The organism is Billgrantia bachuensis (genome assembly GCF_011742165.1).
Taxonomy (GTDB): domain Bacteria; phylum Pseudomonadota; class Gammaproteobacteria; order Pseudomonadales; family Halomonadaceae; genus Halomonas; species Halomonas bachuensis.
On record NZ_JAAQTO010000003.1, the window covers coordinates 55742 to 96180 of the forward strand.

The 40439-nt window shown below is 64.5% G+C and carries 31 protein-coding genes and 2 pseudogenes (1 of these 33 cut by a window edge); 9 read left to right on the forward strand and 24 right to left on the reverse strand.

What is annotated here, in order from left to right; translation table 11 throughout:
• The 3 genes in view from yihG to HBJ55_RS01215 are tightly spaced (at most 4 nt apart) and all read left to right on the forward strand, a layout consistent with a single transcriptional unit that may run on beyond the window.
• Window positions 1-764, forward strand: the 3' portion of a protein-coding gene (yihG, locus tag HBJ55_RS01205; RefSeq protein WP_167110230.1) for a 1-acylglycerol-3-phosphate O-acyltransferase, YihG family. The gene continues 106 nt to the left of window position 1, outside the view; 764 of the gene's 870 nt are visible here — the last part of the coding sequence; its start codon lies off the left edge, out of view; it ends in the stop codon at window positions 762-764.
• Window positions 713-1678 carry a M23 family metallopeptidase gene (locus tag HBJ55_RS01210; protein ID WP_167110232.1) on the forward strand — a complete coding sequence of 322 codons (966 nt, stop codon included), beginning with the start codon at window positions 713-715 and terminating at the stop codon, window positions 1676-1678. Before yihG ends, HBJ55_RS01210 begins: the two co-directional genes overlap by 52 nt.
• 4 nt (window positions 1679-1682) lie before the next feature.
• Window positions 1683-2303, forward strand: a complete 621-nt coding sequence (locus HBJ55_RS01215) for an alpha-ketoglutarate-dependent dioxygenase AlkB family protein (RefSeq protein ID WP_167110234.1) — start codon at window positions 1683-1685, stop codon at window positions 2301-2303.
• Here HBJ55_RS01215 and HBJ55_RS01220 read toward each other — a convergent pair.
• The 21 genes and pseudogenes from HBJ55_RS01220 to HBJ55_RS01320 form a co-directional block, all read right to left on the reverse strand.
• Window positions 2263-3561 (reverse strand): O-antigen ligase family protein, encoded by a 1299-nt coding sequence (locus HBJ55_RS01220; protein WP_167110236.1) that lies wholly within the window; start codon window positions 3559-3561, stop codon window positions 2263-2265. The two genes, HBJ55_RS01215 and HBJ55_RS01220, sit on opposite strands and share 41 nt — an antisense overlap.
• A 139-nt stretch (window positions 3562-3700) precedes the next feature.
• Window positions 3701-5551: a glutamine--fructose-6-phosphate transaminase (isomerizing) gene (glmS, locus tag HBJ55_RS01225; RefSeq protein ID WP_167110238.1), complete on the reverse strand. Its 1851-nt coding sequence runs from the start codon at window positions 5549-5551 to the stop codon at window positions 3701-3703.
• A 134-nt stretch (window positions 5552-5685) separates the two neighbouring features.
• The gene (locus HBJ55_RS01230; RefSeq protein ID WP_167110240.1) at window positions 5686-7653 is read right to left on the reverse strand and encodes a polysaccharide biosynthesis protein; all 1968 of its coding nucleotides are present in this window, start codon (window positions 7651-7653) and stop codon (window positions 5686-5688) included.
• A 47-nt stretch (window positions 7654-7700) separates the two neighbouring features.
• Window positions 7701-8882, reverse strand: coding sequence for a DegT/DnrJ/EryC1/StrS family aminotransferase (locus tag HBJ55_RS01235; protein WP_167110242.1), 1182 nt, complete (start codon window positions 8880-8882; stop codon window positions 7701-7703).
• On the reverse strand, window positions 8882-9595 hold the full coding sequence (locus HBJ55_RS01240; protein ID WP_167110244.1) for an acetyltransferase: 714 nt from the start codon (window positions 9593-9595) through the stop codon (window positions 8882-8884). Before HBJ55_RS01240 ends, HBJ55_RS01235 begins: the two co-directional genes overlap by 1 nt.
• Window positions 9588-10187, reverse strand: coding sequence for a sugar transferase (locus HBJ55_RS01245; RefSeq protein WP_167110246.1), 600 nt, complete (start codon window positions 10185-10187; stop codon window positions 9588-9590). The genes HBJ55_RS01240 and HBJ55_RS01245 overlap by 8 nt, the downstream gene beginning before the upstream one ends.
• Complete coding sequence (locus HBJ55_RS01250) at window positions 10184-11434, reverse strand: glycosyltransferase family 4 protein (RefSeq protein ID WP_167110248.1); 1251 nt, start codon at window positions 11432-11434, stop codon at window positions 10184-10186. Before HBJ55_RS01250 ends, HBJ55_RS01245 begins: the two co-directional genes overlap by 4 nt.
• Window positions 11435-11445: 11 nt before the next feature.
• The gene (locus tag HBJ55_RS01255) at window positions 11446-12564 is read right to left on the reverse strand and encodes a glycosyltransferase family 4 protein (protein WP_167110250.1); all 1119 of its coding nucleotides are present in this window, start codon (window positions 12562-12564) and stop codon (window positions 11446-11448) included.
• Window positions 12524-13870, reverse strand: a complete 1347-nt coding sequence (locus HBJ55_RS01260; protein WP_167110252.1) for a hypothetical protein — start codon at window positions 13868-13870, stop codon at window positions 12524-12526. The genes HBJ55_RS01255 and HBJ55_RS01260 overlap by 41 nt, the downstream gene beginning before the upstream one ends.
• Window positions 13871-13889: 19 nt before the next feature.
• A complete protein-coding gene (locus HBJ55_RS01265; RefSeq protein ID WP_206022130.1) occupies window positions 13890-15338 on the reverse strand; it encodes a polysaccharide deacetylase family protein in 1449 nt (482 codons plus the stop codon).
• Window positions 15339-15343: 5 nt separating this feature from the next.
• Window positions 15344-16270, reverse strand: coding sequence for a GNAT family N-acetyltransferase (locus HBJ55_RS01270; protein WP_167110256.1), 927 nt, complete (start codon window positions 16268-16270; stop codon window positions 15344-15346).
• Complete coding sequence (locus tag HBJ55_RS01275; RefSeq protein ID WP_167110258.1) at window positions 16267-16929, reverse strand: GNAT family N-acetyltransferase; 663 nt, start codon at window positions 16927-16929, stop codon at window positions 16267-16269. The genes HBJ55_RS01270 and HBJ55_RS01275 overlap by 4 nt, the downstream gene beginning before the upstream one ends.
• A 2-nt stretch (window positions 16930-16931) precedes the next feature.
• Window positions 16932-18557, reverse strand: coding sequence for an asparagine synthase-related protein (locus tag HBJ55_RS01280; RefSeq protein ID WP_167110260.1), 1626 nt, complete (start codon window positions 18555-18557; stop codon window positions 16932-16934).
• On the reverse strand, window positions 18554-19999 hold the full coding sequence (locus tag HBJ55_RS01285; RefSeq protein ID WP_167110263.1) for an oligosaccharide flippase family protein: 1446 nt from the start codon (window positions 19997-19999) through the stop codon (window positions 18554-18556). The genes HBJ55_RS01280 and HBJ55_RS01285 overlap by 4 nt, the downstream gene beginning before the upstream one ends.
• Window positions 20000-20024: 25 nt before the next feature.
• Window positions 20025-21110 carry a DegT/DnrJ/EryC1/StrS family aminotransferase gene (locus HBJ55_RS01290; protein ID WP_167110292.1) on the reverse strand — a complete coding sequence of 362 codons (1086 nt, stop codon included), beginning with the start codon at window positions 21108-21110 and terminating at the stop codon, window positions 20025-20027.
• 51 nt (window positions 21111-21161) lie between these two features.
• Window positions 21162-21758 (reverse strand): annotated as a pseudogene (locus HBJ55_RS01295) (acyltransferase); the annotation flags it as partial.
• An 8-nt stretch (window positions 21759-21766) separates the two neighbouring features.
• Window positions 21767-22717, reverse strand: coding sequence for a Gfo/Idh/MocA family oxidoreductase (locus HBJ55_RS01300; protein WP_167110265.1), 951 nt, complete (start codon window positions 22715-22717; stop codon window positions 21767-21769).
• 29 nt (window positions 22718-22746) lie between these two features.
• Window positions 22747-24063: a nucleotide sugar dehydrogenase gene (locus HBJ55_RS01305; protein ID WP_167110267.1), complete on the reverse strand. Its 1317-nt coding sequence runs from the start codon at window positions 24061-24063 to the stop codon at window positions 22747-22749.
• A gap of 112 nt (window positions 24064-24175) precedes the next feature.
• Window positions 24176-26374, reverse strand: coding sequence for a polysaccharide biosynthesis tyrosine autokinase (locus HBJ55_RS01310; RefSeq protein WP_167110269.1), 2199 nt, complete (start codon window positions 26372-26374; stop codon window positions 24176-24178).
• Between the two features lie 36 nt (window positions 26375-26410).
• Window positions 26411-26869: a low molecular weight protein-tyrosine-phosphatase gene (locus HBJ55_RS01315; RefSeq protein ID WP_167110271.1), complete on the reverse strand. Its 459-nt coding sequence runs from the start codon at window positions 26867-26869 to the stop codon at window positions 26411-26413.
• A gap of 10 nt (window positions 26870-26879) precedes the next feature.
• On the reverse strand, window positions 26880-27989 hold the full coding sequence (locus tag HBJ55_RS01320) for a polysaccharide export protein (RefSeq protein ID WP_167110294.1): 1110 nt from the start codon (window positions 27987-27989) through the stop codon (window positions 26880-26882).
• Window positions 27990-28786: 797 nt separating this feature from the next.
• Between HBJ55_RS01320 and HBJ55_RS01325 the strand changes: the two genes are divergently transcribed.
• The 4 genes and pseudogenes from HBJ55_RS01325 to HBJ55_RS01335 all read left to right on the forward strand — a co-directional run bounded on the left by HBJ55_RS01325 (window position 28787) and on the right by HBJ55_RS01335 (window position 32745).
• Entirely contained in the window at window positions 28787-29116 is a 330-nt protein-coding gene (locus HBJ55_RS01325; protein WP_167110273.1) for a hypothetical protein, read from the forward strand.
• On the forward strand, window positions 29116-29865 hold the full coding sequence (locus HBJ55_RS01330; RefSeq protein ID WP_167110274.1) for a YjbF family lipoprotein: 750 nt from the start codon (window positions 29116-29118) through the stop codon (window positions 29863-29865). The genes HBJ55_RS01325 and HBJ55_RS01330 overlap by 1 nt, the downstream gene beginning before the upstream one ends.
• Window positions 29866-30140: 275 nt before the next feature.
• A pseudogene (locus tag HBJ55_RS22670) lies at window positions 30141-30515 on the forward strand (capsule biosynthesis GfcC family protein); the annotation flags it as partial.
• Between the two features lie 115 nt (window positions 30516-30630).
• Window positions 30631-32745, forward strand: a complete 2115-nt coding sequence (locus HBJ55_RS01335) for a YjbH domain-containing protein (protein ID WP_167110276.1) — start codon at window positions 30631-30633, stop codon at window positions 32743-32745.
• A gap of 77 nt (window positions 32746-32822) precedes the next feature.
• On the opposite strand, the gene gcvT is transcribed toward HBJ55_RS01335, so the two are convergent.
• Entirely contained in the window at window positions 32823-33944 is a 1122-nt protein-coding gene (gene gcvT, locus HBJ55_RS01340) for a glycine cleavage system aminomethyltransferase GcvT (protein ID WP_167110278.1), read from the reverse strand.
• Window positions 33945-34032: 88 nt separating this feature from the next.
• Window positions 34033-35439 carry an amino acid carrier protein gene (locus HBJ55_RS01345; protein ID WP_167110280.1) on the reverse strand — a complete coding sequence of 469 codons (1407 nt, stop codon included), beginning with the start codon at window positions 35437-35439 and terminating at the stop codon, window positions 34033-34035.
• A gap of 476 nt (window positions 35440-35915) precedes the next feature.
• Here HBJ55_RS01345 and gcvH point away from each other — a divergent pair, with 476 nt between their 5' ends.
• Together gcvH and gcvP are read left to right on the forward strand one after the other, a co-directional pair.
• Window positions 35916-36308 carry a glycine cleavage system protein GcvH gene (gene gcvH / locus HBJ55_RS01350; protein WP_167110282.1) on the forward strand — a complete coding sequence of 131 codons (393 nt, stop codon included), beginning with the start codon at window positions 35916-35918 and terminating at the stop codon, window positions 36306-36308.
• Window positions 36309-36387: 79 nt separating this feature from the next.
• On the forward strand, window positions 36388-39282 hold the full coding sequence (gene gcvP, locus HBJ55_RS01355) for an aminomethyl-transferring glycine dehydrogenase (protein ID WP_167110284.1): 2895 nt from the start codon (window positions 36388-36390) through the stop codon (window positions 39280-39282).
• 86 nt (window positions 39283-39368) lie between these two features.
• Here gcvP and HBJ55_RS01360 read toward each other — a convergent pair whose 3' ends face one another.
• Window positions 39369-40283 (reverse strand): LysR family transcriptional regulator, encoded by a 915-nt coding sequence (locus HBJ55_RS01360; RefSeq protein WP_167110286.1) that lies wholly within the window; start codon window positions 40281-40283, stop codon window positions 39369-39371.
• Between the last annotated feature and the right edge of the window lie 156 nt (window positions 40284-40439).

Sequence of the window (40439 nt, forward strand, 5' to 3'; positions counted from 1 at the left end):
CGCGTCGGCTGCGCCTGATCGTGCTCCGTGGTCTGAACGGCGTGGCACTGAACTGGATAGGGTGCAACCTGTGGTGGATGCGCCACTGGTTGAAACCCCAGCTCAACGCAAGCCTGCCCGACGGGCTGACGCCCGAGCAGCGCTGGCTGGTGGTCTCCAATCACCGCAGTTGGACCGACATTTTCATGCTGCTCATGGTCCTGCATCGGCGCATACCGATGCCGCGTTTCTTCCTCAAGCAACAACTCATCTGGATACCCATCGTGGGACTTGCCTGGTGGGCACTCGAATACCCCTTCATGCGCCGCTACAGCCGCGAGCAGATCGAACGCAACCCGCAGTTGGCGCACGTCGACCGCAAGGCGACCGAGCGCATGTGCGAACGTGCCCGCGAAATGCCGCTGGCTATCTTCAACTTCGTTGAAGGCACACGATTTACCCCAGCCAAGCGCGACGCGCAGAATAGCCCCTTCCGCCACCTGCTTCGGCCCAAGGCCGGCGGTGTCGCCCAGGTACTGAGCCTGCTAGGCGAGCAACTCGACGGCATCCTCGACGTCACCCTGCACTATGCAAACCCGGACCCGACCTTCTGGGGCTTCTTGTGCGGACTCGAGGGGCCGATAACGCTCCAGGCTCGCCGTCTCGAGGTACCGGGCTGGATGCTCGACAGTCGCTACCATGACGATCCGCACTACAAGGAACGCTTCCACTCATGGCTCAACGCCCTGTGGCAGGAAAAAGACCAGGCACTCGAATCGCGCTGATACTGCTTTGCGTACTTTCACTGCTGTCGCTCGCCGGCTGCGCCTCGCCGGGCGGTAGCGTCCAGCGCAGCGAACAAATGCAACGCGGCGGCGATTCCGGCATTGCCGGCAATTGGGTCGTGGTACAGCGCGGCGACACCCTCGGCAACATCGCTGCCCGCGCCAACGTGCCGCTGGCTCGGCTGCAGCGTTTCAACCCGGATGCCAATCCCAACCGGCTGGCGGTCGGCCAGCGCTTGCTGATACCGACCCAGCAGGAACGCGCCCCCTCTGGCGGCCCCTACCGCTACCAGATTCGCCCCGGCGATACTTTCTCGGCGGTCGCACGGCGCTTCAATACCACGCCGACGCGGATCCAATCGGCCAATCCCGGTGTCGCACCGACACGACTGCGCGTGGGCCAGATTATTCAGGTGCCCCTGCGCGGCTCGACCGGTGCGGTGGCGGCAAGGCCCTCGAGCAACCGTTCGAGCGGCGGTTCGACCAGCGCCCCGGCGCGCTCCGCCACGCCGTCCGCCGCGCCGAGCTCGGTGCCGAGCTCGGCACGCAACTGGCCCTGGCCGCTGGAGGACTACCGCATCGTTCGCCCCTATGGCACCGACAGTCATGGCACACTGCAGCCGATGCTGCTCGCCACCAGCCGCGGCGCCCGAGCCAAGGCAGTCGCCGACGGCGACGTGCGCTTCGCCGGCAGCATGCGCCAGCTCGGTCGCGTAGTGATCGTGCACCATGCCGACAACCTGCAGAGCGTCTACGCCCTATGCGACAGCCTGCTGGTAGACGACGGCGCGCGTGTCACCCGCGGCACGCCGCTCTGTGAAGTCGGCTTCAGCAATGCCGCGGAGCGTTTCGACCTGCTGTTCGACATGCGGCTCGGCGGCAAGCCGATCGATCCCCGCCGAGTGCTGCGTTAGCGCCATGGCGACGGCGGCTTGGGAACGTCTGCTGGTGACGCCGGCGCTGTATCGCTACCGCGGCGTGCTGGGCGAGCCCGAGGCCAGCGAGGCCCTGGCCAGGCTGGAAGCGGAGCTGGATTGGCAACGTCCCAGTCTGCGCCTGTATGGTCGTGAGCATCCGATTCCCCGCCATCAAGTGTGGATGGGCGAGCCCGAGGCGCGTTACCGCTACTCGGGACGTGACTTTCATCCGCTGGCCTGGCATCCGGCTGTCGCCGCCATACGTGAGCGAATCAACCACCTGCTGACGTCTCGAGGTATCGAAACCGGCTTCAACAGCGTCCTGCTCAACCGTTATGCCGACGGGCATGAACGCATGGGCTGGCACAGCGACGACGAGCCGGAGCTCGGCGAGGACCCCGTCATCGCCGCCGTTACGCTGGGCAGCGAACGGCCGTTGCGGTTCCGCTGGAAACATGGGAGTGGCGAGGCTTTCAACGTCTGGCTGCCGCATGACAGCCTGCTCCTGATGGGATCCGGCTGCCAGTCGAGCCTGCAGCACGCCCTGCTGCCACGACGCATCCCCGGGCTACGCATCAGCCTCACATTTCGCCGTGTCCTGTCGCATGCCGAGCGTCACTGAGGCGCAGGGTCAGCGCGCCTGGCGATAGAGACCCCACAGGGTCGTGATCAGGGTACGCAAGAAAGCTGTAGGTCAGGCCGAAGTCGATGAAGGCGACCGGCACCAAGGTACCCGCCACCGCCAGTGCCCGCTGTTCGCCCGAGCCTGCACCGACACCGCGGGCGAACAGCCACAGCGGAGCGAAATAGAGCGCCAGTAAGGCCAGCAGCCCCGGCAGCCCGCGCTTGACCCAGGCATCGAGAATGTCGTTGTGAGCGTGCCAGAAACGCCCCAGTGCAGGGTCCTGCTCCCCTTCCGCGCCGCGCTCGCGCATGGCGGCCTGGTAACCGCTGCTACCCCAGCCCAGCAGTGGGCGCTCCAGTATCAGCTGTGAAGAGCCTCGCCACATTTCCAGCCTGGCACTGACCGAGGTCATCTCGTCATCGCCGGCCACATACTGGCGAACACTGTTGACCGCGTTGTCGACTCGCGTCGCCACGCCGGTCTGCGGCATCGCATACAGGCTGCCCAGCAGCGCCATCAATGCCGCCACCAGCGTCACCCGCCAGCCCAACGACAGGCGGCGACCATGACCCCGATAGAGCACCCAGATGGCCAATGGCAAGCCGATCCAGCCCCCACGTGAACCGGACAACGCCGAAGTGAGCAGGCCCGCCAGGCCACCGGCTATCAATAGCAGCGACCACGCCCAGCGATCGCGACGGGCAAACGACCAACTCAAGCCTGCGAAGCACAACAGCCCCATCAACAGCCCCAGGTTGCCGAACAGGATGGCGTGCAGCGGCTCGTGACCGTTGGCACGCGCCGTCCCCTCGATCACGCGCTGCCAGAGGGCCCAGGCACTTGCCGCCAAACTGCCCAAGGCCAGGCCCGCCCACAGCCAGGTGGCGGGAACCCTGGCTCTGGCGAAGGCCAACAGGGCAACCGCGACGAGCGCGAAGGGCCAGGCTTCGGTCAGGCCAGCGGTGCCTTCGCCATGCACCAGGAGCATGCCGACCCAGGTCAGGCCTTGCAGCACCATTGCGGCCACGAGCAGCAGGTCCTCGCGTCGCGGAAACGCATCGATCTGCCCCTCTTCGCCAAGCCAGGCTGCCGCCAGCAACAGCAGTGGCACGAGGATGAGTACTCCCCACGGCAGCGCCAACGTCGCCGCCCCCAAGGTGAGCATGGCCAAAGCCGACAAGCTGGCCCCGCACTGCTCTTTCACACTACGCGACATGGCTCTGGGGAGCGGCCGACAGGAATTTTCTTCGATCATGGCAATGGCTCATCCGTTGATACGCTGCCGTCAACGACGCCCGGAGGAACTGCCCTCCTGGCTCCCCTGGCGCCGTACTGGAAAATTACCTCTCAAAGAATAGTGGAGTCGCCCGCATCCGAACGGTTCCCTGACTTGTTCACTCGACGGTGACGGACTTGGCCAGGTTGCGCGGTTGGTCGACATCGGTATCGCGCGCCACCGCCACATGGTAGGCCAGCAGTTGCAATGGCAAGGTGTAAACGATGGGCGCCAGGAAGCGGCAGCAGCCGGGCACCCTGACGACCGTCATGCCCTCCTCCTGTTCCAGGCCGCTTTCGGGGTCGGCAAATACCACCAGTTGACCGCCACGCGCCCGCACCTCCTGCAGGTTGGACTTGAGCTTGCCGATCAACTCGTCCATCGGCGCCAGCGCCACTACCGGCATGTTGCCATCGATCAGCGCCAGTGGGCCATGCTTCAGTTCCCCGGCGGGATAAGCTTCGGCATGAATGTAGGAGATCTCCTTGAGCTTGAGCGCCCCTTCCAAGGCAATCGGCATCTGCGAACCGCGCCCCAGGAACAGGGTATGCCGGTAGTCGACGAAGCGCTGGGCCAGCTCGGCGATCTCGGCATCGAGCTGCAGCGTATCGCCAAGCAGGGTCGGCAGGTAGCGCAGACGATGCACCAGCCTTGCCGTCAGGTCCTGCTCGCCGCCACGTAGCTGACGCAGAGCCAGGGTCACCAGCATCAGCGCGGTCAACTGGGTAGTGAAAGCCTTGGTCGAGGCCACGCCGATCTCGGGGCCGGCATGAGTCATCAGGCTGAGGTCGGATTCACGCACCAGCGAGCTGCCCGGCACATTGCAGATCGCCAGCGCCCCTGCGTAGTTCTCGCCCTGGCGCTTGCGCGCATGACGCAGGGCGGCCAGGGTATCGGCCGTTTCGCCCGACTGCGACAGGGTCAGCAGCAGCGTGCCTGGAGGAGCCACCACCTCACGGTACCGGTACTCCGAAGCGATCTCCACCTGGCACGGTACGCCGGCCAGCGCTTCGATCCAGTAGCGCGCCACCATGGCGGCATGATAGCTGGTGCCGCAGGCAACGAGATGGATTTGACGGGTCCTGCCGAGGAGCTGGCGGGCTTGGGGACCGAAAGCCTCGATCAGCACCTGATCGCTGCCCAACCGCCCCTCCAGGGCGTTGGCCACGGCCACCGGCTGCTCATGAATCTCCTTGAGCATGTAGTGTTCGAACTCACCCTTGCCGACCGCCTGGTCGTCATGTTCGTAGCGCAGTACTTCGCGTACCACGGGGACGCGCTGCCTCTCGATGTCTAGCCCATATACGGCGCAGCCTCCGCGCGTGGCTTCCACCAGATCGCCATCCTCGAGATAGACGAAACGATCGGTCACCGTCAGCAGCGCCAGTGGGTCGGAGCCCAGGTAGCAGCCCTTTTCGCCGATTCCCACCACGAGCGGGCTGCCATGGCGCGCGCCCACTACGCGATCGGGCCTGTCGGCATCGATCACACCCAGGGCGTAGGCGCCTTCGAGCCGCGCTACCGCCGCCTCGACCGCCTTCAGCAATTCTCCATGACCTTGCAATTCATGTTCGATCAGATGCACCACGACCTCGGTGTCGGTCTGGGAAGTAAAAACATAGCCCTGTGCGGTTAGCTCGGCCTTGAGTTCGTGGTGATTCTCGATGATGCCGTTGTGCACGACGGCGATGCGGCCCGACACGTGAGGATGGGCGTTGTCCTGGCTGGGCTCGCCATGGGTTGCCCAGCGAGTGTGGGCCACCCCGGTCATGCCCGTCAGCGATGACGACGACAACAGCTGCTCCAGCGCCGCCACCTTACCTACTTCCCGGGCACGACCCAGCTTGCCGGGAGCCTCCACCAGGGCGACGCCGGCTGAATCATAGCCCCGGTATTCCAGGCGCCTTAGACCTTCCATCAAGATGGGCAGGACATTGTCCGCACCCACTGCAGCTACGATGCCACACATGTTCTCTTCTCCATGATCGGTGCCACGACCTCGTGCCGTGAGCACTAGGCAATGAATTCGCGGTGCGATGCGCCGGCTGCGATGAGACCGGCTGGCAGCCATCCCAGGCCGACAGTTTTTTCAGAAGGTGCGCCCTACCTGTGCCGCTCCAGAACCGGCCGCAACGGCGTCACGGTCATCTTCGCGCTCACCGCCTGGGCTTCGCGACGACGCTTTTCCAGCCATACCAGATCGACGATCTCCCCCTCGGGCCGGTAGGCCGTCGGAGCCTCCAGCAGCAGGCTGCGAATACCGTCGTGATGAAAGTTGCGGCATGCCTCGAACAGCCGGTCGAGATAGCCCTCGAGGCGCGGCCACTCCCAGAACACCTCCTGGGCCGTCATGATGCGCGGGTGCGAGGTGGCTGCGACGTCATTGCCCACCAACAGCTCCTCGTAGAGCTTCTCTCCCGGACGCAGGCCGCTGTAAGCGATGGCGATATCGCCATCGGGACTATGCTCGTCGCGCACCTTCAGCCCCGATAGCCGCACCATCTGGCGCGCCAGGTCGGCGATACGTACCGGTTCGCCCATGTCGAGCACGAAGACGTCGCCACCCCGTGCCATGGCGCCGGCCTGGATCACCAGTTGAGCCGCCTCGGGAATGGTCATGAAGAAACGGGTAATGTCCGGGTGGGTCACGGTAATCGGACCACCCGCCTGGATCTGTTCGCGAAACAGCGGTACCACCGAGCCGCTGGAACCCAGCACGTTGCCGAAGCGCACCATGCAGAAGCGAGTGGCATCCTGATGCTTGGCAAACGCCTGACAGATGAGTTCGGCCAGGCGTTTGGTGGTACCCATCACGTTGGTCGGTCGTACCGCCTTGTCGGTGGACACCAGCACGAAGGTCTCGACCCCGGCCTCCATCGCCGCCCGGGCGGCAGAGAGCGTGCCGAAGACGTTGTTCTGCACCCCCTCGACCACGTTGTGCTCGACCATCGGCACATGCTTGTAAGCGGCCGCATGGTAGACGGTCTGCACTTCGTAGGCCTTCATCACCGCAGTCAAGCGCTTGCGGTGCTGCACCGAGCCGAGTAGCGCTTCGATGCTTACCTCGAGCCCTTCAGCCTTGGCGATGCGGCGCAGCTCCTGTTCGATGCGGTAGAGCGAATATTCGGAGAGATCGAGCAGCAGCAGCCGCTTGGGGCCGTGGCGCAGGAGCTGACGGCAGAGTTCGGAACCGATGGATCCCCCCGCCCCGGTCACCAGCACTTCCTTGTCGCGAATGTTGGCGTCCATCAGGGTGGGATTGGGCGGCACCGGATCGCGCCCGAGCAGGTCCTCGACCGCCACGTCACGGACCTCGCTGATTCTGGCGCGCCCGGTCACCATATCGGCCACGCCGGGAATCGTCTGTACCGGAAAGCCCTGAGGCTCGAGCTCGGCGAGGATCTCACGGCGGCGTTCGCGGCTCACGCTGGGCATCGCCAGCAGCACCCGTTCGGCACCGTAGGTATCGGACAGGTACCCCAGCTGGCGCGGCGGGTAGACCTTGAGACCCTCGATGTAAGTATTCTGCAGGCTCACGGCGTCGTCGACGAAGGCGATCGGCAGATACTCCTGGCCATGGCTGAGCGATACGGCCAGTTGACGCCCTGCGGAACCGGCACCGTAGATCACCACGCGCGGCTTGTGGCGGATCTGGCTGCGCAGGTAGATGGCACGCAGCCCGAAGCGCACCCCACCGATGGTCAGCAGCGCCAGCATGGCATAGATGAAGGGCACACTGCGGGGGATGCCGAGAGCGAAGAGATAGCTTGCCAGCGGCAGCGACAGCGCCGACACCACTACCCCGATCACCACGGCGCGGATCGCCTTGGGGCCCAGATAGCGGATCACCGCACGATAGAAGCCAAGCCTCACGTAGATCGCCAGGCTCAGTGGGATCATGATCAGCAGCGCCATCCAGGTGCGTACCTCCACCAATGGCGCCCAGTCCTCCAGGCGCAGCAGCATGGCCAGCAGAAAGCTCGCCGCGATCAGCACGCAATCGACCACTAGTTGAATGGTGCGCTTCTGCCGTCTGGGCAGGCGGAACAGGGATTGCAGTAGATTTCGCATATCGTCTCTCCATGACCGAGCGCCAGGACGCTCGCCTCACTCCGGCATCAGGTGCAGGCCTGCGCCATGATCTCTTCGAGCACCGCGCAGGTCCGCGCGAGCTCGTCCTCGGTCAGCGTCGGATGACAGAGGAACATCAGGCTTGTCTCGCCCAGTTCATGGGCAACGGGTAGCGGTCGATCTGGCCGCCAGCCGGTGCCCTCGAAGGCTTTTTCGCGATATACCTCCGAACAGGAACCCGAAAAGCACGGCACCCCGGCGGCATTGATCTCGGCCATGACGCGATCGCGATCCCAGCCCGGCCCCAGCCGGTCGGGTTCGACGAAGACGTAACACTTGTATGCTGCGTGGTCGCAGTGGGACGGCACCTCGGGCACACGCAGGCCGGGGCTCCTGGCCGCTGTCTGCCAGATGCGCCGCGCATTGGCCTGCCGGGCGGGTTTCCATTGCGGCATGCGGTCCAGTTGGATACGACCGATGGCGGCCTGCATCTCGGTGAGCCGCCAGTTGGTGCCGAAACTCTCGTGCAGCCAGCGGAAGCCGGGCGGGTGCTTGCGCCGATACACCGCCTCCCAGCTCTTGCCGTGGTCCTTGAAGGCCCACATGCGCTGCCACAGGCCGCTATCGCTGGTGGTGACCATGCCGCCCTCGCCGCCGGTCGTCATGATCTTGTCCTGACAGAACGACCAGCAGCCGACATGTCCAATGCTGCCTACGCTGCGCCCGCGGTAACGCGCCCCGTGGGCCTGGGCACAGTCTTCGATCACGTAGAGCCCATGACGCTCGGCCAGGGCCATGAGCGCATCCATCTCGCAGGGCCAGCCGGCCAGGTGCACGGCAACGATTGCCCGGGTGCGTGGCGTGATCTTCTCGGCCACGCTCGCGGCAGTGATGTTCTGCGAGGCCCGGTCCACATCGGCGAATACCGGCCTGGCGCCAGAGGTGACGATGCTCGAGGCCGAGGCCAGGAAGGTGCGTGACGTGACGATCACTTCGTCGGCCGGGTCCTCGCCGATGCCGAGCCCGCGCAGGGCGAGGTCGAGCGCAACGGTGCCGTTGGCCACGGCAATGGCATGTTCGCTGTCGGCGAAGCGGGCGAACTCACGCTCGAACTGGCGGCACTCTTCACCGGTCCAGTAGTTGACCCGGTTGGAAAGCAGCACGCGACTCGCCGCATCGGCCTCTTCGCGGGTGTAGCAAGGCCAGGGGGAAAAGGGTCCGTTGAGCATCACGATCTTCCTTGTGGAGAGAGCAGGTCGAAACGCAGCACGTTCGAGGCATCGGGAGGAATGTCATCGTCTCCGCCATTCGCTGGCGATAGTGGGCGAGCCGGCACACCAGCCACCACGAGATGGCCTGCGACATCGGAGACTACCGCTGCTCCGGCCCCGACCATCACGCCTTCACCGATGGCCACACCCTGGCGCACCACCGCACCGGCGCCGATCCAACTGGTGCGGCCGATCTCCACGTCGCCGGCCACGTTGGCGCCCGGAGCAACGTGCACGCAGGCACCCAGGCGGCAATCGTGATCCACGGTAGCGGCAGAATTGACGATGCTGCCCATGCCGAGTTCGGCAAAGGCATTGATGACCGCCCCGGCCATGACCACGCTGCCCGGTCCGAGGCACGCCATCGGGCTGACCGTAGCACGCGGATGCACTAGTGAGACGACCCTGGCGCCATGCGCCAGCAAGGCATCGAGCTTGGCTTCACGGATGGCGTTGTGCCCGATGGCCACTACCACACCTTCGAAACTGGACAGGTCGCGCAGCAGCATCGGCAAGGTGCCTTGCACTTCCCAGTGCTCATGACGGGTCTTCTCCGGCCAGGCATCGTCATAGAAGACCAGGTCCTGCCAGCCGGCGTGGATGGCGATGTCAGCTACCACCTTGCCATGACCGCTGGCTCCGAGGATGGCGAGACGACGACGATTACTCATGATGGTGACCTCCGCGGAACCTCGGCATGGCGACATCCCCGTCGTGGGCGATGCCTTCTCGAACCAATACTTTCTTCACCGTGAGCAGCAGGATGCGCAGATCCAGCCACAGCGAGCGGTGGTCGACGTACCACACGTCGAGCTCGAACTTTTGCTCCCAGGAGAGCGCATTGCGGCCATTGACCTGGGCCCAACCGGTCACTCCCGGGCGCACTTCGTGGCGTCGGGCCTGGCGTGGCGTATAGAGCGGCAGATACTCCATCAACAGCGGACGCGGTCCGACCAGGCTCATGTCGCCCTTGAGCACGTTCCAGAGTTCCGGCAGCTCATCGAGGCTGGCGGCGCGCAGCCGTTGCCCCAGGGGTGTCAGGCGCGCCGCATCGGGCAGCGGCTTGCCGTCGCGGTCGACGGCGTCGCGCATGGTGCGGAACTTGATCATCTCGAAGGCGCGGCCGTGACGCCCAGGCCGGGTCTGGCGGAACAGCACTGGCGAGCCGAGCCTCAGCCGCACCAGCAGTGCCACCGTGAGCATCAGCGGCAAGAGCAGCGCCAAAGTCACCAGGGAGACCACGATATCGAACAGTCGCTTCATTGCTTCTCATCCATGACGTCGTTCATGATGCCGGCCAGACGCTCGGCCAGGATCCGGTAGTCGTAGACGGCTTCCATATGGGTCCGCCCCGCTTGTCCCATACGCGCGCGCTCCTCGGGCGTCAGCGCCACCAGCCGCTTGATCGCCTCGGCCAGGGCCAGAGGGTCCTCGGGCGGAACGGTGATACCGGCCCCCGCCTCGGCAACCGGATCATTGACTGCCGCCGAGGCGATGATCACGGGCCGTGCGGCGGCCATGTAATCGAACAATTTGTTCATGCTGATACCGAAGCGGTAGAGCTGCGGCAGATCGCGTACCGTGATCACGAAGGCGTCGGCCTCGCGGGCCAGCGCCGGGATCTCACGCTTGGGCACCGGCGGTTCGAAGCGCACCCAGCGTTCATCCAGCCCGAGCCTGCCGGCCTGACGGATCAGCTCATTCTTGGCCGGGCCGTCGCCGATCAAGCGAAGCTGTACCGGTACCTCGCTGTCGCGGCAGTCCTCCCTGACGATCGCCATGGCCTCCAGCAGGTCGGAGAGCCCGTTGGCTTCGCCGTGGCTGCCGAAGTACATCAATGACAGCGGCATCTCGGGTGGCCGCGGCGCGGGTGGAGTGGGCGCGGGAAACTCGGCGAGATCGACCCCGTTGGAGAGCCACACCACACGCTCCTCGGGTACGCCCAGCGGGGCGATATAGTCCACTGCCCGTGGCAGCAGGGTGAGCACTCGGTGTGCACGGCGATAAAGGAAGGTTTCCAGCCTGCGCAGCCCCCGAGTCATCGCCGCCCCCTCCCGCAGCCGGCCCATGTCGATCAGGGTCTGGGGCCAAAGATCGCGCACCTCGAAGACGAACGGCACCCGGTGGCGGCGCGCCAGCCACCAACCGGCCAGAGCAGCGAAGGGATGCACGCTCGAGCCGACGATCAGGTCGGGGCGTTCGAGCCCCGCCAGGCGCGTCGGCCTTATCGCCTGCCATGCGTACTCCAGCATGTTCTTCATGCGCCCACCGCCGTTGCCCCGGTAGCTGGAGGTGCGCAGCCACAGGAAGCGAACGTCGCCACAGGTCTCCAGCCGCCAGGGCTCGCCCGGTGCGAGGCGCTGCTCACCGCTGGGGTGGTCGACGCTGGAGGCGATCAACGTGGCGCTCCAGCCATGTGCCGGCAGGTGCCGGGCGAGCTGGTAGTGACGGGCCCCACCAGCCGCATCGGGGTGCTTGGCATAGTGGTTCAGGATCCAGACGTGTTTCATGAAGTCCTCGGTCAGCGGGAAAGGGCGCAATAGGTATCCAGCAGCTTGCGTTCCTCCTGCTGCCAGTTGTATCGCTCGTTCACGGCCCGCTGGCCGTTCTTGCCCATCTCGCGGGCACGCTCGGGATGGGCCACGATGAAATCGATGGCATCGGCGATCGCCGCGGGATCGAGCGGGTCCACGCACAGCCCGCAATCGCTGCCTTCGACGATCTCGCGCCAGAGCGGGAAATTAGAGGCGATCACCGGCAGCCCGGCGCTCATGTACTCGAACATCTTCACCGGCAAGGCATCGAGATAGTTGATAATGGGATGGAGCGTCACCAGGCCGGCGATCGAACTGGCCATGACCCGGCGCACACCGGCACGATCGAGGTAGCCGTGCGGCTCGACTCGCGCCCAGCCGGCATAGGTCATCACCTCCTGCTCAAGAGCGAGTGTCTTGAAATCGCCGGCGAGCTGCAGCCGGCACTCCTGCTCGATCATTTCCATCGCCCGTACGATCTCGCGAATGCCGCGGACCTCGGCGATGCCGCCCACATAGCACACCGCCGGAGGCTGACCCGCACTGGCGGTCAGGCGCGCATCGGGCGCGCCGTCGAGTTCGCCCAACATGGGAAAATTGTTGACGTCCACGACTTGGGAATGGAACTCGCTGAAACGATCGCGGATATAGGGCGTTGCCGCCACGATGACATCGAAGTGACGGCAAACTCGCCGCTGGTATGCCTCGACACCGCGCGAAAGCACCTGCCGGGTGGCCTTGCCCAGATAGTGCTTGGCCAGCATCTGGCGCGGCAGGTCCTCATGGGCGTCGTAAATCACTTGCTTGCCAAGCCGCTTCAGGCGCCGCCCCACCGGCATCAGTTCGGGGTCGTGCAGGTGATAGAGATCGGCATCCAGCCGTCTGGCCTGATCAAAGACGCGACGCGTGGTCTTCACGACACGATTGAGACGTCCGGGCAGGTGCCCCACGTCGACGATGGAAACCCCATCGCGCTCCTCGTCTCCCTCGCCGTCAGCGACGACCAGCGTCACCGGGTAGCCGTCGGCGGCCAGCGAGCGGCACTGCTTATGAAAGATGCGAGTGTCATAGCGCGGATGGGCGGAAGTCAGGTGTACCACTCTCATTATCGTTGCGTCCTTGTAAATCCCTGGCAGCGTCATGCCCCGGTTCGTCGTGGTGGAGACTATTGGTGACGGCCTGCTGCGTGTTAGCGCTGCTGCGACCTTGTCGTGAGGCGACAAGGGCATTGGCGAAGGCCCCCCAGCCGAGTGCCGGTAGCGGCCAGAACACCGGCTTGGCCAGGACCATCAGCAGCAGACAGACGAAGTTGATGGAGAAGGCGAACACCCAGGCGGCGGCGTGATCGCCCATGAGAATCAAGCGGTAGGCGGCACCGACGAAGGCGGAGAATGTCAGGCCGACATAGAGGGCGAAGCCCAGCAGACCGTAGTTGACCCAGGCCGACAGCATGCTGTGGGCATAGCCGCCGGTCATATCCGCCGAGGCGATGTGTCCACCGAAGCGGCCCAGCAGCGGGCTCGAGAGGATCTGCTCAACGGCTCGCTGCCCCAGGTTCTGGCGCGCCAACCACGAACTGGTCCCGGACAGGTCGAATATCTGCAGCTGACGACTGCCTGCCAGCGCCTCGAACTGGCTCACCACCAGCGCAATCAGGGCAGCGACTACCGCCAGTAGCGTGAGCATGTACTTGACGCTCATGCCCGCCCACAGCATCAGCAGCAGCGCCGAGAGCGCGAGGAAGGCGTAGAGCTCCGAGCGCGCCCCCAGCACGAACATGACGAAGGCCCCGACTACGATCAGCACGGCACGCACCACGGCACGTTCGCTGACAGCGATCAGAAACAGCAGCAGAACCAGGGCGCTGCGCGCATAGCCCTGGTAGGTGGAGACGCTGTCCCCCGCCTCGACCTCGGCCTCGATCATGCGTCGGGCGAAGAACATCCACTGGCCGGTGGTGGCGACATGGAACATCAGGTAGCCGGCAATGAGCACGAAGGCGATCCAGAAGGCGCGCGTCAATCGCGGCGAAGCGAGCGGTACGCGATAGCCCAGCACGAACAGCACCAGCCACAGCACAAGCGTCTCCACGGTCTGGGTCAGCGCCGCCCGCATCACGCTGCCCCCTATCAAGCCGTAGTTGCCGACCGACCACAGCAGCACATATGTAAAGAAGAACAGCGTGACCAGCGCATAGCCGCGGGTCGTGGCCAGCAGGACGTACAGTTGGGACGGCAACAGCGCGCAGTAGACGATGAACATCAATACCGACACCACCCCGAACAGGCCACCCAACACCGGCGGAATCATCCCCATCGCTACCAGGGTGTGGTAGAGGATGAAGCCCGGAAATAGCACATAGAAACCGATGGCCGAGACGCGTGTCGTCAGCGCATCACCGGACAGGACCATGCCGATACCCCTGCGTCGCTCAATCAGCCAGCACGCGCTCGTAGAGCTCGCGCTGGTCCGACGTGGTCAGTTCCGAGTTGTGCCACAGCAAGGTGAAGACACCGCCCATGACGCGGCAGCGCGCCTTGAGCTTGCTAAAGCACCTGAATGCCTCTTCTCCGGTGCCGAGGCCGAGATAGAGCGGCGAGATTACCGATGCCTCCATGGCGATCAGCGGCCGGATGCGCAGCGCCAGAGGTTCGCCCTTGACCGGGTCGAAGGCCGGGTAGTCGAAGCAAGTGCCACAGCGGAATCCGGGCGATTCGGCGTAACCCAGCGTGGTGTCGTAATCCAGGCCGGCCTGCACGTATCCCTGCAGCGTCAGCGGCATTTGCCAGCGCAAGTAGTGCATGCGCCCGCCCCACTGCGCCTGCTCGATGCCCTCCTCGGCGCACACCCGGCGCAGGCGCACGGCCTCGTTGGCCAGCTCCTTGGGATTGCGGAAGGTGTGATAGCTGGGGTGCAGGCCGATCTCGTGGCCGCGCGCATGCATGCGCCGCATCAGATCACGCATGGCCGGATGTTCCGGCTCGTAGTCGGCATCCTTGCGCGGGTCGGTTCGGCCGCAAATGAAGTAGAAGGCGCTGGTCAGGCCATGACGCTCGGAGACATCCATCAGCCAGTCAAAGGTATTGAGCGGATCCAGCGAATGCAGCCGGCGGCGGGTACTCAGTCGGACCCAGGGACCGACCACCAGCGCCTGTGGGCGGCGATGCAGCAGGACATCGCCCAGCATGGCCCGCGCCAGCTTTATGTCGCGGGCGAAGCCGTAACGGCTGGGGCGATCGACATCGTGGGTCGGGCGCTGTGCGAAAACGTGCCGGCGCAGCTGTGCCTCCGGCCACTGGCGGAGAATCACCTGACCGAGCACCGCCAGCCATTCATCGACCACGGGCCTGTCCAGGTAGCCGTGGCGGCCGGCGTGGGAGACGCTGGCGGGGAAGCGGCCGTGGCGATCGAGGACCTGAGCGTCTACCTCCTCCTGCCGCGACAGCATCCAGTAGGTCATGCCGAGGATGTCATAGTGAATCGTCAGCCCTCCCGCCCTCGGCTCCACCAGCGGCTGTGGCAGGCTCGCGGCGCCCGGGGCCGGCAGCGGCAGGTCGAGCGGCGCGCGGAAACCTTCGGCCGTCGCACTCCACTGGCAGTGCGGAAGATCTCCTCCAGCCAGGTAGAATCCCGGCTGCAGGCGGTCGAACAGGATATGTCCCGGCGCCTCGGCGTGGCGAAGATAAAGCCGTTCCGGCCCGTCGCGCTCCAGCTTCAATGGCAGTCCGAAGCGCTCCAGCAGTATCTGCTCCAGCCAGGCAAGGACCGGCTCACTCGAGGTGACGCCCGAAGCAACCACGGTCAGGTTACCCGTCACGCAGGACGGATTCAGCGAGGCGTTCGGCCGCGCCTGGGAATTCCTATCGTAAAGTGCAGTCATGTCATTCACTTGGATTCCCTCTTCATCAGTGTGCGGGCCGTGACGTATGCCTCTCGGGCCAGTTGGCGAATGCCTCGCTGGCTAATCGTGTAGTGGCACACCAGTCGCCCGCCCCATGCCTCTTTCATCTCCGCCACCGGCGCGATGTTGGCGCCAATGAAATCGAAGACGGTGCAGCCTTGGCATTCGAAGAAATTCAGCGCCTCCTCTGCGACCAGGTTGTTGACGCCGTCCTTCATGGCTTCGGTCTTCATGCCCGCCGACCATGCCAAGGCATGGCCTCCCGGCGTGAACAGACAGACCCGTGTTCCCATCGCCTCGCCCTCGGCACTGCGCGCCAGGAAGCAGACGAAATGCTCCGGCCCCATCAGCTCGGCCAGGCGCGAGAGTTCCGCAGCATCGAGGCGATAGTCGAAGCCCTTGCGAGCTTCCGGGCCCGCCAGGCAGTCGGCCACCGCGCGGTAGTCCTCGGTGACCTCGCAGTGGTAGCCGAGCCGGCGACACTTGCGTGCCTTCTTGCGCGCGTTGGGGTCGATGGCGTCTTCGCGTGTGGCGATGTCCAGGTGGTAGGTGAAGCGCGGGCGCGCCGCCATGTTGGCCCACTCGAAGGGGCGCACGTCGTCGGCCACCGAGGAGAGACTCAAGCTACCGCCGAACTCGCACTGCTGCAGATACTCGGCCAGCCGGGTCAGGGCCAGGCGCTTGCGCCGATTACGCGAGGCGGGCCGCTCGCTGGCGCATTGGAAGTCGATGGGCAGATGGGGGTTGCGCGGCGGGGTCACCAAGCGGCCCTGGTGGTTACGGTAGAGCACGGTATCGAGCCGCCAGCCGTCTCCCTTGTCGGGCGTGAATGACAACGGCTCGGCCGTCAGCCCCCAACGCTGCTCGTTGAACTGGATCCATCCGGGATGGAACAGGGGATCGTTCGTCATGGTACGGCTTTCCTTTCCGTCTCCGTGGTCGGAGGCTGCGGTTCGGGTTCCGGGGTCAGCCCCTGCGTCGAGTCATCCAGATAGTCGTCGTCGAAGTCGCAGACCAGGTAATAGCGCAGCTCGCCGCTGACCGGATCGTGGTAGCGCTCGGCGATGCGAAAGCCGAGACGCAGGCTGGGCTTGAGCGAGGCGATGTTGTCCGCCGAGATACGTGAGGAGTAGCCACGCACACCGTTGGCACGGAAATGCAGGATGGCCGTGCGCCGTAGTTCAGTAGCCAGCCCTCGTCCGCGGTGGGCCGGGTGGACGCCGCTGAAGCTCGAGTGCACCCGTCCTTCGCGCAAGTCGCGGCTGCTGAAACCATAGAAGGCCGCTCCCACTACGCGTCCCTTGTTGTCGAGGGCAACCACGCCGAGACGATTTCCCGCCAGGCGATACAGACAACGCCGGGGCAAGTCCATCGCTCTGCCCTCATGCAACTCGGCATACAAGGCCAGCGCCCCGGCCAGATGCGCGCGCCGCATCGCGCACAGCCGGTAGCCGTCGTGATGGCGCAGCGGCACGGTGGCAAAATCCCGTGCCCGGCGAAGGTTGCGAGCGATCAACGCGGCCGCTTCGAAGGCGACCCGCAGGTATCGACTCGGTGCGTTGACGTTCATGGTCAGCAGAACCTCTCGAGGAATAGCTGTGCCGCCACTCCGTTATGTGAATAGCCCTGCGCACGTAGGCGCTCGAGGGTCTCGGGAGGGAAGCGCCCGGTGGAAGCCAGGGTGTTGCCACGGGCCATGCCCGGCAGCAGCCGCTTGGCCAAGTGCTTGACCCGCGCACCGGGACCGCGGCGAAAGGCCGCCAGACGGCTCAGCCGTGCGCGCAGGCTCTGGCGGGATCGATGCGCGGCGTTGCCCAGCGGGGCCTGGTGGCCGCTGACCTCGGCAAACAGGGCCTCGACGAAGCTGACATAGCCGGAACGGCCCTCCAGCCAGTGGTACGGCACCGTCTGCCATAGCGCCATGAAGTCGCGGTCGTAGAGCGGCATCCACCAGTCGTGACCGAAGAACTCGAAGCTGCGCACCGAGTTGACGATGAACTTGGCCTGGCGCTCCTGCCAGCCGAACATCACGAACTGACGAATGAATTCATCGGGATCCAGGGCCTCGTCCAGCGGGTAGTCGAGCGCCAGGTGAGGCAGCACGCGCTCGCGAAACAGCGCATCGCCCTCATCGCTGGTATTGAGTGTGAAGTGACGCTGACGCAAGGCCTCGGCCAGTTCGCCCGCGGGCATCACTTTCCCTGCCCGCTTGGCCTCGAACACGCCCGGCGGCACGAAGCCGGTCACACAGCAGTGGCCAGGGACGAACAGTGAGCCCGGCTCCACCTTGCCCTGTTCCGTCAGCAGCTTGACGGCTAGCCAGTCCTGCATGTTGGCGATACCGTTCCAGCCCGAGGCCCACCGCTGGTAGCGCCAGTACTCCTCGCTATCGGCAATGCCGCTCCACGCCTGCTGGCTATACTCGATGAAGGTCCAGGGCAACCCCAGGGCACGAGCCACCTCCCGGCTCACCTTGGCCTCCTGATTGTCACGGTAGCCATAGGCATAGGTCAGCACGCGCGGGTACTTGCAGCGCGCCAACAAGGTGGCGATCAAGCGTGAGTCATAGCCACCGCTGAGCGGCACCACGATCTGGCGCCCATCGGCCGTCTTGACCAATTGGTCGCAAGCGGCTTCGAGCACTTCCTCGAGCCGGGCGAGGCAGCGGCCATCGTCACGCTCCGACATGGCCTGGTAGTCGAAGCGGAAATAGCGTTCAACCGACAGGCTCAGGCCCTGGCCGGCGTCCTCCACGATCAGCGCTTCTCCGGCGCGCAGCTGCTTGACGCGGCGATACAACGTGTCGCGACCGGTGACATAACCGGCCAGCTCGAAATCGGCCCTGGCCTCGTCATCGACCTGCGTTTCACCGATCCGCTGGCGCACCCAGTCGGCATCGTCGCTAAGATAACAATCGTTGCCTTGAACGCCATAGAACAGCGGTATCGAGCGCACACGGTCCACAGCCGCCACGATGCCGCTCGTCGTCCGCCGCACGAGGGCGTAAAAGCCGTTGAGCGCCCCCAGGCGATCACGCCAGGCATCCACGTCTTCGGCCAGGCTCAGCTGATTCAGGGCGCCACCGGGCGACAGGCGCTGACCGTCGAGCCAGACACTGCCGCAGACATGGCCACGCCCATCCGACAGCTCACACTGCTGCCAGCAAAAGGAAGAAAAGTGGCAATGTATCGAACTCATTGGTAGGCCCTTCGGAACAGGAAGAAGTAGCGCAATCCCACCAGCACGGCACCGAGCAGCAGCGCGGCGTTCCATGGCAGCCACACGGGGGCAAGCCACTCCACGGCGAGCAGCGGCGACAACAGTGCCAGTCCCCAACCCAGTGCCGTGAGAGTGGCGGTCGCCAGTATCTGCGGTGGGTTAGCGGTCAAGTGGGCGATCCAGACCAGAAAGCCGACCCAGCAGGCGGCGCTGCCCAGCGAGAACAGGGCCACGGTCAGCAGCAGGTCGTCCAGGGCGGCGCCGATGGCAATGGCTGCAACGCGAACGCCCAGCAGCAACGCCTGAAATGCCAGCCCCTGACCCTGGCGCTCCATTACCGAGAACAGATGGCTCAATGGCGAGGTAATGAACACCAGGTAGAGCCAAGGTGCCATCCAGCGGGCGAACTCACCGGCCTCGCGCCAGCGCTCGCCGAAGACCAGGGCGAACAGGTCCGGCCCGATCGCCATCAGTACGATGGCTGGCGGCATGGCGACCTGCGCCAGCGTGGCGTGCACCTTGGCCACCAGAGGACCCAGTTCTCCTCGACGGTGTGCCTCGGCGGCGCTGGAGAAGAACACCTTGCCCACGGCTTCGCCGATCAGCGTCATGGGCATCGCCAGCACCCGGTGCGCCAGGGCATAAAGCCCTGCGGCCACAGGGCTGAACAGCGCGGCGAAGAGCAGCGGTGGGAGCTGCTTGCCGAGTGTGTTGAACAACCCCGACCAGGAAGAGAACAGCGGGAACTTGCGGTAGCGGCGCGCCGCCGCCCAGGCGCCGGCCGCGGTGACACGATGCTCGCCGACGGCGCGCAGCGCCGGGCGTGCCAGCGTCAGCGTACCGCTCCCCTGGCCCGCGGCATGACCGAGCAGCAGGCCACCCCCGCCCAGCGGACTGGCAGCGAGCTGGATCGCCAGCAGGGCCAGCGACTGCTTGATCCTCGTCGAGGCCAGCGCTGCGAACGCACGCGTGCGCACCGCCCAGTGGCTGACCGCCTGGTAACTCCCGGCAAACGCTACGCCCAGCGGCAGCAGCCATAGCCAAGGGCTCAGCGACGGCACGCCCAGCGCCTCGGCCAGCGCCCTTCCCCCCAGCAGCACCAGCAACAGCGCAACCAGGGTGGTGAAGGCCACGACCGCCAGGCTCAACGCCAATACCTCGGCTGCCTCGCGCTCCGTTTCGGGTAACGGTATCGCCAGCTGGTAGCGGCCGCTGGCGACCACGGTGAACAGTGCCAGCAGGCCGCCATATACCGCCAATAGCCCGAAATCTTCCGGGGTATACAGCCGGGTCAACAACGGTGCCGCGGCGATGGCCAGCAGTTGCGCCCCCGCCGTTCCGCCCACCAGCACGCTGACCCCGCGGGCGAAGGCATGGGTCGGTAGCAGGCGTCTTGCCGGTATGACGAGCCGATTCAGCACGTAATGTCTCTCCCTGACAGCTGGCTCAGGCCACCGCTTCCCCGAGCGCCGTGACGATGCGCTCCTGATCTTCTGCCGTGAGGTACGGATGCATCGGCAGGCTGACCACACGGCGCGAGGCCGCATTGCCGATCGGCAGGTCGACCCCCGGGTCGGCCACCGCCGGCTGCTTGTTGAGCGGGATCGGGTAATGCACGGCGGTAGGAATGCCGGCCTCGGCCAGGCGCGCGATGACCACCTCGCGATCGTCGACCTCCACCGTGTACTGGGCGTAAGCGCTGGTGTTGTGAGCTTCCACATGGGGCGACGCGAAACCGCGCGCACGCAGCAAGCGGCCATAGCGCTCGGCGACCTGCTCACGCAGCCTGAGCTCCTCGTCGAGGATGTCGAGCTTGGGCAGCAGGATCGCGGCTTGCAGCGTATCCAGGCGGCTGTTGACGCCGATCCTGACGTGGTAGTAACGCCGTCCCTGGCCGTGACGGGCGATCTGTCGCAGCACCTTGGCCAGTTCGTCGTCGTCGGTGAACAGTGCCCCGCCGTCGCCGTAGCAACCCAGCGGCTTGCTGGGGAAGAAGGAGGTCGTGGCGATCTGCGACAGGCTGCACGAGCGCCGACCACGATAGGTGGCCCCGAAGCTCTGGGCCGCGTCCTCGATCACCGGAATGCCGTGGCGCTCGGCAATCTCGTTGATGGCATCCATGTCGGCGCACTGGCCATACAGCGATACAGGAACGATCGCGCGTGTGCGCGGCGTGATGGCGGCCTCCAGCTTCCCCGGGTCGAGCAGGTAGGTACGCGGGTCGACGTCGACGTAGACCGGCCGCGCGCCCAGCAGCGCCACCGTCTCGGCGGTGGCGATATAGGTGAAGCCCGGGGTGATCACCTCGTCGCCGGGTGCGATACACAGTGCCATCTGAGCGATCTGCAACGCGTCGGTGCCATTGGCACAGGTAATGCAGTGGCGCACGCCGACGTAGTCGGCCAAGCGCATCTCCAGCTCTTCAACCTCGGGGCCGAGGATATACTTGCCATGCTCCAGCACGTTGCGAATTCCGGCGTTGATACGCTCCCGGATGCGCACCTGCTGGGCCTTGAGGTCGATGAAGTCCATGCGACGGGCATCCTTGCTGGTGGTGATGGATCCTTGCTGTGCCGGGATGCAGCTCAGGGTGCCCTCAGCGAGCCGATAGCGATCGCCGGTGTGCGGGCAGATCACTTCACCCTCGCCTTCCAGAGGCAATTCGAGACGCTCGCCATGACGGCTCATCCAACCCTGCTGACGAGCGGGAACGCCCAGCATCAGCGCGAAGTCGGGCACGTCGCGGTTGACCACCGCGCCCGCGCCGACGAAGGCATGGCGACCGATCGTCACGCCGCAGACGATGGTGCAGTTGGCCCCGAGCGTCGCCCCTTCGCGCACCAGGGTGTCGCGAAACTCGTCCTTGCGCTCGACCAGCGAGCGCGGGTTATAGACGTTGGTGAAGACCATGCTGGGGCCGCAGAAGACACCCGCCTCGAGGGTGACGTTGTCGTAGACCGAGACGTTGTTCTGCACCTTGCAGCGGTCGCCGATGACGGCCCGGTTGCCGACGAATACGTTCTGTCCCAGTGAAACGCCGCGACCGATACGCGCACCGCCACAGACGTGAACGAAATGCCAGACACGGGACGATTCGCCGATCTCGGCGCCGTCGTCGACGATGGCACTGGGATGGATCTGCACGCCGGGATAACGGTTGTCGATCGTTTGGCTGTCCATGGCAAGCCTCACATCAGGTGCCGCTTGAGGCAGGGATGCGCCTCGTTGCGGGCGGGAATTTCCAAGCCGGCGTTGCGAATCGTGTCGACGGTCTCGATGCAGTGACGAGCGCTGTCGAGACCGAAGCCACGGCCGGCCAGAATCTCCTGGTAGGACACGGTGTGCAGGTCGGTGAAGCCACCCGAGAACTCGATCTCGCGCCCTTCGCAGAGGATCGAACGGTAGGTGGTCTGCTGCCCCTGCACGCTGCTCGGCAGGTCGTTGCTGTCGATCGACAGGAACCAGCGCACCCGTGCCTTCTGATATTCGAGATAGCCCGCGGCGCGATGCTCGTCCAGGTAATGGACGGCATTGCGCTCGAGATCGCCGAACACATAGTGCAGCATGTCGAAGAAGTGCACGCCGATGTTGGTCGCCACGCCGAAGGATTTACGCGGGTCGCCCTTCCAACTCTCGTGGTACCACTTGCCGCGTGACGTAATGTAGGTGAGCTCGACGTCATATTTATCGTCGCGGGGCGTATTGGCGACGCGCTCCTTGAGCTCGACGATGGCCGGGTGGTGACGCAGTTGCAGGATGTTGAACACCCGCCGACCGGTCTCCTGCTCGACCTTGCCAAGCTCGTCGAGCACGGCAGGCGTGGGTACCAGCGGCTTTTCGCAGATCACGTTGCAGCCCAGCCGCAGTCCGGCGGCGATATGGGCATGATGCAAGTGATTGGGCGAACACACCGAGACGTAGTCGAGCGCCGTGTAGGGGTCGCGCTTGCGCTGCCAGGCGCTCTCGAGGAAGCGCTCGAACTCGGTGTAGAACTCGCTTTCCGGCGAGATCGAATCGATGATGCCCACCGAGTCGTTGATGTCGTAGGCCATGGCCAGGTGATTGCCGGTCTCCTTGATGGCCTTCATGTGGCGCGGAGCGATATAGCCGGCGGCGCCGATCAGAGCGAAGTATTTCATGGCGGGTACCTGTGCATTGGACATGGTGATCAGGCCTTTATCACGCGTTCTTCGTTGATGCCGCGGTAGATCCCCCGGGTATCGACGATCAGACGAGCGTGGGCACGAATCATGTCGTAGTCGAAACGGTCGTGATCGGTGGCGACGATGACGGCGTCGTATTCGGCCAGGGTGGACGGCGAGAGAGGCACGCTCTCCAGGTCGAAGTGGTGCTCGCGCATGGGCGGGAAGGACGGCACATGCGGATCACTGTAGGCCACCTCGGCGCCGCGGTCGCGCACGCGCTCCATGATGTGTACCGACGGCGATTCGCGCATGTCATCGACGTTCTTCTTGTAGGCGATGCCGAGTATCAGCACGCGGCTGCCATTCAGCGCCCGCCCCTGCTGGTTGAGCCCCTCGATCAGCTTGCTGACCACATAGTCCGGCATGCCCTGGTTGATCTCGCCTGACAGCTCGATGAATCGGGTGTGCAAGCCGTACTCGCGGGCCTTCCAGGTCAGATAGAAGGGATCGATGGGAATGCAGTGCCCCCCAAGTCCCGGCCCGGGATAGTAGGGCGTGAAGCCGAACGGCTTGGTGGCGGCGGCGTCGACCACCTCGAAGATGTCGATGCCCATGCGGTCGGCCACGATCTTCATCTCGTTGACCAGGCCGATGTTCACCGCCCGATGAATGTTCTCGAGCAGCTTGGTCATCTCGGCAGCACGGGTCGAGCTCAGCGGTACCACCTGGTCGATGGCCGGGCGGTAGAGCGCCACGCCGGCTTCACGGCATGCCGGCGTATGCCCACCGACCACCTTGGGAATGGTACGGGTCTCGAAGTCGGGGTTGCCCGGATCCTCACGCTCGGGCGAGTAGACCAGGAACAGCGTCTCGCCGACCGTGAGGCCGCTCTCCTCGACGCGCGGCAGCAGCTCCTCCTCGGTGGTGCCGGGGTAGGTGGTGCTCTCCAGCGAGATCACCTGGCCTTCGCGCAGATGCCCCTTGAGAGCGTCGACGGTACCGATGACGAAGCTGATGTCCGGCTCGCGGTACTTGTTGAGCGGAGTCGGCACGCACAGGATCAGCGCATCGGCTTCGGCCGCGCGGGCGAAGTCGGTGGTCGCTTCGAAGCAGGCATCCCTGGCACGGGCGACCTGCTCCGAGGCGATGTGTTCGATGTAACTGCGCCCGGCATTGAGCTTCTCTACTTTGCTCGCATCGATGTCGATACCCAGCACGCGGTAGCCGATCTGGCTGTAGCGCAGCATCAGGGGCAGTCCCACATAGCCAAGCCCGACGATCCCGATCACGGCTTCCTTGCGCTCGAGCCGGCCAATCAGACGATCTTTGATAGTGGTCATGACGCTTCCATGGTTTTCGAGTGTTAGTGATCGACGCTCGGCCAGTCGGCCTCACGCCAGGGAACGGCCTGCATCGGCAGGCACGGACAGAATTCGTATGCGCATGCAGCGCTCAGGTCTGGGTGGTCTTGTAGGCATAGTGGTAATAGCCGTAGCCATAGCTGGTGGCGGCCTTGCGCTCGATGGCGTTGAGGATGCCGCCCTTGACCTTGACGCCACTGGTCTCGAGGCGGCGGATGGCCACGTCGACCTCGCGCGGCGGATTGAGTCCGAAGCGGGCCACAAGCAGAGTGGTGCCGCAGTGGTGGCCGATTACCGCGGCATCGGTCACGGCCAGGATCGGCGGAGTATCGACGACTACCAGGTCGAAGCGCTCGCTCAGCGCATTGAGCAGCCGCGTGAAGCGCTCGCTCATCAGCAGCTCGGCGGGATTGGGCGGCGCCTTGCCGCGCGCCACGTAGCTCAACCCATTGATCGGCGACTGCCGGATGACGTCGTCGAGCTCGGCCTTGTCGGAGAGCACTTCGGACAGCCCACCCTTGCTATCGGCATTGAACGCGGTATGAACGTGCCCCTTGCGCATGTCGGCATCCACGATCAGCACACGCTGGCCGCTCTGGGCGATGACCGCCCCCAGATTGATACAGATGAAGCTCTTGCCGATGTTCGGGCTCGGCCCGGTGATCATCAGGCGGTTGTTGCCCGCCTCGAGCATGGCGAAGTGCAGTGACGTGCGCAGGCCACGCAGAGCCTCGATGGCAGTATCGTCGGGGGCGTTCTGTGCCAGCACCCCATTGGCTACTGCTCGGCCACGCCGCCGGTTGTGTCGCTTGACCCGCCTTACCAGTTTCTGTTGATCGTCCGAGAGCGGTACGGTGGCATATACCGGCAGTCCCAGGTCCTCGATCTGCTCTGCACTCTCCACCCCGCGATGAAAGATGCTGCGCACGATGACGAAGGCCACCGCCAGGAAGGCACCGACCAGGGTCAGCATGACCACGGTGACCGGCTTACGCGGCTCCACCGGCCCCGGTTGGGCAACGGCATCGTCGAGAATGCGCACGTTACCCACGGTACTGGCCTTGGTAATGCTCATCTCCTGGATCTTGTTGAGCAGTTGCACATAGACCTGCTGGGTCACCTCGACGTCACGCGACATGCGCAGGATCTGCTGCTGGGTCTCGGGCAACCCTTGGATGCGCTCGTTGAGCCGCTCGCGATCGCGCTCCAGGTTGTTGCGCTTCTCCATCATCGCGGCATAGAGCGGATGCGAGGAGTTGTAGCGCTGGCTCAATTCGGCCTGCTCCATTTCCAGCTCGCCGAGCTGGGTGTCGAGTTCGACGACACGATCCAGCACCGAGCGAGTCTCGAGGCTGAGATCGAGGCTCTCGTGCTCCATACGGAAGGCGTTGAGGGCGTCCTCGGCCGTTGCCAGGTCGGTGCGCACCTGCGGCACCTGCTCCTCGAGGAACTCGAGGCTCTGCTCTGCCTCGGCGCTCTGCCGCTCAACGTTCTGGGTCAGGTAGATCTGGGAGATGACGCTCAAGGTGCGCTCGGCGCGCCGTGGGTTCTCGTCGAGCAGCGTCATGTTGAACACGCCGCTGTCGCGGCCGCGCTGGCCGACGCTGAAGCGTGAGCGCAGGCTGTTGATGGCGGCCAGGCGGGTGCGACGCACCACGGTGAACTCCGCCCCCTCTCCGGCTTCCAGCTCTGCCACACGCAGCTCGATGCGACCTTCATCGAAGCTCTCCGTCGCACCGACCCGGCCCTCGCCAAGCAATTCTTCGTCGTGGTAAAGCCGGTAGCTGCCGGAGTCACCGACCACCAGCCGCAGTGCACGCCCCAGCCACTCATGGTCGACACGCAGCTCACCCACGTTGAGGTACTCTCCGGCCCATACGCTGCGCTCGGCAAAACCGGGACGCTCGATGCCGAGCCTGACCAGATAGTCCCCCACGATCGGCAGACGAGCCGGAATCACCTCGATGTCGAGACGCTCCTGATCGACGGCCTGGCCGAGCACCATGCGGGAACGCAGAATCTCGAGCTCGGCTTCGGCCTTAGGCTCCTCCCCCAAGATCGAACGCACTTCGGCAAGCGGGTTGCTGAGCCCGGTCTTGCCTTCGACCTGCACGAGAGCATCGGCCCGATAGATCGGTGTGGCCAGTTGGACGTGAATCACGGCCGCCACGGCAAAGGTTGCCGTCACCAGCATGATCAGCCACTTGTTGTCCAGCAGAACGCCGAACAGTCTGCCCAGATCGATATCGTCATAGCCTGGGCGCGAGCCCGTCTTGATCTCTTTCACCATTGCTAGGGTCCTGGCGTGAAAAGGTGGTCGTTCGCTTCAGCCTCGTGAGCTACCGAGGCGCGCCTGCCACAGCCGCGCCGCTTCGGCAAGCTGACGATGTACGCGCACAAAGACCTCTTCGTTCCTGCGATAGGGATCGGGAATGTCCACCCCATTACCCACTTCTCCCGGCAGCCAGCGCCCGAAGCGCATGGTCTTGCCGGTGACGAAGGGGAATTGCTCGGCAATCGCCAAGCGCTGGCCTTCGCTCATGACCAGCACCAGGTCGGCCTCCCGGACCATCTCGGCATTCACCTGGCGTGCTTGGTGCGCCGAGAGATCGAGCCCTTCGGCCTCCGCCAGGCGAACGGCGGTAGGGTCGGCGGCGTGTCCGACCAGCGCTCCCAGGCCGGCCGAAGAGATGCGATGGCCGGGCAAGGCCTGCCTGAGCAGCGCCTCTCCGACCGGGCTGCGACAGATATTGCCGATGCACACCACGAGTACTTCCTGGAACATGCTTTTCCCTCTACTGGCCGACACGCTCGAACTCACGTCCGGTGCGCGTGGTCTGGTAAAGGCTGCTGACCGTGGGTAACAGCTGGCGCACCACACGATTCCAGCGCCCCAACGGCGTGGTCGTCACGTACACCACATCGGTCGGCTGCAGAGTGAACTCGGCCCCCAACATCAGCGCAGTGGCGTTGCGAGCATCGAGCTGGTAGACCGTGGCGAGCTTGTCGCTGTCCGATGGCGCCCGGCGAATGACGAAAATCCCCGACGCATTGGCATTGCCTTCGTTGATGCCGCCGGCCTCGGCAAGCGCATCGGTCAGTGTCAGCCGGCTCGCCCCCATCGGCAGGCTCATGGGCTCGCCCACTTCTCCCATGACGTAGACCTTCTGGTCGCTGTTGTCGGGCACGTGCAATACGTCGCCAGCCTGCAGCAGCATGTTCTGGTCGAGGCGGCCGTTGTTGAGCATGTCATGCAAGGACAAGCGGGTTTCCTCACCCCCCCGCGTCAGCAGGACGTCATGCCAGTTGGCGTGCTCCGCCAGGCCGCCGGACAGGTTGATGGCATCGAGCACGTTCATCGGCACATTGCGAATCGGCAGCGGGCCGGGCTCCTGTACTGCACCGGTGACATTCACCTTCTGCGAGTTGTATTGGGCGACCTGAACTTCGACCTGTGGCATGGCCACGTAAGGCTCCAGGCCGCGGGCGACGATTTCGCGCACCTCGCGCACCGTTTTCCCCTCCACGGGTATGCGGCCGATGAAGGGGTAGAAGATGGTGCCATCGCTATGCACGGTATTGCCCGACTCCGCAGCGCTACGTTCACCGCCCGCAGGGATGGTCAGCTCCGGATGGCCATAGACGATGACGGTCAGCACATCGCCCTTGCCGATGTAGTAGTCGTAGTCACTGACATCCTCGCGCACGGCCTCACTGGCCTCGTCGATGTCATCCGCCTCCAGAAACTCCTGGCGCTGGGCGCGCACCAGGCCGAATGTGATGGGCTCGATATCGACCAGATCGTCGATCGGAGCGGAGTCCGCCTGGTAATCGATGTGCCCTCCCGGGGCGAAAGCGCACCCCCCCAGGACGAATACCCCGAAGAAGAAAAGCAGGCGACCCATCCGCAGCCGCAATAAGTATTGATTCATCTATTCTTCACTCGCGTGTCATTATTAACCTGAACCCTGTCGCATTAAGCCATCATTACATGTCGCTTTTATTATTCATTAACGTCTCCACCAAGTGACACGACAAGAAACGAACAAACAACATCGATACTACTCGAGTTTCCCTTAATGACACTATTATTAGACACCTTCGTTGGCATTTGGCGACACCGCCAAACTTAAACTGTCGCCCAAATTCGACACCGGCTCTTAAACCTCACCCGAAGAACACTTAGCGCTACCCGAAACTCGTTATAAATCTTCCGCCAGCTCTAGACACGCTACCGCCACGAGGTTAGACGACAATCCCCGAAGCCATGCGCACCGCCTTGAATCTAAGGCAAAAAAAAGCCCCACGGCAGAACCGCGGCACGACGCAAACTCAAGGAAAGTGACGAGACAGGGCCTTTGCCTCCATGCAAGGCACCTAGTGAACACAGTTAGAATAATCTTTTTTTTTGCCTGCCACTACCCCTTATTAGTTTCTATACATTTTTTTACTCTTATATACACACAGACACCCTGCAACAAGATAAGTTTCTTTCCTGTTATTGAGATTTAGGTTATCAATTCACCATTCGAACCGAAACCCCATGACAATTAAGCGTCACGGGGGCAATCCTATGTAAGCCTGTCTGAATTGCCTGCCGACGGCAGGTCGGCCAGGTAGCAATCCAGAACTTTTTGAGGATGCGCTATCCGGCCACTCGTAACGCCGGAAGTGTCCGGCGCAATAAAGGAGTCATATCGATATGCTTGAACCATTGAAATTGCGACGAGGCGTCATCGCTCTGGCGAGCGTGACCCTGCTGGGCCTGGCGCCATTGGCGCTGGCACAGCAGGTCACGCCGCCCCAGGGCACGCCGGGCGCCCCGGGCAACTCCGCCAATACGCCTGCGCCGGGCGCGGTGGCCAGCGGCGGGCTCGCGACTGGCGGCGGTGCCGCCGGCGAGGCCCCGGGCAATTCCGGCCAAGCCCTGGCGGGCGCTGTCAGCCGGGGAGCGGCCGGAATCGGCGTGGCGATCGGTGCCACTGGCACGGGTACCGGCACCGGGACTGGCACCGGTACCGGAACGCGCTGATGGGCCGCGACAGACGGCACGGCATGAAGCGTGTGCCGACCCAGGGCCGCCGCAAGGCGGTCCTGCTTCGTTTGCTACTGATGGGCGGCCTGACGTCAAGCCTGGCGGCCTGCACTCAGGGTCAGCTGACCCCCATGGGCGCCACTCTAATGGGTGGGCGTCACGGTGAGGATCTGGCGGCGCAGGCGGAAGCATTGTCTTACGCCACGCTGATAGCAGACACCCGGGGCAACCAGGCACTACTGGTCATGGCGCATCGCACGGGGGAGCAGGGCCGCGATACCTACTGGCAGGCAGGTGACCGAGCCACATTGCATCTACGAGATGGAGTCCCTGCGAGCACGTCCGGCTTCGAAGAGCTCCTGCTGGGCCGCTGGCACTCGGCCGAGGCAAACTCGGGGCACTACCGAGTGCATGCTCACTGGCGCGACGCCGACGGGCAGGAATGGCAGGACGTGGCCACGGCGAGACTCACCTGCGAGCCGGCTCGGCCCGTCGATCACCCATTGGCCCGATTGACGCTGGAGCGCTGTACCGAACGACTCGACTGGAAAGGCAGTAATACGCATAGCCGTGGGGAGTACTGGCGCGAGCCGGGCAGCCTGCGGATCTGGGGGGGTGACATGGCGCTCTGGCCGGATGGTCCACGCCTGCGCTGGCAGGTGGCGAGACCCTGGTGGAGCGATGCCGAGGACACCGGGCGTGACGCCGGGCAGACAAACCTGCCTGGCGGCGCGCCATCGTCGTGACAAAGAGAGCGAGAATGACCCGACGTCACCACCCCCTTGCCGGGCGCTGGCACACCATCTGCCTGGGCGCACTGCTGGCCCTGCCTCTCGACGGCCAGGCCGACGCCCGCCGACTCTCGGACCTATGGCTCGAACAGCAGGCGATACCCGAGCCGCCCGCTTACAGCTACTACCTGCTCGAGCGTCAGCAAGAGCCCCAGCAGCGCCAGGCCAGGCGCCTGCAGGAAGAGCTGGCGACACTGATCGACTGGTATGCCCTGGCCGGACACAGCGACATGGCCCAAGGCCTGAAAGAGTGGCAGGCCACCATCGCCGAGCAGCAAGCGACAAAGGGGCGCACTGCTGCCAGGGCCGACCTTGCCGCCCTGCTCGCCTCACCACGGCACGACCCTCTGCTGGCCTCATTGGCCGGAGCCGGCCATTGTGACGTGCCCGAATGGGTAGAGCTTTGGCACTTCGGTGGCGTGACACGGCATCGCTGGGCTCCAGGTCTGAGCCTGCGCGACCTGCTGCGCAAGCAACCTAGCTCCCGTTGGTCCAGTGCCGACGAGGCTTGGGTGATCACACCCCAAGGCCCTCCACGTCGAATCGGCATTGCCGCCTGGAATGCAGGCGATGCCCCCCTGGTTGCCGGTAGCCGCGTCGCCATCGTCCTTCCCGAACCGGTTCAGGAGGCCGACTGGGTCAATCGCGCCCTGGCGATACCTGTCATGCCATCGCCCTGCCGGAAGCTACGGGTCAGGCCGATTCGGGGGGACCTGCCGTATGAAGCGATCCGAATCATGGTCGCCGCGCCTCGCCCCATTGACCTTCGCCATCGCCGCGGCCATCGCCGCACCGGCGCTGGCCGAACCAATTCAGCCACGCCTCGGCAGCGGCCAGGGCGATTTCGGCGGCGTGGGGTTGATGCAGACTCCCACCGCACGCATGGCACCTCTCGGCGGCTTCGCCTTCTCGCTGTCGCGTACCGCACCCTACCGACGTTATGGGGTTTTCTTCCAGCCCACCGAATGGCTGGAAGCCGGCTTCCGTTATGTCGAAGTGGAAAACCGTCGCTATCTGGCCGCCACGGACGACCGCAACAACCTGGACAAGGGCATCGATTTCAAGGTGCGACTGCGTGAAGAGGATCGCTACTGGCCCCAGATCGCCGTCGGCGCCCGCGACATCGGCGGCACCGGTCTTTTCTCCAGCGAGTACCTGGTCGCCAGCAAACGCTGGCATAGCCTCGACTTCTCCCTGGGGATCGGCTGGGGCTACCTGGGCAATCAGGAAGACTTCGCCAACCCACTGGCCCAGCTCGACGAACGCTTCGAGCGACGTTCGGGATTCAGTTCGGGCGGAGCCGGGGGTGACTTCAACCTGGGCAGCCTGTTCAGCGGTCGCAGCGCCCTGTTCGGCGGAATCGAATACCAGACACCCTGGAACCCTCTGGTGCTGCAACTGGAGCTGGAAGGCAACGACTATCAGCATGAACCGCAGCGCAACGACCAGGAGCAGGATTCACGCTTCAACCTCGGTGCTCGGCTGCGTGTGTCCGATAGCGTCGAGCTCAAGGCCGGTTGGCAGCGTGGAGACACCGCCATGCTCGGGATCACGTTAGCGACCAACCTCGCCAGCGTCTCCCAGGCCAAGCGCGACCCGCTCCCCGTCGACCTGGCGCCGCCCCCCGCCGAGCACACCAGTGACTGGGCCGGGCTCAGTCGCGAGCTGGGTAACAACGCCGGCATCGGCGTCTACCGCATCCGCCAGAACGGCTCGAGCGTCATCGTCGAGGGTGAGCCGACACGCTATCGCTCACTCGCCGAAAGCGAACAGCGTGCCGCGCGGCTGCTGCACAACAGCCTCGACAGTGAGGTGGAAACCTTCCGCTTCCGTTGGCACGAGCGCGGCATGGCTCTGCGCGAGAGCGTGCACGATCGGGAGGCCATGGTTGAGGCCGCCTCGTCCAGCGATGAAGCCGTCACGTACCGTCACGGGCTCTACTCCCATGCCACGCTGGCCGCCGAGCGGGGCGAAGTACTGCACGAATCCCCCCCGCGCGGGTTCTTCTACAGCCTCGAACCGCAGCTCGAGCAGAACTTCGGTGGCCCCGACGGTTACCTCTATCGGCTCTCCGCCAACCTCGACAGCGAGTACCGGCTGGGAGCCAACCATTGGGTCTCGGGCGCGCTTACCTATACGCTGGATGACAACCTCTCCAAGTACCGCTACCTCGGCCCTTCGGAGCTGCCCCGCGTACGTACCCATATCGGCGATTATCTGGCCGAGACCGACATCGGCATCAGCAACCTGCAGTACACACGCACCGCCCAGCTCGGCAACGACTGGTACGCAATGGGCTATGGCGGCCTGCTCGAGACCATGTTTGCCGGTGCGGGTGCAGAGCTGCTTTATCGCCCCTTCAACAGCGACGTGGCGCTCGGACTCGACGTCAACTGGGTCAAGCAGCGTGACTTCGACCAGCGTTTCGAGATGCGTGACTACAGTACCTGGACGGGCCACCTGACGGGTTATTGGCAGACCGACTACGAGGATGTACTGGCCAAGGCCAGCGTGGGCCGCTACCTGGCCGGCGACCTCGGCGTCACCTTCGATGTGTCACGCGAGTTCGACTCGGGCATACGCCTGGGTGGCTGGGCCACCTTCACCACTGCCGGCGATGCCTTCGGCGAAGGTAGCTTCGACAAGGGCATCTATCTCTCGCTGCCGCTTGACGCCTTCTTCGTGCACTCCACCCGGCAGCGCGCCCAGCTCGCCTGGAGCCCGCTCACGCGCGACGGCGGTGCTCGCCTCGCGCGACGTGAAAGGCTCTACGACCTCACCGTGGAACGCAGCATGGGCCGCTACTGGGAAGAACAAGCCAAGCTGATGCCCTGAGCGTGGCTTGGTTACGGCAGTAAAAATGCCACCGCATCTGCATGCGGTGGCTCCAATCGAAGATAACGGTATAAATCCTATGAACCGCGATAATAACCCGGCGCCACGAAGGGCATCTTGCTCACGACCATGGGCAAACGCTTGCCGCGCACCTCGGCATGGACGGTCGTACCGACCGCGGCGTGCTCGATATCGACATAGCCCATCGCGACCGGCTGGCCCACGCTGGGCCCGAAGCCCCCGGACGTTACCTTGCCGATATGCTGACCTTCCTCGCTGTAGAGCTCGGCTCCCTCGCGCACCGGGGCACGCCCCTCACCCAGCAGGCCGACCCGCTTGCGACGATGATCCTTGGCATCGACCTGGTGCAGGATCAGGTCAGCTCCCGGGAATCCGGCCGAACGCTCTCCACCGTGACGGCGCGGCTTGCCGATGGCCCAGATCAGCCCCGCTTCCACCGGCGTGGTCTCGGTATCGATATCATGGCCGTAGAGACACAGCCCAGCCTCGAGGCGCAGGGAATCCCGCGCCCCCAGGCCGATGGGCTCGACCTCGGCCTCGGCCAGCAGTCGGCGGGCCAGCGCCTCCGCGTCGTCGGCCGCCACCGAGATCTCGAAACCATCCTCGCCGGTATAACCGCTGCGGCTGATCCATACGGGCATGCCGCCAATCTCGAAGCGTCCATGCTGCATGAACACCATCTCGCACGCCTCGGGACAATGCCGGCGCATGACCTCCGCCGCCTTGGACCCCTGCAGGGCCAGCAAGCCACGATCCAGCACCTCGACCCGATGATCATGGTCGACGAGCCCTGTCTCGAGCAGCGCCACGTCCTGCTCCTTGCATGCAGCGTTGACCACCAGATAGAGCGTCCCGTCACCAGGATTGGCCACCATCAAGTCGTCGAGGATGCCGCCCTCCTGGCCGGTAAACAGCGCATAGCGCTGCATGCCCTCGGGCAGGCCCACGATATCGGCGCACACCAGGGTCTCCAGCGCCTCGGCGGGGCGGGGCCCATGCAGCAGGATCTGCCCCATATGGGAGACATCGAACAGGCCGCAGGCGGCGCGGGTGTGCTCGTGCTCCTTCTTGACGCCGAGCGGAAACTGCACCGGCATCTCATAGCCGGCAAAGGGGACCATCTTCCCGCCCAGCTCCAGATGGAGGCCATGCAGCGGGGTGTGCTTGAGTTGGCTCATGAGGTTTCCTCGTGACGTGATGGAAGGCAAAGGGGCTCGACGGGATGAAAGGCGCCCTCGGGCGCCTCTCGGTTCGCCAGCGAATCGATCAGGACTTGTCGTGATCCAGATCCTCGCCAGGCAGCACTTCCTTGCCGTCGAAGTAGTCGCGCGTCACCTTGAACACCACCGGCGAAAGCAGCGCCAACGCGATCAGGTTAGGAATCGCCATCATGGCGTTGAAGGTATCGGCCATCAGCCAGATGAAGCCCAGGTTGGCCATGGCGCCAAGCGGAATCGCCAGCACGAACAGCACCCGGTAGAGCATGATCGAGCGCGTACCGAACAGGAACTGGAAGCACTTCTCGCCGTAGAACGACCAGCCCAGGATGGTGGTGAAGGCAAACACCGCCAGCGCCAGCGATACGATCTGGTTGCCCCAGCCTGGCAGCGCCGCATCGAAGGAGAGCGCAGTCAGCGAGGCGCCCTCCTCGCCCTCGACCCATACCGTGGAGGTCAGGATCACCAAGGCGGTGATGCTGCAGACGATGATGGTATCGATGAAGGTACCGAGCATGGCGATCAGGCCCTGGCGCACCGGGTTGCGTGTCTTGGCGGCGGCATGGGCGATGGGCGCACTGCCCAGGCCCGCCTCATTGGAGAAGATCCCGCGTGCCACACCGAAGCGTATCGCCGCCATCACCGCCGCGCCGGCGAAGCCACCCATCGCGGCATGCGGGTTGAAGGCGTAGTAGAAGATCAGGCCGAACGCATCGCCGATCTGCCCGGCGTTGACGATCAACACCACCAGACCCGCCACCACGTAGGCAATGCCCATGACCGGCACCAGCTTGCCCGCCACCTTGGCGATGCGCTTGATGCCGCCCAGGATCACGGCGCCCGCCAGCACCATGATGACGACACCCGTCAACCAGTGAGGGATGCCGAAAGTCGAATCGAGGGCGTCGGCCACGGAGTTCGACTGCACGGTGTTGCCGATGCCGAAGGCCGCCACGGCACCGAAGAAGGCGAAGGCGCCACCCAGCCACAGCCACTTACGACCCAGGCCGTTCTTGATGTAGAACATGGGCCCGCCGACGTGGTAACCGGTACTGTCGGTTTCCCGGAAACGCACCGCTAGCACCGCCTCGGAGAATTTCGTCGCCATGCCGACCAGCGCCGTGATCCACATCCAGAACACCGCACCTGGGCCGCCCAGAGCGATGGCCGTTGCCACGCCGGCGATGTTCCCGGTCCCGATGGTGGCCGAAAGCGCCGTCATCAGGGCGTTGAAGGGCGAGATCTCACCTTCGTCTTCGGGCTTTTTCGCCTCGCCGGGTACCGGCTTGGCGTCTCGCCCTTGCCACATCAGCTTGAAGCCGGTGCCCAGCTTGCGGATGGGCATCAGCTTCAATCCGAGCTGCAGGTAGAGCCCCACCCCCAACAGCAGGATGAGCATCAACGGCCCCCAGACCACGCCGTTGATAGCGCTGAATATTGCTGTCAATGTTTCCACGAACGTTTCCCTCTGTTGTATGGACTGTTTTTAAGGACCTTCTCGATAAATCTGTACGACCAGACGGCGTACCATAGCGGAAAATGCCAGAAATTCACTACTGTGTCGTACAGACTGCTGCGATTCGTTCGTCCTGCTTCACCCGCGCAAGCTTAGCGCGTGTTTCGTATCGGAAACAAACGTCACGACACCGTCGACTTTCACTTTGGCGACATGCCCAGGCCATAGCGTCGCTGCCGAGCGGCATGCCTCACAGGTTAGTGAGCCGAGCCAGCGGTGTCGAATGGTGGTGCTGCCAGCCGGGCTTACCCGCAGCACATGCAAGTTGCACTGGACGCCTGCCGCCGCGCGCGCCACGCTATCGATGCGGCAAGCCTGATCGCATGAATCGACGACGATCCCCGGGCTCGCCAAACGCCACCAATGGCGTTAGCATTTGCCCAGTCAGAAAACCTTTTTCGTATAGGAAAATCATCATGAGCTCGATCCCTGCCAACCTGCGCTACAACGACAGCCACGAGTGGGTGCTGGACAATGGCGATGGCACCGTCACCATCGGTATCACCGACCATGCCCAGGAAGCGCTTGGAGACGTCGTGTTCGTCGAGCTTCCAGAGGTGGGACGCACCCTGGAGAAGGGCGAGGAGTTCGGCGTGATCGAATCGGTCAAGGCCGCCTCCGATCTCTACGCCCCGCTGGCCGGCGAGATCGTCGAGGTCAACGAGGCCCTCGAGGATGCGCCCGAGACCGTCAACGAAGCCCCTTATGAGGGTGGCTGGATCATGAAGGTTCGCGTCGAGGATGCGGCCGCCGTGGAAGCCCTGCTGAATGCCGAGGCATACCAGGCCGTGGTCGACAGCGACTCCTGACAACGACGCAGCGATGCTCCCGGCCCGGCGACCGGGCTTCGGAATCGCCGGGCATTTCACCTCAACTACAGGGTTCTCCATGGTTTACGACAACCGCCGCCTGGCCGAACTGGCCGATCATGACGCCTTCATCCGTCGCCACAACGGCCCCGGAGCCGAAGATGTAGCCGCCATGCTGGCGGCGCTGGACATGGATAGCCTAGAGACACTGATCGAACGTACGGTGCCGGCGGACATTCGCCTGGGTCGCGAACTCGACCTCGACCCACCGCGCAGCGAAGCCGAAGCGCTCGACTACCTCAGACGCCTGGCGCGCCAGAACAAGGTATTCAAGACCTACATCGGTCAGGGCTACTACAACACCCACGTGCCGGCCGTGATCCAGCGCAACGTGCTGGAAAATCCAGGCTGGTATACCGCCTATACGCCCTATCAGCCGGAGATCGCCCAAGGCCGCCTCGAAGGCCTGCTCAACTTCCAGCAGATGGTCATGGACCTCACCGGCATGGAGTTGGCCAACGCCTCGCTGCTCGACGAAGCTACCGCCGCCGCCGAGGCCATGGCGCTGTGCCAGAGGGCCAACAAGAAGTCGAAGAGCAATGCTTTCTTCGTCGCCGACGATGTATTGCCGCAGACGCTGGATGTGGTGCGCACCCGCGCCCACTACTTCGGCTTCGAACTCATTGTCGGCCCGGCCGAGAGCCTGGCCGAGCACGATGTCTTCGGTGCCCTGCTGCAGTACCCCGGCGAAAGCGGCCGCGTGCGCGACCTGGCGCCGCTGCTCGCTACCGCCCGCGAGAAAAACGTGATGACCTGCGTGGCCGCCGACATCATGAGCCTGGTACTGCTCAAGGAACCGGGCGCGCTCGGTGCCGACATCGTGGTCGGCAATACCCAACGCTTCGGTGTCCCCATGGGCTACGGCGGCCCCCATGCCGCCTACTTCGCCACCACCGACAAGCTCAAGCGCTCCATCCCCGGCCGTATCATCGGCGTGTCCAAGGATGCCCGCGGCAACACTGCCCTGCGCATGGCCATGCAGACCCGCGAGCAGCACATCCGCCGCGAGAAAGCCACCTCCAACATCTGCACCGCCCAGGCGCTGCTGGCCAACATCGCCGGCTTCTATGCCGTCTATCACGGTGCCGAAGGTCTTACCACCATCGCCAGCCGCATCCATCGCCTGACCACCATCCTGGCCGAAGGGCTCAAGGCCAAGGGTGTGTCGCTGGTACACGATAGCTGGTTCGATACCCTGCGCCTGACCGGTGTGGACGCCGGCAAGATCCACGGCCGGGCGCTGACGCATGAAATCAACCTGCGCTACTTCGACAATGGTGATATCGGCGTCAGCCTCGACGAAACCACCACAGCCCACGACCTCGACACCCTGTTCGACGTGCTGCTCGGCGAGGAACATGGCCTCTCGGTCACCACCCTGGATGAGCGGGTCGCAACCGATGGCATCAGCGGCATTCCCGCCGCCTGCCGACGCGAATCAAGGTTCCTGACCCACCCCACCTTCGAGCGCTTCCGCAGCGAGACCGAGATGCTGCGCTACCTCAAGCGCCTGGAGAACAAGGACCTCTCGCTCACCCACGCGATGATCCCGCTGGGCTCGTGCACCATGAAGCTCAATGCCACCAGCGAGATGATCCCGATCACCTGGCCCGAGTTCGGTCAGTTGCACCCCTTCGTGCCCCAGGACCAAGCGGTCGGCTACAAGCAGATGATCGACGAGCTGGCGGCGTTCCTGGTCGAAATTACCGGTTACGACCACATCTCGATGCAGCCCAACTCCGGCGCTCAGGGCGAGTACGCCGGCCTGGTAGCGATCCGCCGCTACCAGGCGGCACAGGGCCAGGGGCACCGCGACGTCTGCCTGATCCCCAGCTCCGCCCACGGCACCAATCCCGCCTCCGCCGCCATGGCGCAGATGAAGGTGGTGGTGGTCGAGTGCGACGAGATGGGCAACATCGACCTCGACGACCTGCGCGCCAAGGCCGAACAGCACAGCGACGCGCTCTCTGCCATCATGCTGACCTATCCTTCCACTCACGGCGTGTTCGAGGAAGGCGTGCGTGAGGCGTGCGCCATCGTCCATCGCCACGGTGGCCAGGTCTACATCGACGGCGCCAACATGAACGCCCAGGTGGGCCTGTCCCGCCCCGGCGACTTCGGCGGCGATGTTTCGCACCTCAACCTGCACAAGACCTTCTGCATCCCGCATGGCGGCGGCGGCCCGGGCATGGGGCCCATCGGGGTCAAGGCGCACCTGGCGCCCTACGTCTCCAACCATGTGGTGACGCCGATTGCCGGCGTGAAGGAGCACTGCGGCGCCGTCTCCGCAGCGGCCTTCGGCAGCGCCTCGATCCTGCCGATCTCCTGGGCCTACATCAAGATGATGGGCGCGCGCGGGCTGCGCCAGGCGACGGAACTCGCCATCCTCAACGCCAACTACATCGCCAGGCGCCTCGAGCAGCACTACCCGGTGCTCTATCGCGGCGTCAACGGCACCGTGGCGCATGAGTGCATCATCGATATCCGCCCGCTCAAGGCGGCCTCGGGCGTCAGCGAGGAGGACATCGCCAAACGCCTGATGGACTACGGCTTTCACGCCCCGACCATGTCGTTCCCGGTGCCCGGCACGCTGATGGTGGAACCCACCGAGTCGGAGTCGCGCTACGAGATCGACCGTTTCTGCGACGCCATGATCGCCATTCGTGAGGAGATTGCCCAGGTCGAGCAAGGTGCATGGCTGGCCGACGACAACCCACTGGTCAACGCGCCGCACACCATGGCCGACCTGATGGACCCGAGCTGGGAGCGCCCCTACTCCCGCGAAGTCGGCGCCTTCCCCTCGGCAGCGGTCAAGGCCGCCAAGTACTGGCCGGCGGTCAACCGCGTCGACAATGTCTTCGGCGACCGTCAACTGATCTGCTCCTGCCCCAGCATCGATGAGTACCGCGACTGATTCGCTGTCGCGGATGCATGGCTGTAGCGTAAACGGCCCGCCGAGCGATCGGCGGGCCGTTTGCTTTGGGCCTAGCGCACTGGCAACTACAGCGGCGAGGCGACCTCCCCGTGACCGAAGCGCTCGCGCATGCGCTGCTCGCGGAAGCCCTCCAGCAGCCGGGTATAACGGCGCGGCATCTTTACGCCAGAGCGCGTGACCAGATGCAGTGTCTCGTACTCCGTTACCGGCAGGTCGAGTTCCTTGACCTGGCGCTGCCAGGGGGAGGTTTCCAGCACCAGACGCGACACCACGGTGAAGCCGAGGCCGCGAGCCACCGCATCCATCACCATGCCAACCTCGTTGGTGAATCCCTGGCGCCGGAATTGGCTCATGGAGCGAAACTCGTCGGCAAAATTGCTGCGCAGCAGTGCTCCGGCGTGGTTGATGCCATCGGAATAATTGAGGAAACCGATGCCCATCAGCTCGGCCAGCGAGGTACCGGTAAAGTCGGCCGGCACCACCAGGCACAGCGGCTCCTGATGCCAGAGCCTGCAGTCCAGCTCCGGGTGGCGAATCGGCTCCGTGACGATTCCCAGATCGTGGCGACCGGCCAGCACGTCCGAGACGATCTCATGACTGAAAGCGAAGCTGTAATTGACCGTCAGTCCCGGTGACATCTGCTGCTGGCCAAGAATGAAGGGGTAGAACATCAGCCCGACGCTGCCCGGCGAAGCAATGCGACACTCGCCGGTATCGAGCGCATCGTCATCCAGCGAATGGCGGAACTGTTCATGCTCGGTGAACAAGCGCAGGCCATAATCATAGGCCCGTCGCCCGGCCTCGGTCAGCATGAAGCGCCGCCCCTGACGCTCCAGCAGTGGCTTGTCGAGGTACTGCTCGAGCTTGCGCACGTGCTGGCTGACGCCCGGCTGGGTCATGTCGAGATGACGCGCAGTCCGCGTGAAGCTGCCGGTTTCGACCAGGGTAATGAAGGTACGGAAGTACTGGGCGTTGAACATGGCGCATCGCTAGCAAGTGCGGTCAGGGGTCGAGACCGAATGTTGCCATCCTACCACTGCGAGCCCAACGGTGCAGCGCTGCGCCATGCGGGCCAGCATGATAGCATCGGATCACGACTCGATGACCCAGTCTCGATGAACATTGCATGACCCCCT

What these genes read in the sequence shown, in the direction of transcription:
- HBJ55_RS01210 (WP_167110232.1), top strand. Translation starts at nt 713, where the DNA reads ATGGCTCAACGCCCTGTGGCAGGAAAAAGACCAGGCACTCGAATCGCG.
- HBJ55_RS01215 (WP_167110234.1), top strand. Translation starts at nt 1,683, where the DNA reads ATGGCGACGGCGGCTTGGGAACGTCTGCTGGTGACGCCGGCGCTGTAT.
- HBJ55_RS01220 (WP_167110236.1), bottom strand. Translation starts at nt 3,561, where the DNA reads ATGATCGAAGAAAATTCCTGTCGGCCGCTCCCCAGAGCCATGTCGCGT.
- glmS (WP_167110238.1), bottom strand. Translation starts at nt 5,551, where the DNA reads ATGTGTGGCATCGTAGCTGCAGTGGGTGCGGACAATGTCCTGCCCATC.
- HBJ55_RS01230 (WP_167110240.1), bottom strand. Translation starts at nt 7,653, where the DNA reads ATGCGAAATCTACTGCAATCCCTGTTCCGCCTGCCCAGACGGCAGAAG.
- HBJ55_RS01235 (WP_167110242.1), bottom strand. Translation starts at nt 8,882, where the DNA reads ATGCTCAACGGACCCTTTTCCCCCTGGCCTTGCTACACCCGCGAAGAG.
- HBJ55_RS01240 (WP_167110244.1), bottom strand. Translation starts at nt 9,595, where the DNA reads ATGAGTAATCGTCGTCGTCTCGCCATCCTCGGAGCCAGCGGTCATGGC.
- HBJ55_RS01245 (WP_167110246.1), bottom strand. Translation starts at nt 10,187, where the DNA reads ATGAAGCGACTGTTCGATATCGTGGTCTCCCTGGTGACTTTGGCGCTG.
- HBJ55_RS01250 (WP_167110248.1), bottom strand. Translation starts at nt 11,434, where the DNA reads ATGAAACACGTCTGGATCCTGAACCACTATGCCAAGCACCCCGATGCG.
- HBJ55_RS01255 (WP_167110250.1), bottom strand. Translation starts at nt 12,564, where the DNA reads ATGAGAGTGGTACACCTGACTTCCGCCCATCCGCGCTATGACACTCGC.
- HBJ55_RS01260 (WP_167110252.1), bottom strand. Translation starts at nt 13,870, where the DNA reads ATGGTCCTGTCCGGTGATGCGCTGACGACACGCGTCTCGGCCATCGGT.
- HBJ55_RS01265 (WP_206022130.1), bottom strand. Translation starts at nt 15,338, where the DNA reads ATGACTGCACTTTACGATAGGAATTCCCAGGCGCGGCCGAACGCCTCG.
- HBJ55_RS01270 (WP_167110256.1), bottom strand. Translation starts at nt 16,270, where the DNA reads ATGACGAACGATCCCCTGTTCCATCCCGGATGGATCCAGTTCAACGAG.
- HBJ55_RS01275 (WP_167110258.1), bottom strand. Translation starts at nt 16,929, where the DNA reads ATGAACGTCAACGCACCGAGTCGATACCTGCGGGTCGCCTTCGAAGCG.
- HBJ55_RS01280 (WP_167110260.1), bottom strand. Translation starts at nt 18,557, where the DNA reads ATGAGTTCGATACATTGCCACTTTTCTTCCTTTTGCTGGCAGCAGTGT.
- HBJ55_RS01290 (WP_167110292.1), bottom strand. Translation starts at nt 21,110, where the DNA reads ATGGACTTCATCGACCTCAAGGCCCAGCAGGTGCGCATCCGGGAGCGT.
- HBJ55_RS01300 (WP_167110265.1), bottom strand. Translation starts at nt 22,717, where the DNA reads ATGAAATACTTCGCTCTGATCGGCGCCGCCGGCTATATCGCTCCGCGC.
- HBJ55_RS01305 (WP_167110267.1), bottom strand. Translation starts at nt 24,063, where the DNA reads ATGACCACTATCAAAGATCGTCTGATTGGCCGGCTCGAGCGCAAGGAA.
- HBJ55_RS01310 (WP_167110269.1), bottom strand. Translation starts at nt 26,374, where the DNA reads ATGGTGAAAGAGATCAAGACGGGCTCGCGCCCAGGCTATGACGATATC.
- HBJ55_RS01315 (WP_167110271.1), bottom strand. Translation starts at nt 26,869, where the DNA reads ATGTTCCAGGAAGTACTCGTGGTGTGCATCGGCAATATCTGTCGCAGC.
- HBJ55_RS01320 (WP_167110294.1), bottom strand. Translation starts at nt 27,989, where the DNA reads ATGGGTCGCCTGCTTTTCTTCTTCGGGGTATTCGTCCTGGGGGGGTGC.
- HBJ55_RS01325 (WP_167110273.1), top strand. Translation starts at nt 28,787, where the DNA reads ATGCTTGAACCATTGAAATTGCGACGAGGCGTCATCGCTCTGGCGAGC.
- HBJ55_RS01330 (WP_167110274.1), top strand. Translation starts at nt 29,116, where the DNA reads ATGGGCCGCGACAGACGGCACGGCATGAAGCGTGTGCCGACCCAGGGC.
- HBJ55_RS01335 (WP_167110276.1), top strand. Translation starts at nt 30,631, where the DNA reads ATGAAGCGATCCGAATCATGGTCGCCGCGCCTCGCCCCATTGACCTTC.
- gcvT (WP_167110278.1), bottom strand. Translation starts at nt 33,944, where the DNA reads ATGAGCCAACTCAAGCACACCCCGCTGCATGGCCTCCATCTGGAGCTG.
- gcvH (WP_167110282.1), top strand. Translation starts at nt 35,916, where the DNA reads ATGAGCTCGATCCCTGCCAACCTGCGCTACAACGACAGCCACGAGTGG.
- gcvP (WP_167110284.1), top strand. Translation starts at nt 36,388, where the DNA reads ATGGTTTACGACAACCGCCGCCTGGCCGAACTGGCCGATCATGACGCC.
- HBJ55_RS01360 (WP_167110286.1), bottom strand. Translation starts at nt 40,283, where the DNA reads ATGTTCAACGCCCAGTACTTCCGTACCTTCATTACCCTGGTCGAAACC.